Raw genomic sequence first — 48,984 nt, 5'->3', positions numbered from 1 at the left:
GAACAGAGAAGTTAAGCCCATTTGCGCCGATGGTACTACATTGTGGAAGAGTAGGTCGTCGCCTTTTTTAAACCCTTCATTATTTATTTAATGAAGGGTTTTTTTATGCGTAATAGTTACTGAATTTATAATGAATCTTAGATCTGCGTGAGTGATAGTAGTGGCATCCTTTTTATGGGGTCTCGATTATTAAGTATAAGTACTTTATAAAAACTCCCATAAAAAGATATAACGGATAGCACGGTTTTTATTTTTATTAAAAACACGCCATAAAAAAAGTCCAACTTAAAAAAGCTGGACTTAATATAATTTATGCGATTATAAGTTTAACCTTTAATGACACCTCTAGAAATTACAATTTTCTGAATCTCCGAAGTCCCTTCATAAATCTGAGTAATTTTTGCATCACGCATTAGACGCTCGACATGGTATTCTTTTACAAAACCATTACCACCATGAATTTGGACGGCTTCTACAGTATGTGTCATGGCTACTTGCGAGGCGTATAATTTTGCCATAGCACTAGACATATCGTAATTATTGCCTTGGTCTTTATCCCATGCAGCTTTCATAACCAACATTCGAGCAGCTTCAATTTCTGTATGCATATCGGCTAATTTAAAGGCAATGGCTTGATGGTTACAAATTTCTGTTCCAAAAGCTTTACGTTCTTTAGAATATTTAAGTGCTAATTCATAAGCACCTGCAGCAATACCCAGAGCTTGAGAAGCGATTCCTATTCGCCCACCAGAAAGGGTTTTCATTGCAAATTTAAATCCGAAACCGTCTTCACCTATTCTATTTTCTTTAGGAACTTTTACATCATTAAACTGTAAGGTATGTGTGTCACTACCACGAATTCCTAATTTATCTTCTTTTGGTCCAATGTCAAATCCTGGTGTTCCTTTTTCAACTATAAATGCATTAATTCCTTTATGCCCTTTATCTTTATCAGTTTGTGCAATCACTAAATATACATCGCTACGTCCGCCATTAGTAATCCAGTTTTTGGTACCATTTAATATATAATGGTCGCCTTTATCTATGGCTGTAGTTTTTTGAGATGTGGCATCACTACCAGCTTCAGGTTCGCTTAAACAAAATGCTCCAAGATATTCACCAGTCGCAAGTTTAGTTAAGTACTTTTGTTTTTGTTCTTCATTGCCATAAGCTTCTAAACCATAACAAACTAAAGAGTTGTTTACAGATACCATTACTGATGCTGAAGCGTCGATTTTAGATAGCTCTTCCATGATTAATACGTAAGAGATAGCATCCATACCACTTCCTCCATATTTAGGATCGACCATGATTCCCATGAAACCAAGTACTCCCATTTTTTTTACTAATTCATCAGGGAAGGTTTGAGTATTATCGCGTTCAATAACACCTGGAAGTAATTCTGTTTGTGCAAAGTCACGAGCTGCATCGCGAATCATAATATGTTCTTCGGTAAGGGTAAAATCCATAATAAAGAAAAATTGTTGTTTTAAATTGATTGCAAAGATACACGTTTAATAGCGTATTTTCAATATGGATTATTATTTTTACACAATATGAATAAGACCAATTATAAAGTTATAGGCGTAATGTCTGGAACATCTTTAGATGGAATTGATTTAGCATGTGTTAATTTTCAATTTGATGGTGATTGGCATTTCAAGATGACTAATTGTGAAACTATTCCGTACAGTCAAGAATGGTATAAGAGACTTCAAAATTTAACCTCGTATACCTCAAAAGAATTAAAAGATATTGACCTCAAATACACAATCTATTTAAGTGGAATTATTAATCGTTTTATTGAAAAACATGATTTAAAAAGTATAGATGCGATATGCTCTCATGGTCATACAGCTTTGCATGAGCCTAATAAAGGACTAACTTATCAAATAGGAAATCAAAAAGTAATTGCTTCACTAACTAAAAATAAAGTGGTTTGTGATTTTAGAGTTCAAGATGTAAAGTTAGGAGGGCAAGGTGCGCCATTAGTTCCTATTGGTGATAAATTGTTGTTTTCTGATTATGATTTTTGTTTAAATCTTGGTGGTTTTGCTAATATTTCATTTGAAGATCATAAGGAGCGCATAGCATTTGATATTTGTCCAGTGAATATTGTCCTGAATTTTTATGCTCAAAAATTAGGGTTTGAATTTGATGATGGAGGCAAGCTAGCTTCTACTGGAAAAGTAAACTCTAAGCTATTAGAAGAATTAAATAATCTTGAGTTTTATCATTTGAAACACCCAAAATCTTTAGGATTGGAATGGGTGAAAAAAGAAATCTTTCCTAAAATTAATACTCATAAACTCGATATAAAAGATGTCCTTAATACATGTGTCGAGCATATTGCTATTCAAATTTCTAAAGTAATTTTGAATAAAAAAAAAGCTACTGTTCTTGTTTCTGGAGGAGGTGTTTTTAATAAGTATCTTATAAATAGAATTAAAGATTTATCTCCAACTCATGACATTGTTATTCCTTCAAACGATATTATAAATTATAAGGAAGCCTTAGTTTTTGGCCTTTTAGGTGTTTTAAAAATGCGAAATGAAGTTAATTGTTTAAAAAGTGTAACAGGTGCAAAAAATGATCATAGCTCAGGAGAAATTTATCAGTCCTAAAAATTTTATAATTATAATATAAAGCATATTTAGTTTTTTATATTTGTTAATATGCAAAAATGAATGAAAATTAATGAAAAAATTACTTAGTAAGTACGAAAATAAACCACCAGAAATTGTCTTTAATTGGAGAGATTCTGAGACTGACGCTGAAGGTTGGACTGTGATCAACTCTCTTCGAGGAGGAGCAGCTGGCGGCGGAACGAGAATGCGTAAAGGTCTAGATATGAATGAGGTTTTGTCATTAGCCAAAACCATGGAGGTAAAGTTTACAGTTTCTGGACCACCTATAGGAGGTGCAAAATCAGGAATTAATTTCGATCCAAGGGACCCTAGAAAAAAAGAAGTTTTAGAACGCTGGTATAAAGCTGTATCTCCATTATTAAAAAGTTATTACGGTACTGGTGGAGATTTAAATGTAGATGAGATACATGAAGTTATTCCAATCACTGAAGAAAGTGGAGTTTGGCATCCTCAAGAGGGTGTTTTTGAAGGCCATTTTAAGCCTACTCAAGCCGACAAGATTAATCGTATTGGTCAATTACGTCAAGGGGTTATAAAGGTGATTGAAAACCCTAACTTTTCGCCAAGTGTTGCAAGAAAATTTACCGTTGCAGATATGATAACTGGTTTTGGTGTAGCTGAAGCAGTTAAACAATATTATAACATTTATGGTGGTTCTGTAGATGGAAAAAAAGCTATTGTACAAGGGTTTGGGAATGTAGGTGCAGCAGCAGCATTCTACTTATCTCAGATGGGCGCAAAGATTGTTGGGATTATAGATCGTGTAGGAGGTTTAATTAATGAAAATGGTTTCTCTTTTAAAGAAATTAATGATTTGTTTTTAGCTAAAAACGGCAATACTTTAATTGCAGATCACTTGATTCCATTTGAAGAAATTAATGAAAAAATATGGTCACTTGAAACTCAAGTATTCGCACCATGTGCAGCTTCAAGATTAATTACTCAAGATCAAATTGATCAAATGATTGATACTGGCTTAGAGGTTATTTCTTGTGGTGCTAATGTACCTTTTGCAGATAAAGAAATCTTTTTTGGTTCAATAATGGAGCATACAGATAATCGTGTAAGTCTTATTCCTGATTTTATTTCAAATTGCGGAATGGCTAGAGTATTTGCTTATTTTATGGAGCGCAAAGTCCAAATGACAGATGAAGCCATTTTTAACGATACCTCAGAAACAATTAGAAAAGCCATTCAAAAAGTATATGATAAAAACCAGTCTAAAACTGGTATTAGTGAAACCGCTTTTGAAATTGCCTTAAGTCAACTTATATAAATTCTCCTTATGGAAACAATAATTATTTTAGTATTTGTAATAGGTTATTTAGCTATTACCTTAGAACATAGCATCAAAATTGATAAACTTATTCCAGCTTTAGTTATGATGGCTATATGTTGGGCCTTAATCGCTTTAGGAATTGATCATTTTCCTCAATGGTTTGATTCCGCAAAGCATACCTTATTAGAAAACTTTGGGTTGCTTGGACATGATGAGAAAATGCATCTCATGGAAGAAACATTATTGCATCATTTAGGGAAGACTTCAGAAATTCTAGTTTTTCTTCTTGGAGCGATGACTATTGTTGAGATAATAGATTATTTTGATGGGTTTGCAACAATAAAAGGGTTTGTAAAAACAAAAAAGAAGTCAAAGATATTATGGATTTTCGCGTTCTTGGCGTTTATTCTTTCTGCAATAATAGACAACTTAACTGCGACCATAGTTTTAATTTCAATACTACAAAAAATTGTAAAAGATAGAGATGTACGTATTTGGTATGCAGGTTTAATAATCATTGCAGCTAATGCAGGTGGAGCTTGGTCTCCAATTGGTGATGTAACAACGACAATGTTATGGATTGGTAAAAAAGTAACTACTGGCCACTTAATAGGTTACTTATTTATTCCATCATTATTATGTATGCTTGTGCCAACTTTTATAGCATCTTTTCTACCAGCATTTAAAGGTGACTTAGATATACAAGAAGATGAAAATGATAAGCCGAAAAGTAAATTTAGCGCAACAATGCTTTACCTTGGTTTAGCAGGAATTGTTTCTGTACCAGTTTTTAAAACGGTAACTCATTTGCCACCATATGTAGGTATGATGCTTGCGCTTGGTGTAGTTGCTATTTTTGCTGAGATTTATAGTAATTCAAAGTTCAGTATATCTAGCCATGATTCTGCTGAAAGTGATGCTCATGCGCATCATAGTCCTGTTCATCATTCTCTGTCTAAAATAGAAATGCCTAGCATATTATTTTTTCTAGGAATTTTAATGGCAGTTGCGGCCCTAGAATCATTAGGAATATTATTCGGTTTTGCAACAACACTACAAGACACTATGCCAATGTTAGGAACCGAGTTGCATCATGAAGGTGTTTCAGATTTAGTTGTTTTATTATTAGGTGTTGGTTCTGCTGTGATTGATAATGTGCCATTAGTAGCAGCAAGTTTAGGTATGTTTTCAGAACCAATAGATAATGAGTTATGGCATTTTATTGCTTATTCAGCAGGAACAGGTGGTAGTATGTTAATCATTGGATCTGCAGCAGGTGTTGTCGCAATGGGTATGGAAAAAATTGATTTCTTCTGGTATTTAAAGAAGATTGCTTGGTTAGCTTTAGCTGGTTTCTTAGTTGGAGCTGCTGCATTTATGGTTACCAGAACTTTATTTTAATTATACTTAATTATAAAAATTAACGTTAGTACAATAGCAAAACCAATTATATATGATAAATAAAATTATACAAGATAGTCAAGAAGGTGCAGAATTATTGGCAGATGGCGAATCTGTTGAAAAAACACTTTCAATAATAGAGTTAATTTCGAGTGGTGGAACAGCAGGAATAGTAATTATTGCATTATTATTCGTACTGCTAATTGTTGCTATTTATATTTACTTTGAACGCCTATTTGCTATCAAAGCAGCCTCTAAAGTTGATTCTAATTTCATGAATCAAATTAAAGACCATGTGTCTCATGGTAAAATAGAATCTGCTCAAATATTATGTGCCCAACAAAATTCACCAGTATCAAGACTTATAGGAAAAGGAATTAGTAGAATTGGAAAACCTCTAGAGGATATTAATACAGCTATAGAAAATGCAGGACGATTAGAAATTTATGGGTTAGAAAAAAACGTCAGTATTCTTGCAACTATATCTGGAGCAGCACCAATGATTGGGTTTCTTGGTACAGTTATTGGAATGATATTGTCAATATTTGAGATTGCTAATTCTGGTGGATCAATAGATATTAAAACACTTGCTGATGGACTATATACAGCAATGACAACAACTGTTGGAGGTTTAATTGTGGGTATTATAGCTTACGTTACCTATAACCACTTGGTTGTTAAAACGGATAAGGTTGTATATCAAATGGAAGCAAATTCATTAGAGTTTTTAGATCATTTAAACGAGCCAACTTAATATGAATATTAGAGGAAGAAATAAAGTAACACCCGAATTTAATATGTCGTCTATGACAGACATCGTGTTTTTGTTGCTCATCTTTTTTATGATTGCATCAACACTAGTATCTGCTGAAGCTATCGATTTACTATTACCTAAATCGTCAAGTAAAACCACGCAAACTAAAAATGTATCTGTGAGTGTCGATAAAGATGTAAATTATTATGTAGATCTTAAAAAGGTATCAAAAGATAATTTAGAAACTGAAGTTTTAGAAAAAGTAGGAAATTCAGATACACCAACGATTACCATTCGTTCAGACCAAGATGTCGAAATGAAACATGTCGTGTATATTATGGATATAGCGAATAGAAATAAAATTAAATCTACTCTAGCTGTGAAGTCCCAATAATAAAAATATAAATGAAATACTTACAGACCAAACACGAACGCAATTCAGCTAAAATAACAACATTGATTATGCTGATTTTAATTTTATTGCTTTTCGTTGTGGGTCAAGATTATAAAGAACAGCCAGATGAATACGGCGTTGCAATCAATTTTAATAACTCAGCTCCTCCAACCGGAAATATGCAACAAGTTAGGCCTGAAAAGACTGAAGAAGTAGTAGAAGAAGTTGTTGAAGAGGAGTTAACAGAAGAAGTTGTTGAAGAAGAAGTTGTTGAAGAAAAAGAGCTTGAATTAGAAGAAACGGCTGAAGAAAAAGTAGAAGAAGAAATTGAAGAGGCTAAAAAAGAAGCTTTAGAAGCTGAAAAAATATTAAGAGAAGAAGCCAAAGAAGCTGCAGAAAAATTAAAAAGCGAGGAAGAAGCTAAACAAAAAGCTGAAGCTCAAGCCAAAGCTGAAAAAGAAGAGAAAGAGGCAAAGGCCGCAAAAGCGAAAGCAGAAAAGGAAAAAGCTGATAAAGCGGCCAAAGCAGCCAAAGCTAAAGCAGCTAGAGAAGCTCAAATAGCTAAAGATAATGCGGCAAAAGAAGCTGCAGCCAAAGCTGCTGAAGCAGCTAAAAAAGCAAATGAAGGACAAGGAGAAACGTCATTTGCTTTAATTGAAAATGTTCCTATTTACCCAGGATGTGAAGGTGGAGATAATGCATATAGAAAAAAATGTATGAGTGATAAAATTAAAGCGTTTATCACCGAAAATTTTGATACAGATTTAGCTTCAGATTTATCTGGAATTCAGAAAATTAATATCTCTTTTAAAATCAATACATCTGGTAAAGTTGTGAGTATTGGGGCCTATGCTTCAAACCCGAAGTTAGAGGATGAAGCAAAACGTGTGACTAGCATGCTGCCTAAAATGAAACCTGGAATGCAACAAGGCAAAGCCGTAGTCGTATCTTACAGTTTGCCAATTAGAATTAAATTGGAAGACTAAAAATTTATAGTATTTAATCTATAATAAGTATTTGTACTAAGGGGAAACTTCTAAATGAAGATGAAATATTTTAATACCAAACACGAAAAAGATTCAGCTAAAATAACTACGCTAGTCGTATTGATATTATTATTGCTGATTTTTGTCATAGGACCAAAATATATGGATCCTCCAGAAGAGTATGGAGTCGCTGTAAATTTTGGTACAACCGATTTTGGGAGTGGTAATGTTCAGCCTACAAAACCTATTCAATCTGAAGATTTAAAAATTAATAAACCTACAGAGCCAGAACCCACAAAATCTGAACCTACAACGTCTACTAAAGCTACTGAAGAAATTTTAACTCAAGAGACAGAAGAAGCTATAGCTATAAGAAAGCAAAAAGAAGCAGAAACTAAAGCTCAACTTGAAGCTGAAGCCAAAGCAAAAGCTGAGGCAGATAGAATTGCAAAAGAAAAACAAGAACAAGAAGATAAAAAGAAAAAACTAGATGCTTTAATTGGAGGAGTTAGTAAATCTGAAGGCGCTGAAACAGGAAGCGAAGGCGATGATGATAAAGCTGGAGATAAAGGACAACTCAATGGAAATCCATATGCGCCTAGTTATTTTGGAGATCCTGGCACTGGTAATGGAGGCGTTGGTTATGGTTTGAATGGTAGAGGCAAACCTTCAAAGAAAGTCTTTAAACAAGATTGTAACGAGTCAGGAATGGTTATTGTTAAAATTATTGTCAATAAAAGTGGAAATGTAGTTGAAGCCATTCCAGGAGTAAAGGGGACCACTAATACTGCATCGTGCTTATTAGAACCTGCAAAAAAAATTGCTTTATCACATAAGTGGAGAGCTGACAATAATGCACCAGCAAAACAAATAGGTTTTGTCAAAGTTAATTTCAATTTAGGTCAATAACAATGACGTATTTAGATACTGTAAATTGGATGTTCTCTCAACTACCAATGTATCAACGACAAGGACGCAAAGCGTATAAAAAAGATTTAACTAACACAATTCTGTTAGCTCATCACCTAAAAAAGCCAGAACTTAAATTTAAATCAGTGCATGTCGCTGGAACCAATGGAAAAGGCTCAACAAGTCATATGTTGGCTTCAATATTTCAGGAAGCAGGATATAAGGTAGGTTTATATACCTCTCCTCATTTAAAGGATTTCAGAGAGCGTATTAAGATTAATGGGAAAGAAATTAGCAAACAGGCCGTTATTGGTTTTATAAAAAGAAACAAGGCTTTTTTTGAAGCAAATAACTTATCCTTTTTTGAAATGACTGTAGGGATGGCTTTTGAATATTTTGCCAGACAAAAGGTAGATATTGCAATTGTAGAAGTTGGATTAGGCGGACGATTAGATTCTACAAATATCATTACGCCTGAAGTTTCTGTGATTACAAATATAGGTTTAGATCATACTCAGTTTTTAGGGAGTACTATACAAGCTATAGCTGAAGAAAAAGCAGGCATAATTAAGCAACATATTCCTGTAGTTGTAGGTGAAACTCAGAAAGAAACCACACCAATATTTAATAGAATAGCTTCAGAAAAACAGTCTAATATATATTATGCAGATGATATTATCTCAGAGGTGTTTCAAAGCGATTTAAAAGGAAGCTATCAAGTCAAAAATATTAAAACGGTGTTACAGGCGGTTAAAACCCTTCAAAGTTTAGGTTGGAAAGTTTCAAAAGAACATATATTCAAAGGTTTACTGCAGGTTGTTACTAATACAGGATTAAAAGGGCGTTGGCAATTACTACAAGAAAACCCTAAAGTAATTTGTGATACAGCTCATAATTCAGATGGACTTAAAGATGTTATGAATCAATTACAGAAAGAGAAATTTAAAAAACTCCATATTGTTTTTGGTGTCGTAAATGATAAGAATTTAGATGACATAATAAAACTGTTACCTGTTACAGCAAGCTATTATTTTTGTAAACCAGATATACCACGAGGCAAACCAGTTGATGAGTTGGCTAGGTATTTTAAAATCAAAGGCTATGAAGGTCAATCGTATGATTCTGTAAATGAAGCTTATAAACAGGCTTTAAAACATGCTGATTCAGAAGATTTAATCTTTGTTGGAGGTAGTACTTTTGTTATAGCAGAAATAATTTAATTTTTTTGTAAAAAATCTTTTGCTAAACCAAAAACTACTTTATATTTGCAGTCCTAATTGTTAGGGCGACTAGCTCAGTTGGTTCAGAGCACTTGGTTTACACCCAAGGGGTCAGGGGTTCGAATCCCTTGTCGCCCACAAAACACCTTTTTTCTTTATAAAAGGTAAACAACACACAGCTGAAGTGAAGCATATAAAGGCTTGTTACACAAGCCTTTTATACTTAATCTTTAAACTTCAGTACTATGCAGAAATTATTTGGGATTTTTGACACAGGAATTGACACAAGAAAAATGTTTGTGCCAATGACCTTTAAATTTAAAAAAAGAAATTACATTAACAAAGATGGATTATCCTTAGTTTACTTACACGTTTGTGCAAATAAAAGAAGAGAAAGAATTCCTCTGGACATATATGTGAGTCCTAAATCCTGGAACAACGAAAAGATGCGTGTTAAAGGAAATGATGCCGACGCTCAAGACTTAAACCTCTTTTTAGATATTGTTTGGTCTAAAATTACCAAAATAAAAAAATTCTATAGGCTCTCCTCTAAACCTTTAACTATTGATCGTTTTTTGTTTGAATTTAATAACGATATGCCTAAAACGAATTTTGTTAAATATAGTCAGGCTATATTAGAAGAAAGAAAATCAACAATTAAAAGCAGTACTTACGCTAAAGAACAATCTATACTGAAAAAATTGGAGGAATATCAAAACGAAATACTATTTTATGATATTAACGAAATGTTTTTTGTAAACTATAGACATCACCTGGCCAATCTTGGTAATAATAAAGCCACTAGAAATGGTAACATTAAAATAATTAAAAAATATTTACGATACGCTGTTAAAGCTGGAGTAAAACTTCCTGTAGATTTAGATAATGTTGTTTCAGGATCTACTCAAGGACAAAAAAGTTATCTGAATAGTGATGAAGTTAAAATTTTGTACGACTATTATTTTTCAAATCACATTCCAAAAAACCAAAAGCTATGTTTAGGCTATTTCCTTTTTAGTTGTTTTACAGGTTTAAGATCTTCTGATGTGCTCGCACAGGGCCGACACACTATTGAGTCTGGTAAATTTCAATTTACTCACGTAAAAACAGGAAAACTACAAGTTATTAAGTTAAATCGCAAAGCGATAAAAATTGTTAACCACAATAAAGACTTGTTTATTGAAAAATATTCAGCTAGCCATATACGAACCGTAATAAAAGAAATTTGCGCCTGGTTCCAAATATCCAAACGTGTAGATTACCATATGTCTAGACACACCTTCGGCACTAATTACATATTGCTGGGTGGTGATGTTACCAAGCTTCAGATATTAATGAACCATAGCGACGTTCGCGAAACTATGGTATACGTGCATTTAGCTGAGTTAGAAAAAAATGCTGAAGCAGATTTAATGGATAACATGTTTTAAGACAAGGCTTTTAAATTTATTTCTACAGACCACAAGCCGTTTTTAACGAGCTCTTTTGTAAAAGACTTAATTATCTGATATTGCTTATAAGCATATGCATGATTTTTTAATTTTAATTCTAACGCATCCTCTTCAGTCATTAAAAATTGCCAATTGGTAAGTTTAGAAATTATTCTTAACTCTAACCACTTTTCATGATCTTCATAGAACACGCTTGGCAACAATAGCCTTTCGTTAGATTGCGCTAAATTTTCTGATGTAGAACCATCAAATAAAATTAATTTTACCGTTGTTTTATCGTCTAAAAAATGATCTGCTGTAGTAATATTGTTTATAGTCGCAATAGGCAAGGGAAGTCCGTTAATGGTTATTTCGGTTGTGTCATCATTCGTAACAAACCCATCTAACAACGCTCCATATTGATCTATAAACACCTTAGTGTAAGTGTATATTTCAGAATTAATTTCTTTAAATTGTAACAAGAATGAATCTCCTTTTGAATGTGAGCGTAAAGGCGCATTTACTTCATAAGGCTCTAGGTTAATCACTTCGGATGATAACAATTTATCTACAACGCTGTTAATATAAAATTGATTATCAATAATCTCTATATCAATATTCTTCCAATTTTTCAACATTGTCATAAGCTCTCCAAAAGTAATATCTGGAACACATTCTGTAAGCACAATGTCTTCTGCAGCAACTAAAGTTGTAATTAAATCTCCTGACTCATCATATTTGGCTATTTGGCTTATGGTTAAATCCGCGATACTTTCTTCCGTAATAGACTCTCCTTCATCATCAATATATCTACTAAGCTGATAACTAAACACCTCTATAACTCCAGAACCTCCATTAAAATCTACATTTAAGTCTATTTGATGGTGTCTTACTCTTATCCTAGAATAAGAAGTTCTTTCGTAATTCAAAATGATTTCGCCATTAAACTTTATACCTATGTAGGCAGGTCCAATTCGTCTCCTAATTAAATTTCCTGCTATTTTATATCTTCCATGATCAGTCAGCGTAATAGTTTCACTATAATGACCATATTTGTACGGACCAAAAGAGCCAACAAACCAGGGATGCAAATAAGGACCGTCATCTTCGCTAGTAAAATCTTGCATACCAAAGAACAACTCTTGAGAGTTCGCATTTATAGCAGAATAATACAAGCTCATTTCGCTAAAAAGCGCTTGTTTAAAATCAGGATCGTCTTTAAATGTTCCCGCAAGTTCATAACCCGCATCTTCAACTGCGGTTTTTATTACATGCATTAAATAGGGTTGTGGTTGCATAATGTTTCTGTTTTCAGAAATGCTCTCTTCTTCATTAAATGTGTTTTCTAAAAACGCACCATCAACTCTTTTGTTTATAACTCCTTCAAAATACGCCCATTGCTCTGATTCTGTATCATACTTATTTGTGTGAACTTGCACAAAATTATAATTCACTGCAGGATAAGATTGGATTATAATAGTTTCTGCGTGTGCATAAATTGTGGTTTCAGAAAGATCAACCGTTTCTAATGGTAATTCTTTTAATTTTTTATTATAATTTGGAATTTCTTCTAATCCAAATTTAATAGTAATAGATATGTCTAGACCTTTATCTTCTTCTATTTCTAAAATAGCTTCATGTACTTTGCCATTATAATACAAATCGCCAACAAAATATGTTTCAATACTCAGACTGGTTCCTCTAAGAATGTCGCCAAACACCACGTTTAATTCTGGTGTTAGGGTTAGCTCTATAGGAAACGTATATCGTGTTACAAAGCGGTCAGAAAACCAACTGTTTTCTTCATTAACAATAACTTTGTAGCCTGATAAGTCTAGCTCAAATGCACTATGTATGAATTTCAGAATCATTATTTAAGTTTATGTTAAATTCAACAGTAAGCTCATATATTTCTAATGTAGAATCTACATTTTCAAATTTTTTATTAACCGGTATTAATTCCACAACACTGTCTGAAGAATCAGATAAAATCCATGCACGTTTTGCAGAAAGCAAACCATCTATACGCTTTACATTTTCTTTTAAAATAAAGCCGGTATTAATAAACATATTTTGAGTCCTTTTTACATCCACTTTTTTAAGCTTTTCTAAAAAGTCCTGATAGCTTTTCACTGTGGTGTTATCATATTCTAAAGGTAATTTAAATTCTCCTGTAAACTCCATGATTTCAAGCACTCTGTGTTCGTTTTCCCATGCAACATGAAAGCTTTGATTACTTTCAGGGAAAACACGATATATTTGAGACAAGTAATTAGCCGAATCATCGAACCACGAAGTAGTGGCAAAGCCTTCATAATCTTTATATAATCTTATTTCAACCACATCACCAGGACTATAAGTATTAAACTTATGACGATACCCAAACAGCCTATTATAACCAGGAGCATGATTAATATTATATTCAAACTCACCGTTTTTATATACTCTCAACCTGTGATTAGACTCTTTATAAAAATTAAACATGGCATAACTACTAGGCGTTACCCGAAGATCTTCTCCGTAATAATTTAATAAAATAGCGTCTGTAAACATTCTTTTTGGCTTTCTACCAGAAATAAATTTTAAATCTGTATAATTCACTACATGATTTAATTCAGGATTACTCTTGTGTAAAAAACTGATGCCTAAATCTACTTCACAAGGCGCATAATAAGTTCTAAAATAAGCGGTTTCATCTGCAACCGTAGTGTTGGCTAAGGTTTCCATATCTATAAGCGACACGCTTAACAATTCTTTCATAATATTATCTAGAACTTCACCTATAAAAAACGTTGCTTTAGAAGCAAATAAACCCATTAAATATTCTAACACCCTAGAATTTGAAACTCTATATTTGTAATTATAATATGTAATATCTAAGCTTATTTGAACTTGAAAATCAACAGACTCATAAAATGTTGATATTGTATCATGGTCTTTAGTGAAATTTATAGAGTCTTCTGACAATCCTAAAACAACATTTTCGTAAACATTGTGTAAAATTTCTATTTCATAATCTACACCTAATAAAGTTAAAGTAACAACGCCTTCATAAGTTCCTGCCGTTAAATCGTCACTATTAATAGGTTTGATGGACACAGATTTTAAAAATCCATCATATATTACTTCACAGATTATCCATGTAGGATGAGCAAACGTTATTGTTCCAGGTCCATTTACTTCTACAGATTGAGCTTCAGCTTCTCTTATGTTTTTTATAGCAGAAAACTCTAAAAATGTTGGAGTTAATAATGCTGTGGAGGTTTCATACAATTGAACATACAGATCTAAAGGGAGCCACTCTGAAATTGCTGCATTATAACCATATGCAAAACCAGTATAATATCCGATAGGCTCTAACTCTATAGTTATTGCTAAAGTTATATTTACTGTTTGAGAATCTGAGCCTTGGTATTTTGATATGCCATCAACAGTTTCTTGAAACACTAAATTACCGCCAGAAAGCGCAAAGCGATCAACAACACCAATTATAAAAGTTCCTGTAGCCGAAATATTAAAAGTTTGAGATGCTGGTAATGATTCGCCAACAATATGTTCAAAATTTAAACTTTCTGGAGATAATACAACAGACTCAGACGGTGTTTCTCCTGATATTAATAATCTAAAAAAATAAATTTTAGTATCTAACAGTTCTTCGCTATCATCCTCTAACACTCCGTAAACCAAGAAACCAATTTTAAAATTATATAATCCAGGAAGCGCTAAAAATAAATTTGTGAAAGCAACTTCATTTGTCACTTCTAAATTCTCTTCTGATAATACGTAACCGGTTGGTTGAGCGTCTTGAATTTCACCTTCTAATTCCATTAAGCCTTCATATGCTTCACCTCCTAAAGTAACTAAAGAACTTGTTTTAATTTTGAAACTAACATAATCTGAATCCGCATAAGAAGTAATATAATCATGTATGATTGTATCAATTTCGAAATTTGAAGGATCTGCGTCACCTATTTCATAATTCATTGTATATGGTGGAGAAGGTGAGAACTCCCAGTCTGCGCTTGGCGGCCTACTTACTGAACTTGATGAAAATTCCGGTTCGCTATGTAACTCAATATTATACGCCATTTTAATTTATGTTTAAAGGTACATCTGATGAGTCTTGTACCTGTATTGTGTCAACTGTATTTATAGTTCCTAAATCATCTGTTAGCCAACATTCTAAAAAAATACCTTTATATGTCATTTGAATTCTGTCTGAAAACTTAACCGCAGAAGCTCCTAAATATTTTGCTATTTCATTTCCGAAAAAATTAAACTTTTTTAAATCATCTGTTATAAAAGGAACTACTTTTACAGGTGTTGCTGAGGCTCCATTTATGATTTTAGCCACAGTTCCCGTTAAACAAAAAGAGGTAGGCACTTCTGTTTCATACTTTAAAGTGAGTTGCTCTAATATATTATTACAAACTACATTTAGCAGTTTATTTTTAAAAACTTCTTGAACTGAAAAATTATTATAAGCCATACTATCGTTTTGATTTATTTTCTATTTTTTCTAATGCCTTTATATCATCCCTTATTTTTTTTGCGTTTTGGTAATTTCTTTCCAAGTACGCTTCAATACCATGATCAATAATATACTGTAAGAGATCTGTGTTTTTTTTAATTACATGTAAAAGCTCTGTATTAACTGTGTTATTAAAACTAGAAGATTCCTCTTGCTGAGGATTAGACTTATATATTCCATCTTCATATCCTTTAACCCTGCCAATCTCACGATATAAACTATTTTTTAAATCTGGATTAAACTGTTTCAAATCTTCTCCATTAATAATAAGTTCTGGTGATTTTTTTCCTTGCTCTCCAGCTAAAAATACTGTTGGTTCGTCTACTAAACCTGATCTAGAAAAACCGCCATAAGCTGCATTAAATTGTTTTCCATCCTGTTCTCTAGTAATATTATAAAGTCCTTTTTGATATCCCTTTACTGGCTTGTTTTTTGCTATGATACCAACCTGAATAGTACCTAGTGTTGCTGCTAAAGCACCCATTATTAAACCAACAGGTAAAAAAGGTGTTGAATTAAAACCATTTATAGTTGCCATAGCGGCTCCAGCAATTGCATTTAACAATTGCATTTGCCAAGCGCGTTTCGCTTGTTTATATTCTAATTCAGCTTTACGCTTATCTTGTTCTTCTTCTAAAGCTTTAATAGCCGCATCGTATTGACGTCTATTAATTAAACCAGAGTCTAAAAGGTTTTTTTGCTTAATCTTTTTTCTTTCAGTAGCTGCTTCAAATTTTCTAAGTGCTTTATCTTCTTTAGCACTAACAAATTCATGATATTTAGCCCAAGCATTCATAAAAGCCTGTACTCCCATACTAGCAACACCTATAGCTCCTCCTAAATCTTCTATATTCTGAAAAGTAGTAAGCCATTGATCTGCGGTAAACCCAAGAACATCCATTTCTCCAGCTTCACCTAAATCTAGTTTACCTGAACCATCATCATCTTCGTCTTCTCCTCCTCCGGAAAGGCTGTTTTTAGCCGCTACTAATTCTTGAATTTTTAATTTAAGCGTTTCAACTTGAGCTTCAAATTCAGACTGTTGCTCTGGAGTTAAAAGCGTAAGATCAAAGCCTTCAAACTTACCTGACTCCATAAAGGAGGTTAGCTGTGCCACTAACGCATCTAAATGCTCTTTCTGTTTAACAAGCTCTTCCTTATCAAATTGTTCTTGGAGTGCTTTTTTAGCTGCGTCTAGTGTTTTAAGCTTTTCAAGTTCTTCATTGCTTATAAAACCTCGTAATTTGTTTTTTGCATCTTGAAGCTTCTTAATGCTATTTAGGTTTTTTAAAAACTGCTGCTCTCTAATAACCTTTTCGCGCTTATAAGCTTCTTCACTTGTTTTTATGTCGTCTGAATAACCTTTTTCTATAATAACACCTTTACGCAGCTCGTGCATGCTGTTTTCGTACTCGATACTTTCATTAATAGCTTTGTTTTTCTCTACCCATTCTAATTTAACCTGCTCTAAAACACTTGCTTCATTATCGCCTTCTGTTGTGCCTTTAGCTCTGGCCACATCAATTTGTTTATCTAATATTTTTAACTCCTTTTCAGCCACTAATTGTTGCTGTAATTTTTGAAGTTTAAATTTGTGATTAGCATCGTTCTGCGCCATTTCTCGAACAAAGGCATCCTGTATTAGTGCAATTCTTGCATTTTCTGCCGCTTGTTGAGCACTTAATAGCCCAGCAGCACTACCTTTAGGTAGCTTTATTTTAGATGAACCTCCTGACGTATTGAGATTTCCAGGACTTGATGTAGGCAAGGGGTTAGCATCAGGAGAAATTGGAGCTGTAGGATTGTTTTTTAATTGCGTTTTATATAATTCTTCAAGAGCTGCAATTTCTTCTTTAGTTGTATTAATAGAGTCTTGTTTGTTTTTTATCGCTGTTTCTGTGTTTTTTGATATCGCCGCTATTGCAGAAGGTCCAGACTTCATTTGATTCCATAATTGCTCATACCATTTTATGTTGTCTTGAAGACTTGAGTTTTCTTGATCTGCAAGTTCTACAGCTTTCTTTTTAATACGCTCTAACAACACATGCGAAATTGCATTTTGTTTTAAAGCCTCAATATGTTTGTTTAAAGCGTCCTTTGCTGCTAATGTATTAGCTGATTCTATGGTTAGATTATTATTGTATTCTGGAACCGTTCTGTTTAACTCATCAACAGCTTCCTGGCGTTGTTGCATAGACAATGTTTCGTCTCTAGCAACATCTAATAATAATTTTTTCTGTGTAATGGTTTCAGCTGTAACGCTTTCAGCTTCTTTTAATGCGCTATTAAATAACGACTGAGACGTTAGCGCTTTTTTAGAATTTTCTGAAAATAATAAATACGCTCCTGCAGCAGCTGTTATTAAGCCAACCACTAAACCAATTGGACTTAACATTAAAGTCCTATTAAATAGAGCCATAGCAGCTCTAGCTCTTGTAAGATTAAGTGTTACTAAATTAAATCCAGCTGATAATAATAAAGTGATAGCACGTAACGCGGTTGTTGCTACCGTTGCTGCTTTCTGGGTTAATATATATAGCCTTGTTGTTTTATCTAAAGTCCCAGTCCATAAAGCAGCTAACTTAATAGCTGTATTATAAGATATTACAGCTGCTGTTATAATAATAACAGCTTTAAGTAGAGCAACTAATCTATTTCTAAATTTCGTTACTTTACCATCTGCATCTTCACTTGCTCCAATAAATTTAGCAAACCATTCTATAAAATTATTAAGTCCATTTATAACTGATTCTGATGAAAACGCACCTATTAATCGTTTTTGTACTTTAGCAATAGTTGCCGCTAAATTATTATTTTTAATATCATACTCTGTAGTTAATGATGTTGCATCAACCAATGATTTATTTGATAATTCTATGGTTCTTCTAAAACGTTCTTGATTGTTTGCAGCAGCTCCTATTACTTTAGTCGCTCCAGTTGAGCTAACACCTAAAAATTTAAGAGTTTCACCAATATCTGTAGCATCCATTCCTTTTAATCCTTTAGAGAACTGAAGGAAAAACTCTAAGGGATTAGTGTTTACTAAATCTTTAACTTCTTTTTGGGTGATCCCCATAACCTTAGCAAACTTATCTGTATTGTTTGTTACTTGACTAAGCACAATACCATACGCTCTAGAAGATATTTCAGCCTTAATACCTGACTCTTCAAACGCAGCCCCTAATGCTAACGCTTCTCCAACTGTAGGTTTTAACGCTTCAGGTAATGATCCAACTCTTGCAGCAAATTCTGCTAAATTATCTTCGGTTGCATTTCCTGCTGCACCTAAATCATTAATAGAAGAACCAATCGCATTAAAGGCCAAGTCTACATCTAAATCTTTAGTTTCTTTAAATAAGTTTTTAAGAATCCCTAATTTACTTGCAACCTCTTCAACGCCTCCAGGAAACGAATCGCCTAAAGCCACTGTAGCCTTATTCATTACCTCTACAAAATCTGAAATTTCTTCTTTAACAATACCAACACGACCACCTTCTTCAGCAATTTTTAGTAAATCAATTCGCTGCGTTCGTGTTTTTAGAAGTCCGAATGATTTCGTTAAATCATCAACTTCATTCTTAGTCATCCCCGTTGTTTTTTGAACATCACTCTGCGCGTCTGACAACTTACCGTTGTAGTCTATCATTTTTTGTAATGTTAACACAACGCCAGTTCCTGTAGCTATAATTGAAGCGCCTAAAGCTGCATATTTATTAAAGCTATTAGCTACTTTTGATAGACTTGATTCTGAAGCTCTAGAATTAATAGATAATTTTTGTAACTGAGTATTAACTAATTTTAAATCTGCTTGAAGCTTTTTGTATTTCCCAGATCCAGGTATCATATTGTTTAATGATACACGAAGCTCTGCGGCTCTTTGCCTAAGTTGACGCATTGAAAGACCAGTAATACCTATCTTATTTTGTAATGCAGAGATTTCTAGCTTATTACTTTTTAATTCTGCATTATTTTTTTTAATTTCCGATGTAAGGTTTTTATACTCTTGGGTTGTTTTCTTCCCTTGAGCTATTAATTTAGCTCTTTCTGCATATAATTCCTTATTTGTTGTTTTTAATTCGCGTTGGCGCTTTTCAAGCTTAAACAGTTCTGCTTGCGCTTGATTGCCATTTATAACAACATCTACTTGAAGTTTTTCGCGAGTTAACTTACCGGCCATAATTAAGTAATTAATTTATAGCAATGTAAATCGAGGAAATGGTTATAGTTGTGACATGACAGAAAGTGCAAAAAAAAATCAACCTATAGGTTGATTTTGTAATTGTTTTAAAAAAAGGCTATTCATCTAAAGTAAAATCTTTAGTTAAATCATGCGTGACGAATTGATCATCGTCTTCTAAAACAAGTAAATTGTCTTGAAGTTTCCATAAACTGCCTTCGTCTACGTGGATGCCTTCTATACTAATAACGTCTATGCTGTTTCGGTACATGGCTCTTGGATTTTAAGAGTTGGTAAATCTTCGAAATGCTCTGGCTTGAATGTTATTAATTCGTCCAGTAAGCGTTCTAAGAGCGAATGATGAAACAAGGTGTCGCGCCTATCTTGTTTGTTATCTGCTAGAGAGGAATCTAAATAAGCAGATTTCATCTCGTTAAGAGAATCTTTAATTTTTTTAGGCTCCCACTGGTAAACGGTGTCTCCCCAAGTTAATAAAGTGTTGGCTAATTGCAACGTGTTTTTTGGTTGCTTTTCTGTGTTTGAATTTTCTTTTGACATAATCGAAAATATATTAAAAGCGAAGCTTACCCTTAGATGTGTCAAAACAGTCTAGGACTGGATTCTCTTTCGTTTCCTTCAGAGCACCATAGATAAGCTTCTATCGTTAATAAAATATAGTTTCGGATTTCTCCTAGCTGTTTTGACAAAGCAAACATAAAAAAATTATTAATACAATATGCGTTTGCACATGTAAAAATAATGATAATTCACTTGTAGTGAATTAATTAGATGTTAATATTTACAAGGAGTGAATTATTCAAAATTTTGACTACTACTTAATCTAATATATTTACCAAATATTATAAGATAAATATTATGAGTTTGCTTGTCAACCAATCTATCTAAACGTTTTCCGTCTATTCTAAGAGTGCCCATCCATCCAGAATTTAAGTTAGCAATTGAAAATAAGCCTAAATTGGTAAAAGATAAATCAAACACTGGTGAGAAATAACCTTTACTAGATTTAATTATTGGAGAAGCATGCTTGAATGTTCTCGCCATGTAGAATTCAGTTAAAGGTTCTCTGCTATTATCTACCTTGTTTTGAAATTCTGATTCTGAAACATTAGAGACTAAAAGAGCAATAACTAATATTACAAGTGATATTATTTTCCATTTCTTCATAATAAATAATTTAAAGGTTAGGATATAAATATAAAAAAACCTGCATTAACAGGCTTTAGTTTAGGGATTAAAAAATTTTTTGAATGTGATTAAAAAAAACGATCGCTTCTGTTCGACGGGTTTTACAGTTTGCATAGTCGCTTGTTAGAAAAGCCTCTAACACTGTTTTAATTGTTTTTTTGTGGTTACTAGACGTGTTAATTTCTAGAAGATCTTCCTTCCATTTTTGCATGCTTTAAAGGTTTTTGGATTAAACAAATTGGGAGAATTTGCTATTAAAACATCTTTAAAGTAAACTAAAAAAAGCGTGACAGCCTGTTAATAATTAGTTAAGTAAAGATTTGGGTTAGGGAACTGCTATAAATGTATATTATATTTTTGAGCCAACATGCTTTTCATTCTTTGAGTATATTCAACGCTTAAACGAAAGACAATATTGTTTAACATACCATAAAGAGGCTTATTGTGGACTGCGTGTGATTTCTTTTTTATTTTTCCTGTTGAAGTTTTTCGCGTTTTCATATCTGTAAACCGCAATTCTAATGGATGCGTATAAGTACCTACATTATCATTAACAGTAAACCCTCTTTCTGAATAAAAATCGGAAGTTTTGAAACCTCTTGAAGACATAAGACTTGTTTGTCTTTGATCAAGCTCTTGAAGTTCTTCACGTAGAACTTCTGAAATAAAACGTTGCTCTAGGAGATCTTGAGGATTGTATTTACTTCGTGAGTCTAGAACGTCCAATTTATTTTAGTTTTAAATAACCAGCATCGAACAACACTTTTAGTTTTTGTTCAATTCTATTTCGGTTTCGTAAATTATAAACTTTGTTTTTATCTAACCCTAATTCAGATTTTAAAGATGAGGATTTAAATATTTCTTCTAAAGCATTGTCTATGTCAGATTCTTTCATTTTAATTGTTTGTTGGTCGCACAATGTACGACTTTATACAAACATATCAAAATCTAGCATAATTTTCCAACCATTACAGCTGCTTAAATTCCAAACAGGTACTAATTTTATATTTTGAGTATTTAAAAACCTAAGCTCAGTACATCCTTCACGACTAGAATTTAATATATATTCTAAAATTTTTTCAATAACCAAATACGTTTCTTCAAAAATATCTAAGAATTCTTCATGGTTGATTTCTGAAAACGTTGTTTTCTTTAAAACCATGAGCTGAGTAATATTAGTTAGTTTAAATTCGTCTGCATTTAACCCTTTTCCTCCAAAGTCTGGCATAATACCTACTAATAATAAATTATTGTCTGACTGATGCGCTTCTAAATACTTCGTTAAGGCCGATTTATCTATTAATAAGCGTTGGCTATTAATTTCTGAAAACTCTTGTTTAAGCCCTGCCAAATAGCTTCTGAACCAATTGATTTTTCCCATAATAATTAGTTTTCTTGTTTAGCTTTAATCTCTGCTGCTTTTGCTTCTGCTAAAGCATCTAAATCACGTTTACGTATATCGTAAAGCCTTAAAAGCACTTCCCATAGGTTTTCTTTACGTAAATCGCTTAGTGTTCCAAATACACCACTTTCTGCTATCTGAAACGCCAAACTTTTAAAACCTAATCCTGGTATATCGCTTTTATGTTCTTTTTCATCTGGTTGTGATTCAAATAGTATAGATAAATCTATTACCTTGTTTTCCCATAACACTCTTGAAGATGACACATATTCTTGAAAAGCTCCAAAGAATAAAAAGAAACCATAAACTTGGCCAAAATCGACATGATTTTTAAAAAGGGTAATCCTTTTTTCTGTCTGATGTTTGTTGTAAATCTCATTCTTTTTTAAATAAAAAGTAGCCATAAGCATATATAAATACTTTTTATCCTTTGCTCGAAAATACATTTGAAATAAATTTAAACCGTCTTCATATTGTCCGAACGATACATTCATAAACCTTGCTTGTGGTCCTAAATATTTCTTTAAAACAGGTCTCACATAAGGCGTATGATTTATAACAAAATCTTGCTTTATAGCTAAGTCTCCATCTTCAGTTTTATTAAAAAAAGTATCTATTAATTCTGATATTTGATACAAATTAGCATAAAAATCAAGATCTTCATTTTTATTAGAAGCCTTTTGTTTTTGATCTATTTCAATGTTTAAGATTGAACATATTGCTTGTACTCTAAACTCTTCATAATTATAATATCCTGTTTGCCATAAATACAGCAAATTAACCACGCTCTTATATTCGTCTTTATTACAATGAGCGAGTTCTTTTGGTACAAACCTAGTTATGTTGTTGTCTGGTATATAAATGCTATGGTGAGTGGCGGTTTCCATTATTTAAAAAGGTCGGTATAACTTAAATTTAAATTATTCATTCGTTCTTCAAATTTTGTAGTTACAGCTATTCGCACCTCTTCTTTGTTTTTATAATCTTTAGGGATATATTTTGAATTTGCATCTATACCAAAAAAATCTTTTAGGAAAGAGTTTACATCTTTTCTTAAAGCTTTTCTTGCGCTTAACTGTTTTTTGAAAGCGCCTTGCATTTTAACATAAGCTTTCGCGATAATAAATCTGCGCTTAATTTTTTTAAAAAAATTAATAATCCATTTTATTAGTTTCATTTATATATTTAGTTTAAGTTGATACGAAATTGTCATTTTTATTAAACCCATAAGGATCCTCTGATTCTGTTTCTGATGTTTCTACTACAGGAGGAGGAAACATAACCTTATAATGGTCTTCGATCTCTTTTAAAGATTTATTGCAATCTTCTAAAAATAGATTTGATACTTGATCTACTTCTAAAAACTGAGGTACTGAACGTCCTCGTATTGTTGCTCTATCACCTCTTACTGGTTGAAGAACCCCTTCAGGAAATAAGTTTATTTGTAAGCGTTTAATACCCCAAGACAAAGCATAATAACAACACGCGTCTTTTATTAGAGTTATCATTCTGGCTTCATTTAATGTTATAGCCTCTTGAGCTTCTCCGTCTGGTTCTTTAGCAAAATACAACACCTTAGCTTTAAGACTCTCAAACACAGTAGATCCTATTCTAGAAAGAATATTACGGTTTTCGCACATCTCTAGTCCTGGTCTTAATTTTAAGAAAAGGAGTGATGATGATAATTGATATCTAGGCTCATAGTCTTTTAAGTTACGCACAAAAAGTTTATGTGACGCTTTAAATGCATCAGAATCTTTCCATGTATCGCTATTTTGATCTAAATAATTAAGCAATCTATCTGCAGCTTTAAATGAGCGTCTTTGAAGGACATCATCGCTTCTTACGATCATGTGTTCAAACGGTGTCTTTTCGTCTCCAGAAGAACGCATACGCCTTCCGTTTGGAGTATGAGCCAAGTCGTTTGATGGCGCAAACATAGCATATGACATAGTAGCTAATGCATATCGAAATATTTCTGTCATGTCTTCATCCTGATATGGTGTTGATGCGTCTTCTGCTCCTTCAATATTTAACTCTGTATTAGCAATTAAACTATCGTAAGTCGATTTTCCTATAAGATCTATTAGCTCTTGTGCAGCATTACGTAAATCTGGTTTAATTTTGCGTAGTGGGATGTCTGCATCTGTGAAACCTAGAGCTTCTTTATATTGCTTTTGAAATTCTGTGCTATTCGTGCTAAAAGGATATTTCATTACTCTTGGTTTTTAATTCTTTTACTACTGGTTACGTCCTCCTCTTTTTGTGGCGGTAAATGATAAAAGCCTAATTTTAATTCTTTTTCTGGAAAGTTAATTTTAAGCGCATAGTTTACTGCTTTCATTACAATAGCCTCTGGAATGTCTATACCTGTTAACAAGTAGTTTTTTAATGCGTAAAGCTGTTCGCTTCCTGAATCTGCTCTTCCTGATTCTCCTGCGCCTCCTAATGCTGGATGCATACCTACACCTGCCGCTACCATTCTATTAGCCTGATTACTTATTGTAATTTGTGCTGTTACAAAATCTTTAATGTTTTGTTTGATTTCTTTAATTTCCCAGCCTTCTTCAAAAATCTTATGACCTTCAATAGTTACATATTTAATTGAATGCCAAAACTTTCCTGTGTTCTCTGCTCCTGATAACACTTTTGAGATTTCTCTTAGATAATTCTTTTTATAATCTAATAATTGCTTATCTGTATATGGTTTTGAAGTAGTCGCTTTCTTTTCTAATTCTTCTTTTGCTTTATCCCAAAACTTAGCTGGTGAAATTACATGGTATTTTAAATTTATGCTGTTTTTGGAAAGCGCTTTTAATATAATTGGAATTGCTGTAGATCGACGAATCCATTCTAATGAACCATATAAGTCTGGTACAGTATAATAGTCTGAGCAAAAACTATATTTGTTGCTATATAAAATAGCGTTTCTATGCTCGAAGGGCTTTTGAAAATCGAATAACGCATATACATCGTAATCTGTAACACTGGCTACACGCTTAAAGTTCCAGTCTGTTACTATGCAGTATTTTGGTTTATATGAACGTGCACCTATGTCTGTGGCTAATCTTCCTTCTCCTGGTGATACGTGTTCTAATTTAGCTATAGATGGTTTACCAACTCTTGCGCCTTTAGCTAAATAGAATTTAGTATAGCAGGCTTGGATATAAGAGTAGTCTTCTTTTATTTTTTCTAAATAATCTATATAACCCCAACTTTCCAACCACGTTTGCACACGTTTATCCTGAACCCATGTTCTTACTAAATTATTATCAACTAATTCTTCTTTATATAATTGAGGTCCTTTACCCCAAAGTAATTGACCTTTTTTTGTTAAAATGCCTGGTGATATAGAGTTGTTCTGGATTACATCTTTAATAACTTTATCTAAGTCATTATTTGTGCCAAAAGGAAAGACTCTATAATTGTCTATTTGATATTCTTGATTTGTCCAATCTAGGGTGTCTTGAACAGTTTTGTATTTATCAAACTCTCTTGGATTTTCTGCTGTCTCAAATGTAAATGCCACATCGTCCACATTTACAATAGCATTCTGATTATAAAATTCTATTTCATTCATCTATATCTATATTATTAAACCTCAAAAGAAGCGGTATATAAAATGTTTTATTCTCTGATGTATCTAGGTTTACATAGCCTATTAGGCTCCTGGCCTTATCACTATACTGCTCATTCAAACCTGTTCTTAGTAGACACTTGCGCACATGTCTAACACCTTTAGACTCTTCCTTAGTTGTATTACATGTAAGGAAAGTAATTGAAAAAGGAATATTATTCTTAGATAACTCTCTCATTCGTTTAACAGCCTCGTATACTTTCATAGTGCAATAATAATAATGGTTGGCGCTTATTGTTGTGACACGACAACACCGTGTCTGCTCTATAGCATACATTATGTTGTTACATAATGATATATAGTATATGGTTGCTTTCAGCGAGTTAACTTGTTGGATGCAAGTGTCAACGTCATATATCTAAGGTTTAAAGCGTGTGTAATTGCATATACAGTTCTCAGCGGGACGGAGTGAAATCTTTTACACGCTTTTAACCATGATTTTTAATCTAGGTTAAAACGCTATAAACGTGATATTTATATTTTTTTTTGTTTTTATTTTCTCAATATTCTGATATTTTTTTTTAAAAACTTGTCCTATTTAGAGAGATTTTAAATAAAAGAAAAAACAACAAATAAATGTTTTAAAGTCGTAATAATTACGACTTTTTTTTGTATATTTATATAAGTTAATTAATTAAAAATCATACACTTATGACAACAAAAACGAAAGACGCAACAACGTCTAAAAATGTAAAAAAAACAGTTGCACCAAAAAAAGCAACTCAACAAACAAACGGAGCAACTTTAAAAAAAGAACCTGTTGTAAAATTAGATGTTGCAAAAGCCACCGTTAAAGAGATTTTAAAACCAACTGCAAAAGGTCGACTAAACAGACTTGAAACGTTAAATATTTTAGCGGATAAGTTTAACGCAGTTAGCGGAAAATATGACGAATTAACGCATTTCATGGCAGGAAATGACACCACTAACGCACAAATGAAATTCTCAAGCGCAAGCAATTACAGTTTTACGCTTCGCAATCCTGCTATTATAGATAAAATTTTAGGTTTTGTCGAAACTGAATTTGCTCAAATAGTAGAGAAAGCCGAAAAAGAAGTTTTAAACTTTCAAGTTTAAAAAAAGCTAACAACGATAAAAGCCTACTATTTGCGGTAGTAGGCTTTTTTAAAATTTATGACTTATGACAACACAAGCCAACAACAAAAACAAAAGTAATTCTTTTAAAATTAGTGAGCAAGTTAAAAGCATCTTACATAATAGAGGGCTTTCAAAAGTTTTTAATTATAACGATTATAATTATTTTAAAGAATTATGTAAAAGCGCATTTAATAAAGCGCAAGCCATAGCAGATAAATTCACAGAAGAACACGAGCAAGAAAGCGAGTTAAACGAATATATTTTTTAAGATGAATTTATCCAGACCTTACAAAACAAATGTTAATAAAATAACGCTATTTAGAGAGCCTTCAACCATTGAAAAAACTAAAATTAGTTGTAGTCGAGATATAGAAGCTTTTAGCCGTCAAATGTATGGTAATACCATTTCTATTTTAGAGGATTTTTATATAGTATGCTTAAACAATTCTAATATTATTGAGGATTTCGTACACATTAGTAGAGGAGGTATAACAGGCACTTTAGTAGATATTAGAATACTTGCTAAAATCGCTTTAGAATCGCTTTCAGTAGGCGTTATTTTAGTTCACAACCACCCAAGCGGAACACTTATCCCAAGCCAAGCAGACAAAAACTTAACGCAGAAAGTTAAAAAAGCTTTAGGTTATTTCGATATAAAAATTTTAGACCATCTCATTTTAACCGAAAACAGTTATTTCAGTTTTGCAGATGAAAACATTCTATAAAAATTTATCAATTATGACAACAACAACAACAACAATACACGAAGCAATGCAAAATTGCACCACTAAAGACCAAAAAAAACAGTTGCTAAAATCTATTAGCATTGATGCTAAAGAGCAAATACAACTAGGAGCAACCGAAGAAGAAACCGTAAACGGTGTTTTAATTAGTTGGTTAACAAATAAAACGCACCAAGAATTTAACGGTTTTTGGCAATGGAAAAAACTCGGCTACAAAGTTAAAAAAGGCGAAAAAGCATTTTTTATATGGAGCAAAAAACGAAAAGCCAAAGACAAAGATAGCCAAGAAGATGACAAAGAATACAGTTTTTTTAGTCTGGCTTATTTATTTAGTAATGCACAAGTTGAACCACTAAAAAAAGAAGATGCTTAAAACACAAAACACGCCGCAACATTTGAGAGAGTTAAACTCTCTCTTTTCTTTCATAGCAAGAAGACACGACGCATCGCGCGTCTTCGACGATTTCCTAACCCTTGTCATTTGCTGTCTAGCCAGACAAACACAAGAGGAGTGGTATTTAGATACCATAAGGAAATACGACGAAGACGAAATAAATAATTTAACCAAAATGTTTGCAACACTTTTAATTATTTATGAAAAATCGCTACGCGATGAAGATTGGATAGATCCTCTAGGCGAATACTACGAGGAACTAGCAGGAAATTATAAAAAGCAAGGTTTTGGCCAATTCTTTACACCTAAGGGAATTTGCGATATGATGGCGCAGTTTACCATAAAGGAAAACGACTTTGGTAACCATATTAACGATTGTGCTGCAGGAAGTGGCAGAACCTTGCTAGCTGCAAATAAAATTTGTAAAGGAAATTATTATATAGCTCAAGACGTAGACCACGTATGCGTTAAAATGTGCTGTATTAATATGGCTATACATGGCCTAAAAGGAGAAGTGCACCACATGAACACCTTACAAAATAATAAGCCCTGGAATAGTTATATTATTAACCACGATTGGCATAAAACCAAAACACCATTTATCTATAAAACAAAAGCCGACAATTAGTCGGCTTTTTTGTTTCTCATTTTTATAAGTCCTTCACTAAACACATAATCATTATATGAAGTGTCAGGCTCTAGGAGTATAAACTTATATTTTTCTAGAACTGCTTTATATTCATCCAAATTAGACTCTATAAAATCTAAATCATGTGTGTCATACCAATTATTTTCATAAGCTAAAATAGCATCTTCTTTTTCCTGTAAATCCTGCAATAGCTCATAATTAATATTACATTTTTTATAGAATTCTTTCATTATAAAATCAAAAAATGTAGTAAGCTCATATCTAGGCTGTTTTCTTGCTAATTCTAACCATTGCTTACTCATAAACTCTAATTGTGCTTCTGTATATTCTGGTAATGTAATTGATGTCTTGTTCATTACTTATGAAATTTAGAAGTTATCGATTCCTTATACAGAGTGATTGATTACAATTTTTACCTATCATTTCAGAAACAGGTTTTTGGCATATTTTACAAAGATCAAGATTCATACATGTGTTCTCCTCATACTTCAACTCCCCTAAAATTAACAATCTGTTGATGGTCTTTAACTGCAAATTACAAGCTTCATAGGTTTTTAATTTTGTTTTAGCTTCCATAAAACCTAATCCAGACGCACTTAAAAAATCCATTATTTCATTTTCTGGAAACCCAGTAATCACGTGTAAAGAATAAACACTTTGTTCATGTGGTATTTCTTGCTCTGGAATAGGAGAGTTGCCTCTCAATTTACTTCCTGTTTCAACAAACTCACCTTTTATTATAGAACCGTTTTGAAACTCAATTTTATGGACATATTTAGAAGAATCATCAAGCGCTTCGGCAAATGCTAATTTTTCCTTAAAATTTAAAGGTCTATTAATTTCTATTTTATCACCATTTAAACTTAAATGAAATGGTTTTCCGGATTCACCTGCTAAATATTGTTTAGATAAACAAATAGCTTTTTCAATATGTTCATCTAACCAGTTAGGAATATTATCTAAACGAGGATAACCACTACAAAAAACTTTCCCTGAAATATGCTTGATAGCTACATTATAGCTTTTTCCGTGCTCTTTGTTTCTTTCTAGAACAAGACTGTTGTCTTTTAGTTTTTTAAAGTTTTCCTGAAGTAAGGCTTCTTCGTGATTCATAACTTTTCTTGGTTTACCCAAATATACAAAAAAAACCAATGGTTCAGCATTGGTTTTTGTATCGGTGACACGGATAAAACTAACATTCGTCAGTATTTACAAGCTAAAGATATAAAAAATTAATTAAACCCTTCTAAGCCTGTAGGTAGCCATTCTCTCGAATATTTAACAATGTTAACCCATTTTGGTCTATACAACAAGTACTTGCCAGCATCACTAAAGTTAGTACTTTGCATAGGTAGTTTTTTTAATGGCAAATCCTCACTTGTTTTGTCTTTATGAATACGATTACTACCTGTTCTAGTGTCTTTTTTAACTATAATTCGAGATAATTCTAAAGAACTCTTATATTCTCTACACTGGTATTCGTCTATTAACAGCTGTGGTAATCCTGGAACGTTTCCAGAAAGCAACTGCTTCATTAAAAAGAACTCGTCGTCATGGTAAATAGTAGCCTGCCCTAAGCTTTTTAAAGTCACTTTCCACCCTGTACTATGTCCATTTTTATCAAATTCAATATGTTTTTTTACTTCAGAAGCCCAATCTCTACCACTACTTTTGTATTGGTTTCCAGATCTGTCATAATACATATCTAACCGCTTGTTAACGTGAGGACCAAAAAAGGTTACAAAGGCTTCGCCTAGTTCTTTCGAACTTTTTGGAACTAACGTGTGTAAACCTTTCGCAATTCTATATTTAGAACCATGGTCTTGGCCTATAAGCATAGAAATCATTCTACCAAAATCTACACCACATTCTAATGGTGCATGCGGATCTACATAGCGCAACATTTCGCTTGTAAATGGTGCTGCATCTTTAATACCTGTTTGCTGTACTACTTCATTAAGAATACCATCGCTATAAAAATGCTGAGAACCTAAACCAGAATAGAACTTTTCGCCATCTTCTAAAGCAGATTTAAACGAAAGCACACTTTGCTTAAACTCTTCCCACCCTAAATTTTCAAGTTGATCAAAAATATAGTCTGGAGTTAAAATATCTAAATTCACTAAACTAGAAACAACCATAAAAAAAGTGGTATGTTTTCTAGCAGTGTACCAGCGTATCATCCAACGCTCGCGCTGTTTTATTAGTTTTTTAAGAGCAGATTTATTTCGTTTATCGTAAGCGTGTTTAATTTTAAGATTAATCTCATTTAAAATGCAACCTGCTTGAAACGCTATTTTAACACGCTCTAAATCCATGTTTTCACGCGTTTCCATAATCCAGTCATGGTTCTTTTTACTAATATTTGGTAAATCTGTAGTAAAAGTGGTCCCACGCCATAAAGGAGAATGCTTTACCTTGCTATGCCCACGAAGCGCAGGAATAATAATGTCTAACACTTTCTTGTCAAAATACTTGACTTCATCACCAAATAAATGCTGAATAGAATCACCTGCTAAACCTGAAGGTTGATCAAGCGAGCCTAATTTAAAAATACAACCATTGTAAATGGATATCGTATTTTTATACCGAATGATTGGAGTATATGGAAGATCAAAATGCGCAGGAGGCCGTTCGTCTATGACAAAATGCTTCCCTTCAATCCAGCCTTTGTATTCGCGCCAACCCTCTACGAGTTTTGGTATAACTTTATCTTTGGCATTTACAAACGTATCTGCAGCAAAGCCAAAAACGCTCCTAGGCATTTCGTAAACACAGTCCATAGACCTGTCTGCTAAAATATCTGTAGTCTTGGTAGTTCCGCGACCTGCAATAATTCGTAAATGCTGAGGCGCTGTTAAATCAATAATTTGTTTAACAGGATTTCCATATCTATATTCTACATTAGAATCATTCTTCATTATGGCGAGGATCTTCGTATGGTTCTAAAAAAGCTTTAAACGGAAGCTCTCCAGCTTCACGTTTTAAAATATCTTTTTCAAGCTCTGTAAGGTCTGTTAGTCTATCAATAAAAGCAGCAACCTCACGCCTGTCTGCTTTTGGTATTCCAACTTTTTCAGGATCCATCGTGTAAAGCTTAAATGGTCTGTCAAACAAGCCTTCTGGAAAGTCTTCTAAGTCAGGCTGGTCTAATTGACGCAGTTTACCCATTTCAAAAATCATTTTAGCCACTTTAGAAGCGTCTGAGGTGTCTTTCATGGCTCCAATAGCAAAAGACACAACCTTTTCCATTTGCTCTGCGTAAACGTTGCGCCAGGCGGCTTTACTTATAGTTGTGTCGCAATAGAAGTATTCTACTGCTTGATTGTAGAGTTTTGTAGCAAAGTACCTGGAGTATTTGTCTACTTTCATTAAATGATTTACAATAGCATCTTTACTCGCGTACTTGTCAATACGAAGCATCATACCTCGTACTTTCTCCATGAGCAACATGTATTCCATAGTGTCGCTAGTTTCCTCTCCAGGAACGCCATTCTCTATAAAATCATAGATTTCATCTAAACTAATATCTCGTAAATCATTCGCCATAAAATATCTGTGCTTTTAGGTTTTCAATACGCTTATCCTCAGCGCTTTTTTTGTAAATCTGTGCTGCAGTAATATTTCCGGACTTGGCATTTTGTGCCAATTTATCGTCAATCTCAAATTGTGCTTTTAATCTACCTTTTTGTATAGCAGTCCAGATTGCAGAATCTTCTGTGGTCGCTTCTTTTATAAAGGCAGATTTTTTCATACCAACATAAAGCGCCATGTCTTTAAAAGAATAGTTTACTGCAGACAAACGTTCTACGGTTTCTGCAAGTGTTAGCTCTTGAAGCTCTTCGCTTTTTGTTGGATTATCTTTTGTCATTGTTCTGAATTAATTACCATTCGATAATAAGACAGTTAGTTATTACACCATCCCAATCGCCTCTGTAAACTTTAAATCCATCTTCAATTAATTGAAGTCTAATTTTTTCACTAACATATACGAAGTGGGGAATAAAGCATTTAAACTCACTTCTACTATTAGCTTCGCTTATTAGTTTGTAAATGTTTTCTAGAGCTTCTGATGTTTTTTTTAATTCACATGCTTTCATAATTTCTAAAGTTTTAAAGTTTAATAATTTCTCCATTAATAGCTTTGTGCCTAATTTGCACATCTGTAAATAGTTTTTCGCGAAACGCAAATAACTTTGCGCAATTCGCAAATGTGTATTGTTCGTAATACGCATTATCGCTCCAGTTTCCTGAACCTTCAATCACATAATGTGCTTCTTTTGTTTCGATAAGGCATACTTTAGCATGAACCCAAGCAAATAACACATTTATATTAGCATACTCTCTGTTTACAGACGCTAGCAAGTCTGTAATTACAGGATTACGCCTAAGCATGGTATCGCTAACTAAAAGCGTTATTCTATCCACCAAACCGTTTCTATGAAGCTCCACTAATGCATTTATAACACGTTTATTAATACTGTAGGTTGTGGCCATTAAATGTTTAGCTGTTTGATGCTCTAACACAACCGGAATAAACGTAAAGGCATTAAAGGAGTTATCGCTCTGTAAAAAAAAGAACTCTTCACTTTCTGGTAAACGCTTAATGTCTTTTTTTACCGAAGCTACTTTTTGGTAATGTGCTGCTAAGTATTTTGAAACAAAACTTCCAGATGCAGATGTCTCAATGGCACGAGAAACATCGTTGTCTGGAAGCGTGAAAAATTTATTAGACATAGATTTAGCTTATTTTTTCTAAACGCGCATCTATTAATTCTAATTCATGTTTAAATTCATTTAGCTTTTTTTCAAAAGCATCTTTGTCTTCGCCTGCTTCCATTTTATCTAGTTTCTTAGAATCTCTAGAAATGTAAGAGCGAAGATTTTTTTGGCGTTTTGTAAGTTCTACAGTCGATAGTTTTCCAACTTTCTCGTTTAACATCTCGTCTGCAAAAATTGGGTGCTTCCCTAAAATTTCGCCGTGCTCATTATAGTAGTTCAGCTCGTCGTAGATCTCTAGGTTTAATTCGAAATTACCTATAGATTTCACGCCTAATTCATAAAGTTCTTCGTTTGAAGCGCCTAGCTCAATAAGTTTTTTAATTTCGTCTCTTGCGTCTAGATAAGCATAGTAAGCTGTACGCTTGTCTGCTACAAGAATTTTAAACTTATCTGGACAATCTGCATCGTTTAAAAACGGAAACTCCTCACGAAGCTTCAAATGTGTTTTTACTTCTTCTGGAGCGTTAACAAATAATTGTTTTACAGCTTCAGTAGCTTCTTTAAGTTTATTATTGTCAGAAGTTTTTAAAGCTTCTAAATAAGCAATTAAATCTACTTTCTTTTGAGATTCTGGACCTACTAAAAGCGCTTCTGAAACCGCTTTTGCTAATGGTTTTAATTCTGTGTTGTAATTTGCTTTTTGTAAATCAAGAGCGTTTAATTGAGCTTTTAATTCTTCAGATAGTTTTGGAGTATCGATGTCTTTAGCATTTACAGTAACAGTCTTTAGTTGTTTCTTTGTAGACAACAACTCACTGTCTTTAATGCCGCAAAGTTTTTTAATATCATATTCTAAAGCGTCTAAGTTTGTTTTAGAGAAACCTGCAGCATTAAAATAACGCTTTTGTCCTGGAGACACTTCATCTAGTTTTAAAAAAATAGAGAGGATGGCATTAAATTTAGCTTTAGGCGAATTATAAGAAGCAACAAGTATTGCTTTTACTTCGTTTTTTGTTGTAGTTTTCATACGTATGTATTTAAAATGTTTTTCTTAAGAGCTTACAATGTAATTGCAATTGCATTTACTAACTGTGACACGGTAAACAAAAAAGGCTCACATACTAGATGTGAGCCTTTTTACTATTAATCAGGGATTCTTTAATTAACTGCGGTTTCTCTCTATTAAATAAATAGTAGAACCACCATCAACCACTTCTAATGAAATAGTTGCGTTCTCTAGAGCTGTCCAAGCTGTGCCGTCTTTTAAAATTACGGTAGCTTCAGTTAAATCTCCTGCAGACAAGGTTGCAGGATCTGTACCACCAGAACCAATTAAAGTTACAACATCGCCATGAACTAAATCAAAATCTGATAAAGAAACAGCAGCTGTAGTATCTAAAGCTTCCACTTTATATTGGTACCCATTTGCTACTAACATATCAATAGATACATCTGTGGCTGTTGGTGCTGCATAAGGAATATTTCCTGTCCAGAACGAAGGAACAAAACGAGTACCTTGAATTTGTTCGAATGTGAACGTGTGTCCTGCGCCTTCTTTATCGTTTTTAAACGAGTTCTTTAAACGTAATGGCGAACACTTGGTCCCATAAATACGTTTAGTGTTGTCTGCACATGATCCATAAACAATAATAAGGTCTTCACCTAAATTGTTTTGGAAAAACTCATGCGCTTCTAATTCGTCTCCTGGATGCGTAGCTACAAATTTTTGCATAATTTGTTCTGCATCTACTTCACCTTCAGTTTCGTATGTAGGTTGCTGATTCACGCCTGTCATGTATATGTATATAGGTTTTTTACCTGATACCATGACAAAATCGCCAACAGAACGAACCCCTTTACTGTCTCTTAAAGGCCAAACTGCAATATCTCTACTTCTAAACACGCCTACGTTTGCGTCTTTAGGTTTTGCTGCTCCAGATCCTGGAGTTGTACTTTTATCTACATTTATAAATTCGTAAGACATAATCTTATGTTTTTTAGAAGCCTGCCCGAAAGCAGGCTATGTTATTAATTAGGCTGCTATAGTTCTTGCTACTTCAGTCCACACGCCATCTACCAATACAAAGGTTATATTGTCTGCGCCATCTGCTAAAACAGCTTCGGATGCAACTTCAATATTTCCTGCTACATCATTGATAGTAACAGTTCCACCTGCTCCACCATTTACAACTATTTGTTGTCCTTCAAATCCGTTTAAGATTTCGTCTAACACATCGTTAGCGACACCTGTAAAGTCGAATTCGCTTCCATTTGTTGCATCTATACTATCTACATAGCTAGTATCTGCTACTGGAGCAGTTGCAGGAGTTGTAGTACGCTTAATTTCTGTAAGGGTTTTATCTGCATTTACTAAAAGCGTTAATGTACCACCTGAAGCTATAGACCAATCAGCATCTCCTGTAAGCGTGATGTTACCATCGTCTGTTACATTTCCTGAAGAAGTTGTATCTCCTTTAATTTTTACAATTTGACCAGCAAACGTATTGCTAATAGTATCTAAATTTGTAGACCAACCATTTCCTAAATGAATGTTAGAGTATGGTAAAGCAACCTCTCCAGTAGCATCGTCATAAAGTGTTACAGACATATCTTGTAAATATGGAGGCATATTTGCCCAAACTGTTTGTACTTTAAATGCTTCTGGATCTGTATCTTTTACTTTAGTTCCAATGTGGTCAAAACCAGCTCCCCATTTATAGTCAGCAAAAATATGCGTGTCTCTTAAAATGTTTTGGAAACGATACATCGATTTTTCTCCTGGTTTATTCTCGTACAACTTAATGTTGTTTTCGTCTGTAATAAACATGAAGTTAGAGCCTTCTAAATCTCTAAGTGTTACAAAACGGAAATTTAAATAGTTTTCAATTTCGTTTACCTCTTTACCGTTGTAGTTGTTGTCTAAACCAAATAACTGACGTTTACGTTCTTTGTAACGTCTCATCCAGTAAGGTGATAAATAAAAGACCATACCTTCAGCGTTTTTAGACTCTTCAGGAATATTATTTTCAATAACATCTTTCACATAATCTACAATATTAGTAGTAGTTGGCGCTCCCATATTTGCAATACGGAATTTAGCATCGTACCAATACGCTTTCCATAATTGAACTAGTAAACCATCTCCTCTATGTATCGCTCTACCTGCTACAGTAGCGTTATTAGGTGTTTTCACAAAGACACCATTAATCGCTACTTTACGATCTTCTTGACGCACCTTCTTATCTAATTCGACTAATAAGAATTGAACGAAAGACATTTTAAACGGAGAAGAACCTTCTTTATTCATCATGTTCAACCAAGACGCCTCAATTTTCTGTAAGAAATATCCTTGATGCGTAATATCTACTTGAACAGGGAATACTTTATTTTCTTCTGGCTGAATTAATTGCTTGTTTTTAGCTAAGTATGGTAACTTTCTAGCTTGAGACACTTCTGCAGACACAATATTAGCAGTTGCAATTTTATCATCAACATTAGAAACCAAAGTCCAGAAATCTGGTAAGCCTATTAAATCTCTAAACAGAGAATTTACAGCTGAAGGATTCTGTCTGTGATATAAATCGATATCACCTTTAAGCGTTTGTAATTCGGTACCATCTTCGGCCATAAAATCTGTAGGACCATTTCTTAATCCTGCAGCTCTCTGGTTCCAAGGTCTACTTTCAAAAGCGTCGTAAGCTTTGCCAGTACCTAAAAAGTGAGTTTTAGAGTGCATATCTTTTAAATTGTTACGGTTTCCTGTAGCTAATGGCGTGTCTTCTTCAGGCGCTTTTAATAAAGTTTCTAGCATTTTATCGGTTTTCTTGTTGTGCTCAAGAAGTCCAGATAAAATTTGTTTAATGTCGCCAGATTCTGCTGCGGCTTTTTTAGGATCTTCTATTGCTTCTTCAGCATCCTCTGCAGCGAGTCCATGTGCTTTTAGCATATCCATCGCTTCTTTTTTAAGGTCAACCAACTGTTGATCAGTGTCGTCCTCGTCTTTAGCAGCTGCATCTGCTAATTCCTGGTTCATGGCATCAACCACATCATCCAGTTTTGTTTTTGGTCCAAGAGCGTCTTGGAGTTTCTGTTTTTGATCTTCGCTTAAATTTATCTTTCCGTCTTCAACCAACGATTCGGCAGAAAAGAAAGCTAACATAAAAGCATAGAGCGCTTTGAATTTTTTCATTGTACTTGTTTTTATTTGTTAATAATTAATTAATAGAATATGCTTCAGCTAGGGCTTTCGCAATTTGCATAGCGTCTTTCATATTTGCTTTTTGATTGATCATATTTAAACGAATAGCGTCTTCTGTTCCAAAAGTTCTACCAGTTAACACACCTTCTTCTTCAATAAGATTTGGATGTGCTTTTCTTACTGCAGCTTGAAATTTTTGAGCCATTGGGTTTAAATGCATGTCTCTTAATAACTGATAGCCTTTTTCTGGATCTTCTTTAATGGCTTTTGGAATTTCATTTTTATGCTCAGATAAATCTGAATAGACTTCGTGAGTATCCACTCCCATTTCTTCATAATATTTAGTAGCATCCATCCAGCTGCTCACCACACCAACACTTCCAAATCGTGCAGAAATGTTGTTTTCTGCAACTTGGTAATCTGCAATAGCATCTGGAATCCATCTGTGTAAGGATAAGGACGCGTCGCAAACTGCTACAATAGGCTTGCGCTTACGGGTTGCAAAATCTATAAATGGAGAAATAGCAGACACAGCGCCTCCTGGTCCATCTACATTTATTATGATAGCTGCTACATTTTGTAAGTTGTTTACAAAATCTAATTGCCAAATAATTTCGTTAGCCCCAAGCATCCACCAGTTACCATATTTCATCATTGGACCAATAATATTTATAACCGCTACGCTGCCTTCTGGTATTTCTGAAATGTCGCGAGGATGAATACGCTCATTGTCTTCGTTAAAAAAAGACAAAATTTGAGCAGATCGGTCAACTTCTTTTGCGGCTGATTTTAACGCTTCTTCCGATAAGCTTTTAAAGAAATGCCCCATTTGTAATAATCCGGAATGACTTAACAGCCATTTTCCTGTTAGGATTTCGTTTAAAATGGTATAATTTGCTTCTGGAACTATTGAAAATTTGTTCATGTAAAACGTATTTTACACAAAAAAAAGATTAATAAACCGTTGTAGCTGTGACACGGTTTTTAGTGATTTTGGAATTTTTATGAATTTATAAGCTAGCGCTTAAAACTATTCCGCATGTTATCCCTACAAGTAAAGGAATAACCCAGCCTTTATTTGGTTTCTGAAAAAGCTTTTTTAGTGCGGTTTCTTTCTTTTCTAAAAGTACTTGAAGCTCTATCTTTTCTGATCTGGTTTGCTCGAAGCTAGCAAACATTATATTATTTGATTCTACCAATGAGTCAAAAGCTTGAGATTGCTTAAAATATGCAGTACGCAACGAATCACACTTTTTAGATTCCTTCATTATAGAAACTAAGGTGCTACGTTTAATCGTTATTTTCTCCGTGCTTTGCGAGAAACTCGTAAAGCTCATCGTTACCAACAGGAGTGTTGTCAATAGCTTCTTCATCTTGTTTGAGCTTGTTGTTAATTTTTGATTTAGTAGTCGCAGCTATAGAAGTGTTGTCTTTGCCAGATGATAAAATTTTAGCTTCTTTTAGGTCTTTTGCAGATATACTGTCATTAATAGCAGCAACTTCTTTAGTGAAATAATCTCGTTGTTTTGAAAGCTTATGGTTAAAAAATAAGCCTTGCCCTATGATAATTAAAATCAATGCAACAAACGAGAGTATAAGTGTGTTTTTTTTCATCATCTTAAAAATAAAGCGAGGACTTTCACCTTAACTAACTAACTAAATTATAAATGAAAAAACCTAACCATTAGGAATTTTTGCCTCGCTTTAAATTGTGTTATTTTCTTTGACTACTAACCCATTGTTTTAAGGAAGACATCGTTGATTGGGTTAATTGTTTTGAACGAGCCTCATTTGTTTGACTTTCAGTAAAAGCAACTACATCTACAGCTTCAAAAGAGTTGTAAGTGTCGTATGCAAATTTAAGCACCGAAAGCGCTATTAGTATTTTACCTATTACCTGACTAACAATTAAGGAGTCGCCAAACAGACCTACTTCCATAACCATACCTAGAACAGCAGCCGCTAACGCTAAATATTGAGCAAAATTTAATTTTTTCATTGTTTCTGTGTTTTTAATTAATAATCTTTATCGTTTTTGAAAATGCATCCAATCATAATTTTTCTCAACACCTAAAGAAATAAAACCATGCTTGTAAAAAATATCAATCATTGGTTTATATTCTGGCCTTGCAAATCTTGCTGTTGCACTTGTTTCTCTTAACTTATTTCTTGCTGGATCTAAATCTATTGCAATTCCCCATGCATGAGTACTCCAGGCTGTGCCTCCTCGCATTTTTCTATAATTAAAACAACCCCCAAACAAATCTATTCCTAGCCTTACTATTTCGGCATATCCATAATATGTCAGCAATTCATTAAAAATATCTAAAAAAGATTGCGCAACTAATTTATGACAACTCATTCTAGTTACTTTTACATCTAAATCCCAAGACAAACGCATAGGATAAGGCAAATCGATAACAGTTAAATAACCCTCACCAATTTCATTAGGTGTACCATAAATTGCTTTTAATCGATTTGTGGTTGGCTGTTTAAAAATTGGGTATGTCATTATTTTATTTGATTTAGTTTTAATTATCGGAGAGGTGCTATCTTCAACATCTAAAACTGGTGTTATTCTTTTTCCTTTTATTATTTTTAAAAGAAAACACACTATTGTTTTTCTTTTATTTTCACATGACGGTTAATCAAATTATAATAGTATTGTGTTTTTTCTCTAGTGGTGTCGCTATAAAACTTATTAATTTCTTTGTCGTTAGTTAAAATATAGATGTCGCCAATTTTGTTTCCTAAGCTATCTACTACAATAGAATTTGTATGAAAAAACAAATTATCATAAGACTTGAACCTAAAATCAACCTTCTCTTGAACTGTGGTTACTTGCAATTCTGCCTTGTTAGAGGTTTTTACAGAGTAAACCACACTAAGGATAAGGGTTAAACAAAACGCTAAAATCCCGAATTTCAAGAGGTTTATGGGTTTAAATATTTGTTTCATTATCGTTCTTTTTTATATTAAATTTTTCTTGTAAGAGATCTGTAATCAAATCCAAACTTCGTTCGCCGCTCCAAGCACCTATACTTGTTGCTAAAATCTGCCATTTATAATCTTCTGTGTAAATAGAAGCTAATAACCCTAGCATGATACCTCCTACTATATTTACTAAAAGACTCATTGCTATCCCTAGTTTTCCAGACACTTTTTTTTCATAAGTGTTTTTTAATGTTCGCGCGAAGGCTGTAAGTACTAATAAAAATGATGTTATAAGTAAAAATATTTTATCGATATTCATTTGGTTTTATGCTTTACTGTAATTCCTTCGCTATAAAACAAAATAACAACCACTAAAGCTTTTTAGTTGTGACACGACAAACTATGCACTATAAAAATGAAGTGTTTTATTACTTATAGGCACTTGCAGCCTACTTAACAAGTGTTTTTTTTTAATACCGTTATAGTATATTTTTCTTAAAGATTCTGGATCTAACTCGGTATCATATAGGTTATGAAGTAACATAAACTCATGAACACCTTTACTAATTTTCCCTGGAGATGTACTGCCTTTAGCGTACCCTTTTACAAACTGGACAAGTGATATTCTAAAAATAGAATCTAAATGATCATTTAATAATTGAACATCTTTATCTAAAAATTGTATCTGTGAGTGTTCTAACCATGTTCGCGAATTAATTGAGGCTTTTGTTTCTGTAGTATTTGATTTATCTAATGATAAAAAAACACTAAAACCGCTAATCTTGCTTCTAGATTTAGAGACTACAGCTCTAGATCTAAATACATGTATTAACCTCCCTAAAATACTTGCGTTTGTAACATGGGCTAGCTTTATTTTTTTATTGCTATAAATAGCTTTTATTTCTCCATCTAGCTCTTGAAACAAAAAAGACACTAAGTGAGGTCGTATATATACATTAATTAGCTCTTGGTGCTGTTCCATTTAATCCTGCGGTATTTTTAATTGATGTATTGGCGCATATCCGCTATACATTGATTTATACCTGTCGTTATTCATATAACTATTAAATACGCCTTCTGTTCCTGTTCTGTTTGGACAAAACATTGGGCTTGATGTTGTTCCGCTAACTCCTATAGCGTAAGTTTTTCCAAAAGGTTCTACCTTTTCAAAATTAAATTGATAGTCTAATTTTACAGTAAACACATCTGTGCTTATACCACTGCTAGGACTGCAGCTTTCACTTACATAAGCATAACCAGGGCGCTTGGTATTTGCTGTGCTTATGTGGCCACAAGAAATTTTTATTTTATTAGACTCTACCACAAGACCATCATGTATTCTAACCATTGCCATAGTTATAGAGGATTGTCCTGGTACAGATAGATAAACGTCATTGCCTTCAAAATCTGTTCCTATGTCTGCATGAGCTGTAATCCAATACAGATGTCTGTAGTTAGAAAAATCTCTATTATATGCTTTTAAGCCTTGTGTTTCTGATGTGCCTTCTGGTCGCCATGATAACACAACGTATTCGCCACTTGGCGTAATTGTAGCCCAGTCTAAATCGCCAGAAGCGTTTATTTCTTGTTCACCTTCAATAACATCGTCTTTAATATTATAGACGATTAAATATTTTTTACTTGACTTATAACCTATTAACACGACATATTTATCGTCTAAACTTATTCGTCCTTCGCCTTCGCCTATACTTAAATTGGAATATCCTGTAAATGTTCTTATAACTTTAGTGGTGTTGGTAGATACTTTTAATTCCTTCCATTGGTTTGTGCCATTGGTAATACCATACATTAGGTCTGGATTTGTATTGCTCCAATTTCCAAAGTTTGGTGCTTGTACGTAGTAAAGGAAATCGCCACTTTCTGCATCTATAATAGCTGTTCCGTTTGCTGAAGATGCTTTTATAAGTTTACCGTTAGAGTTATAAGCGGTGTTTTTGGCATATTTTACCGTGAAAATAGTATTGTCTGGTGCCAGCCTTCTTATTACTGCTCCTGTTTTTTCGTCTGGTATTTCTTGTAAATATCCTAAATTAGAAGATGGAGCTGGCGGATTAAGAGTTCCCCAATTATAGCTAGAAGCATTAACCTGATCTGGATAACTAAAATCGTTGGTTGGTGGTTCTGGCTCTGGATCTGGAGAGCCATTTTCGTGAGCGTCTAACTTTGCTTCTAAACTGTCAATTTTTTTTGAGAACAAATCAAGTGTTTCGTCTTGAACTTTTAGTCTTTGATTTACCAAGTTCCATAGTAAGCTATAGTCATTGTCCATTCTAATGGTTTTTGTTTCAAGTTCTGAAACACGCTCTTGTAGCGTTTGCGAATAACTCGTTATAGATAGTAGAACTATTGTAAGTAAAATTAGTTTTTTCATAGTTATAATTGTTTTTAGATTATTCTGGTGCATAAAGTTTTAAATTAGAAGATGCGTCTAAATCATAAATATCACCTCCAATAATTTCTGTAAGTATGATTAACCTTTGAGCGTTTGTTGATGCGTTATAACTTTGTTCGCCAAAGAAATAGTTATTACTATCTAGCTCGTCAATAACATTATAAGTGTAGTCTTCAAATAAATTTGAACTCTTATACTCATAAAAGATGTCGTTATCGCCTGTTTTGTCTAACACATAAATAATAAGGTTAGTACCATCAAACCCTAATTGAATAGTTCGCATAGCTGCCCAAATGTGTCTGAAGTTTTCTGGCAATATTTCGCTTATATCTTTATACTGCCAATCGTCTTCTGTAGTGAAGTAATAAAGCCTTAAATCGTTAAATATTTGATATGTATTGCCATCGACTACAACAGGATCTTTTATTGACCTTGAAATTAGAGCGTAGGTAACACCATCGTTTTTAAAGCCACCTTCATAGTTGATGTTATAGTCTGCACTTGCTCTTAACCATACAGCACAATTATCATCCATGTTTGCAGCAGACATATTACCGCTTGCATCAACATCTTTATTATAGGTTTCTTGTAGGTTTTTATAATTTATGCCATCAAAGGTTTTAAAAATATGAACGCCTGTTTTTCCTCCATCTGTATCATCACGTTCATTTAAGATGAGGATTTTTTCGGTGTTATCATCATAATTATACATTCTATGGCAATATGCTCTAATATTAGTGTCGCCTGTATAATAAGGGTAATGGTCTGTGGATGCTGTAGCACTATTTGTGCTAAGTATTTGCATATTCAATCTGGTATCTCTAACTAAAGCAACAGCTCCGCGCCCTGCTAAGAATATGTCTGTACCGTTAACCCACATCATTGGATAACTGAAATAACCAGCTATTTCTTTATGTAAAACAATGTCTTCTAAATCGTCTGCTACCGCTTTTTTATACACAAGCCAGTCGGTGTTATGTCCGTTAGAATTATCTGTACTATCTGCTCCTTTTTCTCTAGCTATATATAAATCACCATTAGACTCGTCTAAGGTTATAATTGGTGAATGATGAGAGTCATAAGCACTTGTAATCGATGCATGAGCAGGTATTATATAAGAATCGTTTATAACTATTACACCTTCAACTTTACTGCACTTAAAAACCTTAACAGCTCTATTATTAGGCGCGCCACCTTTAAGCATAATCACGAAATACCAATAACCATCAAACGGATTATAAACATTGCTATGCGTAAAAAAAGGATCAATAGGCTTAAATTCTGAAGCTGTTCCTTCAGTATCAAGCGTCAAACCAACAAAAACATCGTTTGTTAGTTTTGAATTGCCTCCTTGTGATATGACTGCTTGTAATAATGGCATAATTAATCTATTGGTGTTCCTGCGGCTTCTAGCGCATAATTTGCTTGAGCTTCTGCTAAAGGCACATTTCTATTCCATGACCTTAAATCGTCTATAATTCCGTTAAAATAAGTCGCACCTCTTACAGAATATCCTATATTGTAATTACAGTCAAAAGCAATAGTGGTGGCTGAACCTGCTTCCGTTTCAATTGTAGCAACGTCACCATCAACAACAATATCAATATCATCTTTACTTCTCATTAATAACCAAACCTGTTGCATATTTCCTGTTAATATTGACTCGGTTAAATAGGCTTTTCTTCCGCTTGCTGCGGCATTTATTCCTTGACCTAAAGCAAGCCATAACTTATCGTCTATTCTAGCGAGGTTTATTCCTTTATAAAACGTAGCATGGTCTGATGCAATAGCGTATTCTGTACCTGTTAATGATGATGGATTAACCAATAACTTTAAAGCACAAGGGAATCCTGTTATGCCTAAATTATCTACAGCAACATGGGCACTTCCTGTAAAAGAATACGCTGTGCCTAATTGTCCTGTAGCCTCTATTGTAGCACCGTTATTTGTGCCATTAAAATTACCTGCAGCATCTACAACAACGTTGGCAGGATCTGCTGCAACTTCATTAAATTTATACCCTCTCACATAATCTGTAAGATTTAGCTCAGGCAGTATTGTTGATGTATATTCTGTGACATCGCCATTATCAAATTTCCAAACAATATCTTCATCTTCTACACCTTCAACATCAACATATATTTGAATGTTTCTAGTGTCTATAAAATTAAAAGGAGCTGTTTGTGTGGCGTTGGAGTTTGATGTTACAATCATATTTTCACTAAAGCCTCCTGTGGCACTATAAACGTCAACTGTAACACCTGTGTCGCCCTCTTTTAAGTCGCTAAAACTTGATATTGTGATTGGCTTATTTCCTAATTCAACCGCGCCAATAACCGAAATAACTAAGGTGTCTCCATCTAGGTGACTACAATAAACAGAAACAAAATTACCTTTATGTCTGTATTTATGAATGTTATATTGGTTTCGCTCGCCTTGTAATCTTGTGTTTGTACCTCTTAAAAAAGAAGGTAGTCCTTTACCTATATTTACAGTATGTATAATGTCTCCAGGAACTAATGTTCCTTTATCAATAGTAGCTTCTATACCTGAATCGCTATTAAAATAATAAACGTTCTCTTTTCCTTTTCTAACACCATTAAAGGTGGTGTTGGCAGTTATATAAGGTGTTTGTGGCGATAGTCGTCCTGTACTAACATCGGTTTCAAAATCCTGTAAATCAAAATCAGCTTCTAAAACTTCTGTATTGCCATCGCCTACGGTTTTTGGTAGTGTTCCTACATATTTATATTGTTTAGATATGCCGTTTTGCACACAGTTAAAATAGTAAGTTGTACCATCGTTTGCTAAAACTTCCCAATCTACAGTAGCAGGATCTAGCGCGTTTATGTAGTCTTCAATAGTTTCTTCAACTATATTGCCAAGGTCTATATATTCGCCATCGTTATCTATTTCGTAAAGCACTCTTGGCGCACCATATATTATTAAATCGTAAGCATTAATAACTCCATTAGTTGAGCCTGTTCCCCAAGTGCCAACAGTGTTATTACGAGTAAAATGATATTGCTCTATAGCTGCAACTATTTTATTGTTTATTAAACGTTTTAAAATGATTTGCAATACAATTAATTGACCAGCCACTATGGTAAAACCTAGCTCGTTTATTCTTGCAACTAGCTCAGTATTAGTCGTTACGTTTCCTTCGCTTGTGGTTATTAATCCTGCACCAAAGTTTTTAAGACTATAGGATGGCGGTGTAGTAGAACCACCACCTCCAGCTTCTTGATTTTCATATAAATAGTTTAAAGCTTGTTTTATTTCATTCCACTCTTCAGCAGTATATTTAAACTTAGGATCTATATTTGCTAGTTGTTGTAGCTTATCCCAACTATCTTCTTTAACGCTGTCTGATAACGGAAATGGGTTCTCTGTAGCCATATTTATAAATTATAAAAGTTAATAGGGAATTCTTCTGAAAGCTCAAAATCAAAACTTCCATTTGTAAAACCTAAAGTGAAAATAGAATGTGTAGTGTAGGTTATTGTGGTTGTTTTATTTGTACTTACTATACTTATTTTAGGTGAAGAATTTTGGTAAATATCGTTTCTGCCAAAAAAGAAAACCAGACCATTAGACATTTTTATATAAATGTATTTTACTTTGCAATAATCTTTAATTCTCATTGCTCGTAAAGGATCGTTACTCGGAAATTTAAATTCTAACTTTTGAGTATATAATATTCCAGCTGCTGTAGTTTTGCCGGTTTCTGTTAATTTAACCTTTGAAGGAGTAAAATACGCTTGTTTAGTAGTACTATTTTGAACATAACTATTATAAAAAGGTTGTAAGCTAGTACCAAGAGAAGGTGTAGCTTGACCTGTTATGTCTATCTCAACACCACAAATATTCGGTAAGACTAAAACTTTTTTGCTAATATCCAAGATTATAGGGTTTTACCAAAAATAATAAAAATTCACAATATGTAAAGATATAATTTACTTATTGTGAATTTATTAAGGTTTGAAATCTTTCTTAAATTCTCTATATTTTTCTGTAACTCTGTAACCTACTATGTAAACAATAGTGTTTACAGGCTTTTTTTGGTTGCAACCACTTTGTAACTGGAAAGGTTTTTTAAAAAACCACTTTGTAACTTTCTTTAAGGTTACATTTTTTTTGTAACTCTATTACAAATAGAAATTAATAATTGTAACCTATAAACTATTGAATTTATTGACTTTGCCGTGAACGGTTACAAAGTTACAGTTTTTTTTTACTAGAACTTTAGAGAGGGGAAAGGGAGGGAAGACGGTCCACGTATTCGTAGTTTAAAAAAAGAGGGTGTTGTCGGGCGATCTAAACTAAATGGGAGAGGTGTCTGAGAGCTTCTAAGGAACTAGAAACGTATATTCTAGTGGTTTTAATATTAGAATGCCCATATAAGTCTTGTATTAGTGCAAGATTATTACCGAGCTCGAATAAATGTACTCCACAGCTTTTACGTAAAGAATGAAATCTATATTGTTTGCCAAACGTAGCTTTAACAATATTATTACAACTGGATGCTGAGTATTGCGGTCGCCAATCTTGGCCTGTAAATACATATTGTTGTGGTTTGTGGCTTCTAGCATGTTGTTCGAGCAAATCGATAATAGAGTCGTTAATTGGAAGTAAACGATCTTTATTGCCTTTTGCTTGAGATATTAATAGTGTTTGTTCCTGGCGATTAATATGCTTCCATTGTAAGTTAATGATTTCTGATACACGTAGGCCACAAGCATAACCCAATGTTATAATAGTTTTATGCTTGATGTTTTTAACTGATGTTAAACGATTTAATAAAAAGTCACGAGGAATAACAGGTTGAATTGTTATTGATTTACGCGGGCGCTCTATTTTATCTAAATGAATAGCCTTTTTACCAAGGATGTATTTAGCAAACAATTTTAAACTACCAATTATTTGATTTTGTTGACTCACAGACGAATAGTGTCTGTTCTCTAAATAACTTGTGATTTGTTTTAAGCTAACCTGGTATGGATCCTTTATATTATTATCTTTGATAAAAGCTTGTAAATATGATACGTAAGAATCTATAGTGTTCTCCGAATACCTTTTGTTTCTTAACTTTCTTATATAAATTTCAAGAATTTTCATGAATCATAGTAGTGTTTATAGTAGATTAAGACCTATTGTAGATATACACACGTTATCGGCAAAACCTCAACATCGTCCTCATTCACTACGTTCAATCGTCCTCGTTTCGCATACGTAAAACGAAGCACTTCGTACTTCACTTGTTTCACTATTGCCGATAACAAAGCTCGTGTACGTGGAAAATAGCCTTGCAAAAACTACGTTTTTGACTTTGTATCATAAACAACCTTTTCAATTTCTTCATCTGATACACCTATTGATTCAAAATGTATACAACCAAAATTTTCACCTGTTAAAATTCCATCTGGTATTACAACAGTTTTTCCATCCATTTCTAATTTACCAACACAACCAACATCGGCTGTAAGTTCTTCTTGTGAAATTTTCAAACAGTCACCCATTACTTCGTGTTCTGGTCTATCAAACCAATATTTACATGCTTTACATTTCATAACCAATCTTTTTTAATTTTTGAGTAGGAAACAGCTACTCTTGTTGTTTGTCTATATTTCATATCTACTTTGTTTTACTATGTTCGTTCAGCCGATAACTTCGTGTATTAATCATTGTGTAGTGCGGCTATTTTACACGTCTGTTGTTCCTATTTCTTTTACTGCTTTAAAGCAAGCTTTACACAGCTCGAAATCCACAACAGATGAATACACGAGCTTTGTTAGCATTGATTTACCTCGCTACGCTTCGGTTTTTTCACTACATAAAATTTTACGTCGTTTTAAAATT

Annotated in this window: 53 protein-coding genes and 1 tRNA gene; 15 read left to right on the top strand and 39 right to left on the bottom strand. The window is 33.4% G+C overall.

Annotated features, from left to right (window positions below; translation table 11 throughout):
• Window positions 1–326: 326 nt before the first annotated feature.
• The gene (locus ACFS5M_RS14200; protein WP_183490228.1) at window positions 327–1,469 is read right to left on the bottom strand and encodes an acyl-CoA dehydrogenase; all 1,143 of its coding nucleotides are present in this window, start codon (window positions 1,467–1,469) and stop codon (window positions 327–329) included.
• Window positions 1,470–1,556: 87 nt separating this feature from the next.
• Between ACFS5M_RS14200 and ACFS5M_RS14195 the strand changes: the two genes are divergently transcribed.
• The 10 genes from ACFS5M_RS14195 to ACFS5M_RS14150 all read left to right on the top strand — a co-directional run bounded on the left by ACFS5M_RS14195 (window position 1,557) and on the right by ACFS5M_RS14150 (window position 11,021).
• Window positions 1,557–2,624, top strand: coding sequence for an anhydro-N-acetylmuramic acid kinase (locus ACFS5M_RS14195; RefSeq protein WP_183490225.1), 1,068 nt, complete (start codon window positions 1,557–1,559; stop codon window positions 2,622–2,624).
• 73 nt (window positions 2,625–2,697) lie between these two features.
• Complete coding sequence (locus tag ACFS5M_RS14190; RefSeq protein WP_183490222.1) at window positions 2,698–3,924, top strand: Glu/Leu/Phe/Val dehydrogenase; 1,227 nt, start codon at window positions 2,698–2,700, stop codon at window positions 3,922–3,924.
• Window positions 3,925–3,933: 9 nt separating this feature from the next.
• Entirely contained in the window at window positions 3,934–5,328 is a 1,395-nt protein-coding gene (gene nhaD, locus ACFS5M_RS14185; protein ID WP_183490219.1) for a sodium:proton antiporter NhaD, read from the top strand.
• Window positions 5,329–5,380: 52 nt separating this feature from the next.
• Window positions 5,381–6,082 carry a MotA/TolQ/ExbB proton channel family protein gene (locus ACFS5M_RS14180; protein WP_183490216.1) on the top strand — a complete coding sequence of 234 codons (702 nt, stop codon included), beginning with the start codon at window positions 5,381–5,383 and terminating at the stop codon, window positions 6,080–6,082.
• A gap of 1 nt (window position 6,083) precedes the next feature.
• A complete protein-coding gene (locus ACFS5M_RS14175; protein WP_183490213.1) occupies window positions 6,084–6,476 on the top strand; it encodes an ExbD/TolR family protein in 393 nt (130 codons plus the stop codon).
• A gap of 11 nt (window positions 6,477–6,487) precedes the next feature.
• On the top strand, window positions 6,488–7,462 hold the full coding sequence (gene tolA, locus ACFS5M_RS14170; protein WP_183490210.1) for a cell envelope integrity protein TolA: 975 nt from the start codon (window positions 6,488–6,490) through the stop codon (window positions 7,460–7,462).
• 60 nt (window positions 7,463–7,522) lie between these two features.
• Window positions 7,523–8,371, top strand: coding sequence for an energy transducer TonB (locus tag ACFS5M_RS14165; protein WP_183490207.1), 849 nt, complete (start codon window positions 7,523–7,525; stop codon window positions 8,369–8,371).
• A gap of 2 nt (window positions 8,372–8,373) precedes the next feature.
• Complete coding sequence (locus ACFS5M_RS14160) at window positions 8,374–9,591, top strand: bifunctional folylpolyglutamate synthase/dihydrofolate synthase (protein WP_183490205.1); 1,218 nt, start codon at window positions 8,374–8,376, stop codon at window positions 9,589–9,591.
• 63 nt (window positions 9,592–9,654) lie between these two features.
• Window positions 9,655–9,729: transfer RNA gene (locus tag ACFS5M_RS14155), tRNA-Val, on the top strand.
• 107 nt (window positions 9,730–9,836) lie between these two features.
• Window positions 9,837–11,021, top strand: a complete 1,185-nt coding sequence (locus ACFS5M_RS14150; RefSeq protein ID WP_183490203.1) for a tyrosine-type recombinase/integrase — start codon at window positions 9,837–9,839, stop codon at window positions 11,019–11,021.
• On the opposite strand, the gene ACFS5M_RS14145 is transcribed toward ACFS5M_RS14150, so the two are convergent.
• The 14 genes from ACFS5M_RS14145 to ACFS5M_RS14080 form a co-directional block, all read right to left on the bottom strand.
• The gene (locus tag ACFS5M_RS14145) at window positions 11,018–12,892 is read right to left on the bottom strand and encodes a hypothetical protein (protein ID WP_183490200.1); all 1,875 of its coding nucleotides are present in this window, start codon (window positions 12,890–12,892) and stop codon (window positions 11,018–11,020) included. The two genes, ACFS5M_RS14150 and ACFS5M_RS14145, sit on opposite strands and share 4 nt — an antisense overlap.
• Window positions 12,870–15,110 carry a hypothetical protein gene (locus ACFS5M_RS14140; protein WP_183490197.1) on the bottom strand — a complete coding sequence of 747 codons (2,241 nt, stop codon included), beginning with the start codon at window positions 15,108–15,110 and terminating at the stop codon, window positions 12,870–12,872. The genes ACFS5M_RS14145 and ACFS5M_RS14140 overlap by 23 nt, the downstream gene beginning before the upstream one ends.
• A 1-nt stretch (window position 15,111) precedes the next feature.
• On the bottom strand, window positions 15,112–15,510 hold the full coding sequence (locus ACFS5M_RS14135) for a hypothetical protein (protein ID WP_183490194.1): 399 nt from the start codon (window positions 15,508–15,510) through the stop codon (window positions 15,112–15,114).
• 1 nt (window position 15,511) lies between these two features.
• Window positions 15,512–19,729: a phage tail tape measure protein gene (locus ACFS5M_RS14130; protein WP_183490191.1), complete on the bottom strand. Its 4,218-nt coding sequence runs from the start codon at window positions 19,727–19,729 to the stop codon at window positions 15,512–15,514.
• A 118-nt stretch (window positions 19,730–19,847) separates the two neighbouring features.
• Window positions 19,848–20,000, bottom strand: a complete 153-nt coding sequence (locus ACFS5M_RS14125; protein ID WP_183490189.1) for a hypothetical protein — start codon at window positions 19,998–20,000, stop codon at window positions 19,848–19,850.
• Entirely contained in the window at window positions 19,982–20,287 is a 306-nt protein-coding gene (locus ACFS5M_RS14120) for a hypothetical protein (protein WP_183490184.1), read from the bottom strand. The genes ACFS5M_RS14125 and ACFS5M_RS14120 overlap by 19 nt, the downstream gene beginning before the upstream one ends.
• A 255-nt stretch (window positions 20,288–20,542) precedes the next feature.
• Window positions 20,543–20,914 carry a hypothetical protein gene (locus ACFS5M_RS14115; RefSeq protein WP_183490182.1) on the bottom strand — a complete coding sequence of 124 codons (372 nt, stop codon included), beginning with the start codon at window positions 20,912–20,914 and terminating at the stop codon, window positions 20,543–20,545.
• 357 nt (window positions 20,915–21,271) lie between these two features.
• On the bottom strand, window positions 21,272–21,661 hold the full coding sequence (locus ACFS5M_RS14110) for a hypothetical protein (RefSeq protein WP_183490179.1): 390 nt from the start codon (window positions 21,659–21,661) through the stop codon (window positions 21,272–21,274).
• A 1-nt stretch (window position 21,662) separates the two neighbouring features.
• Window positions 21,663–21,830 (bottom strand): hypothetical protein, encoded by a 168-nt coding sequence (locus ACFS5M_RS14105; protein WP_183490176.1) that lies wholly within the window; start codon window positions 21,828–21,830, stop codon window positions 21,663–21,665.
• A gap of 33 nt (window positions 21,831–21,863) precedes the next feature.
• Window positions 21,864–22,316 (bottom strand): hypothetical protein, encoded by a 453-nt coding sequence (locus ACFS5M_RS14100; protein ID WP_183490173.1) that lies wholly within the window; start codon window positions 22,314–22,316, stop codon window positions 21,864–21,866.
• A 5-nt stretch (window positions 22,317–22,321) separates the two neighbouring features.
• Window positions 22,322–23,224 carry a hypothetical protein gene (locus ACFS5M_RS14095; RefSeq protein WP_183490170.1) on the bottom strand — a complete coding sequence of 301 codons (903 nt, stop codon included), beginning with the start codon at window positions 23,222–23,224 and terminating at the stop codon, window positions 22,322–22,324.
• Entirely contained in the window at window positions 23,224–23,514 is a 291-nt protein-coding gene (locus tag ACFS5M_RS14090) for a hypothetical protein (RefSeq protein WP_183490167.1), read from the bottom strand. The genes ACFS5M_RS14095 and ACFS5M_RS14090 overlap by 1 nt, the downstream gene beginning before the upstream one ends.
• A 13-nt stretch (window positions 23,515–23,527) precedes the next feature.
• Entirely contained in the window at window positions 23,528–24,553 is a 1,026-nt protein-coding gene (locus ACFS5M_RS14085; RefSeq protein ID WP_183490164.1) for a DUF6712 family protein, read from the bottom strand.
• Window positions 24,553–25,917, bottom strand: coding sequence for a hypothetical protein (locus ACFS5M_RS14080; protein WP_183490161.1), 1,365 nt, complete (start codon window positions 25,915–25,917; stop codon window positions 24,553–24,555). Before ACFS5M_RS14080 ends, ACFS5M_RS14085 begins: the two co-directional genes overlap by 1 nt.
• Before the next feature lie 708 nt (window positions 25,918–26,625).
• On the opposite strand from ACFS5M_RS14080, the gene ACFS5M_RS14075 reads away from it, so the two are divergent.
• From ACFS5M_RS14075 to ACFS5M_RS14055, 5 genes are all read left to right on the top strand, one after another.
• Window positions 26,626–27,051: a hypothetical protein gene (locus ACFS5M_RS14075; protein ID WP_183490158.1), complete on the top strand. Its 426-nt coding sequence runs from the start codon at window positions 26,626–26,628 to the stop codon at window positions 27,049–27,051.
• A 64-nt stretch (window positions 27,052–27,115) separates the two neighbouring features.
• Entirely contained in the window at window positions 27,116–27,340 is a 225-nt protein-coding gene (locus tag ACFS5M_RS14070; RefSeq protein ID WP_183490155.1) for a hypothetical protein, read from the top strand.
• A gap of 1 nt (window position 27,341) precedes the next feature.
• On the top strand, window positions 27,342–27,797 hold the full coding sequence (locus tag ACFS5M_RS14065) for a JAB domain-containing protein (protein WP_183490153.1): 456 nt from the start codon (window positions 27,342–27,344) through the stop codon (window positions 27,795–27,797).
• A gap of 13 nt (window positions 27,798–27,810) precedes the next feature.
• Window positions 27,811–28,188 (top strand): ArdC-like ssDNA-binding domain-containing protein, encoded by a 378-nt coding sequence (locus ACFS5M_RS14060; protein WP_183490150.1) that lies wholly within the window; start codon window positions 27,811–27,813, stop codon window positions 28,186–28,188.
• The gene (locus tag ACFS5M_RS14055; protein ID WP_183490147.1) at window positions 28,181–28,837 is read left to right on the top strand and encodes an N-6 DNA methylase; all 657 of its coding nucleotides are present in this window, start codon (window positions 28,181–28,183) and stop codon (window positions 28,835–28,837) included. The genes ACFS5M_RS14060 and ACFS5M_RS14055 overlap by 8 nt, the downstream gene beginning before the upstream one ends.
• Here the strand turns inward: ACFS5M_RS14055 and ACFS5M_RS14050 are convergent.
• The 24 genes from ACFS5M_RS14050 to ACFS5M_RS13935 form a co-directional block, all read right to left on the bottom strand.
• Window positions 28,834–29,214 (bottom strand): hypothetical protein, encoded by a 381-nt coding sequence (locus ACFS5M_RS14050; RefSeq protein ID WP_183490145.1) that lies wholly within the window; start codon window positions 29,212–29,214, stop codon window positions 28,834–28,836. The two genes, ACFS5M_RS14055 and ACFS5M_RS14050, sit on opposite strands and share 4 nt — an antisense overlap.
• Before the next feature lie 19 nt (window positions 29,215–29,233).
• Window positions 29,234–29,971: a hypothetical protein gene (locus ACFS5M_RS14045; RefSeq protein ID WP_183490142.1), complete on the bottom strand. Its 738-nt coding sequence runs from the start codon at window positions 29,969–29,971 to the stop codon at window positions 29,234–29,236.
• A gap of 119 nt (window positions 29,972–30,090) precedes the next feature.
• Window positions 30,091–31,779: a hypothetical protein gene (locus ACFS5M_RS14040; protein ID WP_183490139.1), complete on the bottom strand. Its 1,689-nt coding sequence runs from the start codon at window positions 31,777–31,779 to the stop codon at window positions 30,091–30,093.
• A complete protein-coding gene (locus ACFS5M_RS14035) occupies window positions 31,769–32,407 on the bottom strand; it encodes a hypothetical protein (RefSeq protein ID WP_183490136.1) in 639 nt (212 codons plus the stop codon). The genes ACFS5M_RS14040 and ACFS5M_RS14035 overlap by 11 nt, the downstream gene beginning before the upstream one ends.
• Window positions 32,397–32,729, bottom strand: coding sequence for a hypothetical protein (locus tag ACFS5M_RS14030; protein WP_183490133.1), 333 nt, complete (start codon window positions 32,727–32,729; stop codon window positions 32,397–32,399). Before ACFS5M_RS14030 ends, ACFS5M_RS14035 begins: the two co-directional genes overlap by 11 nt.
• A gap of 13 nt (window positions 32,730–32,742) precedes the next feature.
• Window positions 32,743–32,994 (bottom strand): hypothetical protein, encoded by a 252-nt coding sequence (locus ACFS5M_RS14025; RefSeq protein WP_183490130.1) that lies wholly within the window; start codon window positions 32,992–32,994, stop codon window positions 32,743–32,745.
• Complete coding sequence (locus tag ACFS5M_RS14020; RefSeq protein ID WP_183490127.1) at window positions 32,972–33,595, bottom strand: phospholipase D-like domain-containing protein; 624 nt, start codon at window positions 33,593–33,595, stop codon at window positions 32,972–32,974. Before ACFS5M_RS14020 ends, ACFS5M_RS14025 begins: the two co-directional genes overlap by 23 nt.
• 4 nt (window positions 33,596–33,599) lie before the next feature.
• A complete protein-coding gene (locus ACFS5M_RS14015) occupies window positions 33,600–34,607 on the bottom strand; it encodes a hypothetical protein (RefSeq protein ID WP_183490124.1) in 1,008 nt (335 codons plus the stop codon).
• 135 nt (window positions 34,608–34,742) lie between these two features.
• Entirely contained in the window at window positions 34,743–35,564 is an 822-nt protein-coding gene (locus tag ACFS5M_RS14010; RefSeq protein WP_183490121.1) for a hypothetical protein, read from the bottom strand.
• 48 nt (window positions 35,565–35,612) lie between these two features.
• Entirely contained in the window at window positions 35,613–37,769 is a 2,157-nt protein-coding gene (locus tag ACFS5M_RS14005; protein WP_183490118.1) for a hypothetical protein, read from the bottom strand.
• A 25-nt stretch (window positions 37,770–37,794) separates the two neighbouring features.
• The gene (locus ACFS5M_RS14000) at window positions 37,795–38,703 is read right to left on the bottom strand and encodes a S49 family peptidase (protein WP_183490115.1); all 909 of its coding nucleotides are present in this window, start codon (window positions 38,701–38,703) and stop codon (window positions 37,795–37,797) included.
• Window positions 38,704–38,788: 85 nt separating this feature from the next.
• The gene (locus tag ACFS5M_RS13995) at window positions 38,789–39,046 is read right to left on the bottom strand and encodes a hypothetical protein (RefSeq protein WP_183490112.1); all 258 of its coding nucleotides are present in this window, start codon (window positions 39,044–39,046) and stop codon (window positions 38,789–38,791) included.
• Between the two features lie 22 nt (window positions 39,047–39,068).
• Window positions 39,069–39,392, bottom strand: coding sequence for a hypothetical protein (locus tag ACFS5M_RS13990; protein ID WP_183490109.1), 324 nt, complete (start codon window positions 39,390–39,392; stop codon window positions 39,069–39,071).
• A gap of 100 nt (window positions 39,393–39,492) precedes the next feature.
• Window positions 39,493–39,777 (bottom strand): hypothetical protein, encoded by a 285-nt coding sequence (locus tag ACFS5M_RS13985; protein ID WP_183490106.1) that lies wholly within the window; start codon window positions 39,775–39,777, stop codon window positions 39,493–39,495.
• A gap of 27 nt (window positions 39,778–39,804) precedes the next feature.
• Complete coding sequence (locus ACFS5M_RS13980) at window positions 39,805–40,290, bottom strand: M15 family metallopeptidase (RefSeq protein WP_183490103.1); 486 nt, start codon at window positions 40,288–40,290, stop codon at window positions 39,805–39,807.
• Between the two features lie 101 nt (window positions 40,291–40,391).
• Complete coding sequence (locus tag ACFS5M_RS13975; protein WP_183490101.1) at window positions 40,392–40,736, bottom strand: hypothetical protein; 345 nt, start codon at window positions 40,734–40,736, stop codon at window positions 40,392–40,394.
• Window positions 40,720–41,031, bottom strand: a complete 312-nt coding sequence (locus ACFS5M_RS13970) for a hypothetical protein (RefSeq protein ID WP_183490098.1) — start codon at window positions 41,029–41,031, stop codon at window positions 40,720–40,722. Before ACFS5M_RS13970 ends, ACFS5M_RS13975 begins: the two co-directional genes overlap by 17 nt.
• 81 nt (window positions 41,032–41,112) lie before the next feature.
• Window positions 41,113–41,694 carry a hypothetical protein gene (locus ACFS5M_RS13965; RefSeq protein WP_183490095.1) on the bottom strand — a complete coding sequence of 194 codons (582 nt, stop codon included), beginning with the start codon at window positions 41,692–41,694 and terminating at the stop codon, window positions 41,113–41,115.
• The gene (locus tag ACFS5M_RS13960; protein ID WP_183490092.1) at window positions 41,695–43,104 is read right to left on the bottom strand and encodes a hypothetical protein; all 1,410 of its coding nucleotides are present in this window, start codon (window positions 43,102–43,104) and stop codon (window positions 41,695–41,697) included.
• 19 nt (window positions 43,105–43,123) lie between these two features.
• Window positions 43,124–44,506, bottom strand: coding sequence for a hypothetical protein (locus ACFS5M_RS13955; protein ID WP_183490089.1), 1,383 nt, complete (start codon window positions 44,504–44,506; stop codon window positions 43,124–43,126).
• A gap of 2 nt (window positions 44,507–44,508) precedes the next feature.
• The gene (locus ACFS5M_RS13950) at window positions 44,509–46,524 is read right to left on the bottom strand and encodes a LamG-like jellyroll fold domain-containing protein (RefSeq protein ID WP_183490087.1); all 2,016 of its coding nucleotides are present in this window, start codon (window positions 46,522–46,524) and stop codon (window positions 44,509–44,511) included.
• Between the two features lie 2 nt (window positions 46,525–46,526).
• On the bottom strand, window positions 46,527–47,027 hold the full coding sequence (locus ACFS5M_RS13945) for a hypothetical protein (protein WP_183490084.1): 501 nt from the start codon (window positions 47,025–47,027) through the stop codon (window positions 46,527–46,529).
• A 415-nt stretch (window positions 47,028–47,442) separates the two neighbouring features.
• The gene (locus ACFS5M_RS13940) at window positions 47,443–48,243 is read right to left on the bottom strand and encodes a tyrosine-type recombinase/integrase (RefSeq protein WP_183490081.1); all 801 of its coding nucleotides are present in this window, start codon (window positions 48,241–48,243) and stop codon (window positions 47,443–47,445) included.
• Between the two features lie 197 nt (window positions 48,244–48,440).
• A complete protein-coding gene (locus ACFS5M_RS13935; protein ID WP_183490078.1) occupies window positions 48,441–48,695 on the bottom strand; it encodes a hypothetical protein in 255 nt (84 codons plus the stop codon).
• Window positions 48,696–48,984 lie beyond the last annotated feature (289 nt).

This window comes from Lacinutrix iliipiscaria, assembly GCF_042686125.1.
Taxonomy (GTDB): domain Bacteria; phylum Bacteroidota; class Bacteroidia; order Flavobacteriales; family Flavobacteriaceae; genus Oceanihabitans; species Oceanihabitans iliipiscarium.
Note: the sequence above shows the minus strand (reverse complement) of the source record. Positions and strands in the feature narration are given on the sequence as shown.

Coding starts and splice junctions, on each gene's coding strand:
- ACFS5M_RS14050 (WP_183490145.1), bottom strand. CDS start 29,214: ATGAACAAGACATCAATTACATTACCAGAATATACAGAAGCACAATTA.
- ACFS5M_RS13960 (WP_183490092.1), bottom strand. CDS start 43,104: ATGAAAAAACTAATTTTACTTACAATAGTTCTACTATCTATAACGAGT.
- nhaD (WP_183490219.1), top strand. CDS start 3,934: ATGGAAACAATAATTATTTTAGTATTTGTAATAGGTTATTTAGCTATT.
- ACFS5M_RS14190 (WP_183490222.1), top strand. CDS start 2,698: ATGAAAAAATTACTTAGTAAGTACGAAAATAAACCACCAGAAATTGTC.
- ACFS5M_RS14175 (WP_183490213.1), top strand. CDS start 6,084: ATGAATATTAGAGGAAGAAATAAAGTAACACCCGAATTTAATATGTCG.
- ACFS5M_RS14095 (WP_183490170.1), bottom strand. CDS start 23,224: ATGGAAACCGCCACTCACCATAGCATTTATATACCAGACAACAACATA.
- ACFS5M_RS14040 (WP_183490139.1), bottom strand. CDS start 31,779: ATGAAGAATGATTCTAATGTAGAATATAGATATGGAAATCCTGTTAAA.
- ACFS5M_RS14135 (WP_183490194.1), bottom strand. CDS start 15,510: ATGGCTTATAATAATTTTTCAGTTCAAGAAGTTTTTAAAAATAAACTG.
- ACFS5M_RS14150 (WP_183490203.1), top strand. CDS start 9,837: ATGCAGAAATTATTTGGGATTTTTGACACAGGAATTGACACAAGAAAA.
- ACFS5M_RS14165 (WP_183490207.1), top strand. CDS start 7,523: ATGAAATATTTTAATACCAAACACGAAAAAGATTCAGCTAAAATAACT.
- ACFS5M_RS14055 (WP_183490147.1), top strand. CDS start 28,181: ATGCTTAAAACACAAAACACGCCGCAACATTTGAGAGAGTTAAACTCT.
- ACFS5M_RS13950 (WP_183490087.1), bottom strand. CDS start 46,524: ATGGCTACAGAGAACCCATTTCCGTTATCAGACAGCGTTAAAGAAGAT.
- ACFS5M_RS14025 (WP_183490130.1), bottom strand. CDS start 32,994: ATGGAGAAATTATTAAACTTTAAAACTTTAGAAATTATGAAAGCATGT.
- ACFS5M_RS14085 (WP_183490164.1), bottom strand. CDS start 24,553: ATGAAATATCCTTTTAGCACGAATAGCACAGAATTTCAAAAGCAATAT.
- ACFS5M_RS14200 (WP_183490228.1), bottom strand. CDS start 1,469: ATGGATTTTACCCTTACCGAAGAACATATTATGATTCGCGATGCAGCT.
- ACFS5M_RS14020 (WP_183490127.1), bottom strand. CDS start 33,595: ATGTCTAATAAATTTTTCACGCTTCCAGACAACGATGTTTCTCGTGCC.
- ACFS5M_RS14145 (WP_183490200.1), bottom strand. CDS start 12,892: ATGATTCTGAAATTCATACATAGTGCATTTGAGCTAGACTTATCAGGC.
- ACFS5M_RS14035 (WP_183490136.1), bottom strand. CDS start 32,407: ATGGCGAATGATTTACGAGATATTAGTTTAGATGAAATCTATGATTTT.
- ACFS5M_RS14000 (WP_183490115.1), bottom strand. CDS start 38,703: ATGAACAAATTTTCAATAGTTCCAGAAGCAAATTATACCATTTTAAAC.
- ACFS5M_RS13990 (WP_183490109.1), bottom strand. CDS start 39,392: ATGAAAAAAAACACACTTATACTCTCGTTTGTTGCATTGATTTTAATT.
- ACFS5M_RS14015 (WP_183490124.1), bottom strand. CDS start 34,607: ATGAAAACTACAACAAAAAACGAAGTAAAAGCAATACTTGTTGCTTCT.
- ACFS5M_RS14075 (WP_183490158.1), top strand. CDS start 26,626: ATGACAACAAAAACGAAAGACGCAACAACGTCTAAAAATGTAAAAAAA.
- ACFS5M_RS13955 (WP_183490089.1), bottom strand. CDS start 44,506: ATGCCATTATTACAAGCAGTCATATCACAAGGAGGCAATTCAAAACTA.
- ACFS5M_RS14130 (WP_183490191.1), bottom strand. CDS start 19,729: ATGGCCGGTAAGTTAACTCGCGAAAAACTTCAAGTAGATGTTGTTATA.
- ACFS5M_RS14195 (WP_183490225.1), top strand. CDS start 1,557: ATGAATAAGACCAATTATAAAGTTATAGGCGTAATGTCTGGAACATCT.
- ACFS5M_RS14045 (WP_183490142.1), bottom strand. CDS start 29,971: ATGAATCACGAAGAAGCCTTACTTCAGGAAAACTTTAAAAAACTAAAA.
- ACFS5M_RS14100 (WP_183490173.1), bottom strand. CDS start 22,316: ATGGGAAAAATCAATTGGTTCAGAAGCTATTTGGCAGGGCTTAAACAA.
- ACFS5M_RS13995 (WP_183490112.1), bottom strand. CDS start 39,046: ATGAAGGAATCTAAAAAGTGTGATTCGTTGCGTACTGCATATTTTAAG.
- ACFS5M_RS14140 (WP_183490197.1), bottom strand. CDS start 15,110: ATGGCGTATAATATTGAGTTACATAGCGAACCGGAATTTTCATCAAGT.
- ACFS5M_RS13935 (WP_183490078.1), bottom strand. CDS start 48,695: ATGAAATGTAAAGCATGTAAATATTGGTTTGATAGACCAGAACACGAA.
- ACFS5M_RS14010 (WP_183490121.1), bottom strand. CDS start 35,564: ATGTCTTACGAATTTATAAATGTAGATAAAAGTACAACTCCAGGATCT.
- ACFS5M_RS14030 (WP_183490133.1), bottom strand. CDS start 32,729: ATGACAAAAGATAATCCAACAAAAAGCGAAGAGCTTCAAGAGCTAACA.
- ACFS5M_RS13940 (WP_183490081.1), bottom strand. CDS start 48,243: ATGAAAATTCTTGAAATTTATATAAGAAAGTTAAGAAACAAAAGGTAT.
- ACFS5M_RS14005 (WP_183490118.1), bottom strand. CDS start 37,769: ATGAAAAAATTCAAAGCGCTCTATGCTTTTATGTTAGCTTTCTTTTCT.
- ACFS5M_RS14060 (WP_183490150.1), top strand. CDS start 27,811: ATGACAACAACAACAACAACAATACACGAAGCAATGCAAAATTGCACC.
- ACFS5M_RS14080 (WP_183490161.1), bottom strand. CDS start 25,917: ATGAATGAAATAGAATTTTATAATCAGAATGCTATTGTAAATGTGGAC.
- ACFS5M_RS13975 (WP_183490101.1), bottom strand. CDS start 40,736: ATGAAACAAATATTTAAACCCATAAACCTCTTGAAATTCGGGATTTTA.
- ACFS5M_RS13980 (WP_183490103.1), bottom strand. CDS start 40,290: ATGACATACCCAATTTTTAAACAGCCAACCACAAATCGATTAAAAGCA.
- ACFS5M_RS14115 (WP_183490182.1), bottom strand. CDS start 20,914: ATGAAGAAATGGAAAATAATATCACTTGTAATATTAGTTATTGCTCTT.
- ACFS5M_RS14070 (WP_183490155.1), top strand. CDS start 27,116: ATGACAACACAAGCCAACAACAAAAACAAAAGTAATTCTTTTAAAATT.
- tolA (WP_183490210.1), top strand. CDS start 6,488: ATGAAATACTTACAGACCAAACACGAACGCAATTCAGCTAAAATAACA.
- ACFS5M_RS13965 (WP_183490095.1), bottom strand. CDS start 41,694: ATGGAACAGCACCAAGAGCTAATTAATGTATATATACGACCTCACTTA.
- ACFS5M_RS14090 (WP_183490167.1), bottom strand. CDS start 23,514: ATGAAACTAATAAAATGGATTATTAATTTTTTTAAAAAAATTAAGCGC.
- ACFS5M_RS13985 (WP_183490106.1), bottom strand. CDS start 39,777: ATGAAAAAATTAAATTTTGCTCAATATTTAGCGTTAGCGGCTGCTGTT.
- ACFS5M_RS14125 (WP_183490189.1), bottom strand. CDS start 20,000: ATGTACCGAAACAGCATAGACGTTATTAGTATAGAAGGCATCCACGTA.
- ACFS5M_RS14105 (WP_183490176.1), bottom strand. CDS start 21,830: ATGAAAGAATCTGACATAGACAATGCTTTAGAAGAAATATTTAAATCC.
- ACFS5M_RS14065 (WP_183490153.1), top strand. CDS start 27,342: ATGAATTTATCCAGACCTTACAAAACAAATGTTAATAAAATAACGCTA.
- ACFS5M_RS14160 (WP_183490205.1), top strand. CDS start 8,374: ATGACGTATTTAGATACTGTAAATTGGATGTTCTCTCAACTACCAATG.
- ACFS5M_RS14180 (WP_183490216.1), top strand. CDS start 5,381: ATGATAAATAAAATTATACAAGATAGTCAAGAAGGTGCAGAATTATTG.
- ACFS5M_RS14120 (WP_183490184.1), bottom strand. CDS start 20,287: ATGTCAAAAGAAAATTCAAACACAGAAAAGCAACCAAAAAACACGTTG.
- ACFS5M_RS13970 (WP_183490098.1), bottom strand. CDS start 41,031: ATGAATATCGATAAAATATTTTTACTTATAACATCATTTTTATTAGTA.